Source organism: Brevibacillus sp. FIR094, assembly GCF_050477165.1.
Lineage (GTDB): Bacteria > Bacillota > Bacilli > Brevibacillales > Brevibacillaceae > Brevibacillus.
The window spans coordinates 1-53,679 of sequence record NZ_JBEAES010000037.1 but is presented as its reverse complement, the minus strand read 5'-3'; the positions used below and the strand labels follow the sequence as shown (position 1 = coordinate 53,679).

The window sequence follows — 53,679 nt, the reverse complement described above, 5'->3', positions numbered from 1 at the left end:
CACACTGGCTGCTTAGGCTTTTTTAGTTCTGTCCGCTTGACAGGGGTAAGACCAGGTAGCAAGGCTCTCTTGGTAAGTCGAGACCCTTCGTAAAAGGGGTCTCGTTTGTTTTTTATTGATTAAAAAGGGATTCGCTCTGAATGAATCACATACTGATGCTGTGCAGCCCACTCTTGGAGACCATCCCAGAATGCTTCGCAAGCGCGAACGATTTTTGCTGGATCAGTCAGATCCCCCGCCATCACCAATCTGGCTACCTGATCGAATCCAGCAGGACGATGCGGCAATTCCAGCGCTTCCGGCAAAACCTTGGCCCCTGTCGAGTAGAGCTTTCGGTTATGCAGCCCGATCAACATCGCACCGTATTGGGCAAACTCCATAGCCAAGTAGGGCAGATAGGTATGTGGGCCGTTTAGATTTACGTTTCGCAACTTACCAATAAACTCGTACATTTCTCCTACTAGAATACCGTTGATGGCTTCGGTGAACGCTTCGCTTGCTGGTGATTCTGCTGCTTTTTTGAGCGTATGAAAAAAGCCCTTCGGATCATACAGACTCAGCGGAGAAAAGAATGGGCCATGTGTCAGCGGCCAATCCTCCTCGACAGTAGCGGCAGTGTTCAGCAAAACATCTGCACTGCACACATTCACTTCAGCCTTCCAAGGTCCCGCTGACCATTCGTAGCTATATTCTATTTCTTCCCCTGATTCTTCTACTACACAAAACATTTCGATATCCGAATAAGGGCCGTCTGTCCCTTGAGAAATGGAACCATACACCCCAATGGCGAGAACTTTTTCTTTGTACACTTCATGTAACCTCGCAGCAATTTCTTGGCAGGTTTGAAATCGTTCACTTCGAGATATTTTTACAGGTCCATTCATGTTCATTTACGTACATCTCCCTTGATATATTTTGGGGTAGCTGACACAAATACATGAATGGAGGACCTCGGGATTAACGGGGGACCTTTTTTGGATGCATGTGAACTTCCTCCCATCGACCAGATCGTGCTTCGTAATGACTTGCATTTTACCAAGGAAAGGAACATCTTACGAGCGATTTTTACTCGTGGTGGGGGCATGGACGTTGTCGATGGCCGATTGAATATAAGCTTGTAGCGTATCGATGAAGGTACGAGCGGCGAACCCCATATATTTGTCCCTGCGATAAACCAAACAGATGTCTTGGCTGGGTGTCGGATGCAAGAGGTTGATGATCGCAATCTCGTCGTCGTTTACGTTTTGCAGCAATAAGCCAGGCAGAATACAGCCCCCGATCCCCTTTTTGACAAGAGTCAATAGAGCCAGGAGTGTGGTTGTTTCGATAGGAGGCTGCAAGTGAAAGCCTTCCTGTAAGCAATAGCGATTGATGAGCTGTCTCGCTTGATGATCCGGCGGAAACATCACCATTTTTACATCTTGAAGCTGCTCAAACCTGATTGCCTTTTCCTTGGCAAGTGGATGTGCGCTATGAACCGCAAGCGCGAACTCTTCGTGAAATAGCGGCTCTCATCCGGCTCAGGTAACACAGTCACGCCCAAATCAATCTCGCCGGATGTGATTTGCTCCACGATTCTTGTAGACTCAATGACGGATAAGGATGTTTTGGGATACAAGCGATGGAATTCTACAAGAAGAGCGTCAAACAACAAGTCGGCATCGCCAGGCAGAACACCGATCGTGAGCGTGCCCCCTTCGTTGTTTTTCATGGCTTCGATTGCTTCACGTGCATAGTCGATATGGGAAAAAACATGCCGACTCTGTTCCAGCAATACCTTTCCTGCTTCAGTCAGCGTGATTCTCTTACCTAAGCGGTCAAACAGCGGGACACCCAGCTCACTCTCTAAAAACTTGATTTGCTGGCTGAGATTGGACTGCGAGGTACACAGCTTTTCTGATGCCCGGGAAAAATGCATTTCCTCACATATTGCCATAAAATACTCCAATTGCCTGAGCTCCATTGCTTCACCTCTTGCACCCATTATCATTTTTACTAATCATTTTAATCGGAAAAGCATGATTGTTGCGATTTCCCCTACGACGTACACTTTAGTTGACGGTAAGATCGCTGTCAATCATAGGAAAATGATAGGGAGGTTTGTCTCATGTCTCAAAGCATGATCACTACAGCCACATCCGTTCGTCAGATTGGCCTACAACAGATTCCGTTGATTCCTGAGGAGCTATTGGATGTTCAATCCCCCGCTTTTTCAAATACACTTCGCTGGAATATCGGGCATATCGTCTTTTGTTTTCAGCATTTCCTATCCATCGGCTTGCCTTACCAATCTGACCTGCCTGCTTCTTACGCTACTCTTTTTCAGACGGGAACGAAGCCTTCTGACTGGACGACTACACCACCCTCGAAAGATGAGCTGATTCACTACTTGTCGGTACAGATTGAACGGTTGGCCTCCGTCACCCCTGACGAGCTAGAGGCAGCTTTGCCAGCTCCCATTACAATGGGTCCCTTCCAGTTTACAACGGTTGGAGAAGTCTTTAACTTTGCCGTCATGCACGAGTCCATCCATCTGGGGATCATTTCAAGCATGGTAAAAGTCGTAGCGCAAGAAGCAGCAAAGTAATTGCAAAAAAAAACGAGACCTCAGAATGGTCTCGTTTTTTCTTCCCCAACCGTGTCCTCGAGCGTGATCAACATTTACCTTGCAAGAAAGTACTCGACACTTTTGACATTCGCTATGGCTATTTTCCCGGTTGTTCCTTGCAATTCTCTATCCTCATAGGCATCCCAACTGGAATCTCGCTTTCTATTCCACGCAAAGATACGCTCCCAGCTTTCCTCTTTCGAAATCGTACCTTTTCCCTGATGAAATTCTTCATATTCCTGTTCACTGTTAGCTAAGAAGTCATTATTTAATACCATATGCCATTCATCATAGTCAGAGAGTAAAACCACTTGTTCATCCAACTCCACTTTGATTCGAACGAATTTGACTCCACTCTCAAAATAGCCTGTACGCCTCAAATCAGGTTTATCCACCCATAACCAAATCGGCATTTCCCCGCTATATTTTGTTACTCTCTTTTTCATCTGATGAACCATCCATTCGTATTCCGGAGGGAACATCGCATGTTTTCGGTCCCCTTGTAAAAAACCCCGTTCTCGAGCCAATTCCCACACTTCTTGGTTTTGTAACGTCCAAAAAACCCTCATGTCATACACCCTAATCGTATATTTCAAGTTAACGTAAACATAGATCAAGCATTAGTGTAGCAGGAAGTTGTCCAGTTATCACGAAAAAACGAGACCACAGATTGGTCTCGTTTTTTCCATTTATTCGAACCGAGTGAACTTTTCTTCAGCAGGCGTGCGTGTGCGGGCTGCTGGTACATTTTCCTGATCGAAAAAACCGAGGTGCAGGAAACCAACGATTTTCTCTCCTGGCGCAACACCCAAGATGGCGTGTGCCTTCGGGTCCCAGTTGTGCGCGTTTGTTTTCCAGACTACGCCTAATCCACGCTCCCATGCGAGCAACTGGAAGTTTTGAATGAGCGCTGCTGTTGCACTGAAATCTTCTTCCCATTGTTTTTGGCGCGGATCTTGCTTCATAATGACAACCAAATAAGCTGCCGGTTGGTTGTACATGTCTTTGCGCGCCTGATAGGCTTCTGGAGGATAGCAGGTGATCAACTTCTCTACAAACGCTTCTTTTTTCTCTGAAGATACAAACAGAAATCTCCAAGGCTCACGAATACCATGGTTCGGCGCGTACACAGCGTCATTCAACAGCTCTAGAACAAGTTCTTCCGACACAGTATCTGGTTTATAGTCTTTTTTAATAGAGCGGCGCTCTCGAATGATTTTGGCAATAGACACAACGGTCACCCTCTTCTCTTAGACTCCAACGCATTTGATAATGGTTATCAATCTATCTTATTCAGATCATATGTTATCGTTTACACACGTCAAAATCAAGTACGAAGTAAACGAAACTGCACACCACGCTTACAGGGATATGGTAAAATTTTGGACGAGGAGGGATGTAGCTTGGACGAACAGCGCCCAGCTCTCATAAAGCCCGGATTTTTCAGTATCGATGCGCCAGCTGACAGACGACGCAACGAATTTGACTTTCATAATGAAGCGCTGCTCTTCCACCAGCAGCCCGTCGATTTTGTTTTTTTCGGCGATTCCATCACGCATTGGTGGGATCTCGCTACCTTTTTTGGCCGGTCCGCTCAGACGATCGTGAATCGTGGAATCGGCGGTGACACAACCGAACAGGCCCGCAGACGTTTTGCTGCGGATGTCCTTCAATTGAAGCCACGTTTCGTGGTGATTATGATCGGGATTAACAATACGTGGGCGTTGGATACATTCTTGCCTTCCGACCGACTGACACCCCAAGAGATTTGCCAGCAGGTGACCACTGATGTAGAAGCAATGGTGCATGTGGCTCTCGAGCAAGGCATTCAGCCCATTCTTTGTTCCCTCTTGCCTACCAATATGGATCGATACGCACGCAACCGTGAGCGAAACGAGCTCGTCATCACGATCAATAAACGTTTCCAAGCTATTGCTGAACAAACAGACTGTCTCTATGTCGATTATCACTCCCGTATGACAGACGCAGATGGCATCACACTGCGCATGGAATTGGCTGACGACGGTCTTCATCCCCATGTCCTCGGCTACCAGCTCATGGCGACCGTTCTGCGCGATACACTTTCTGCACATGACATCGTACTTGGCACACCATCATGAATGCAAAAAAGGATGCGGCTACTTATGCCCATCCTTTTTTATTGCTTATTCCGGTCGACGGTCCGTCAGCCAATGCCCACCTGCGATTTTGCCCACTGATGCCATCAAAACAGACAAATGGGACTTGCCATCGATGCCTAAATATTCGTTCATGTCTTGATCCATCCAGTGACCAATTGTCGTTACCCCAAGCCCCAGTCCGTTTGCTACCAAATGCAGGTTCTGCGACACGTGCCCGGAATCCCACCAAATATAGCGGTACGCACGCTCTTTGTATTTGTCTTTCGTACGATCCACCATCGCTGTCCAAACGAAATTGACAGCAGCCCGTCTCGTCACCTCTTGTTCTTCCGTGAACATATAGGCGATCTCGGACGTGTCTTCTCTCTTCAGTCCTTCCAAGCACCAATTCTGTACATCCAGATGATACAGGCCTTTCTCGAGTCCCTCTACGTTGTTAATCATCAGATACGTCTCAATCGGATACAGGGCACCGGCAGACGGGGTCGTGCGTAATTGATAATCTCCCATATCATCTGTGATGCCCTGTGTCCCCCACAGCAGGAGATTCAATTCGTTAAGCGTCATTGGCTGCTTCAAGAAATTACGCTTGGATCTTCGATTAGCGAGGACCTCCCACAAATCGACGGACGCTGGAAACTGCGGCTTGCCCAAATCAATGCGGGCAAATACCTCTTCATAGCGCAAATACGTCGCCGGTCTTTTGGAAAAATCGTAACGAGAGGCCCAGCCTTTTTCCAGCTCGCCCACCCGGTAAGAGGTCGCCTCGATAAATTCATTTGCAATTCGCTGCCATTCGGGATGCATCTATGTTCCTCCTCGTATTTGCTTAATGGTGATGCCTTTTACTATACGAAGCTCTTTTCCATTAGTAAAACAATGATTTATAATATTTTTCATAAGAAAAAACTAATGAAAAGGAACGAGGAGACATGACGCTTACTCAACTGCAAGTGTTTGTCGCCGCAGCAAAAGCTGGAAGCTTCACGCGGGCAGCAGAAAAAATCGGCTTCACGCAATCCGCCGTCTCGCAAATGATTCAGTCCCTAGAAAAGGAGCTAGGCGTTAGTCTTTTTCAGCGAAGTCGCAGCGGAATCACTCCGACGAGCATCGGAGAGCGAATGCTTGCGCACGCTCGCGACATTTTGAACATCACATCCTGCATGACGGAGGAAGCAAACGTGGCCCGCGGGATTACGTCCGGTACCCTGCGTGTTGCCTCGATCCCCAGCGTCGCTTCCCGCTTCTTGCCCGGGCTTTTGGGCAGCTTTCGCAAGCGGTTTCCGGCCGTGGAAATCCTACTTTTGGAAGGCGATAGTGATGAAATTAGCAACTGGCTGCACAGCTCGGTTGTCGACATTGCCTTTACCGTAATGCCTGATAAGGAAATGCAAACGTTGCCGCTCTTGCAAGACGAAATGATGGTCATTTTACCAGATACCCATCCACTGAAAGACAGTCAGACCCTTCGTTTTTCCGAAATCGCGGAGCGTTGTTTTATCATGCCAAAGGATGGCTGTATCCGGAAAATGCTGCAAGAGAATCACATCAACCCAACGGTTACGTTTGAAGTCCGTGAGGTGTATACGATTTTGACCATGGTGCAGGAGTATATCGGCGTCACCATCATGCCTGAGCTGTACATGCCACCTGTCATCCCCAAAGTGGTCGCGATCCCTCTTTCTCCCCCGATTACAAGGGAAGTAGTGCTCGCGGTGCGCAACTAGCAGTCGATCTCCCCACTCACGGCAGAGTTCGCCGTTCACAGCCAGCAATATGTAAAAGGCATGGACTTCACGCCAACGAGCAAGTAGACATACGAATAAAGCCCTCGCCTATTGGGATTGGCGGGGCTTTTGGTGTGCGAGAAGCTCTGTTAGCAATTTTTCAAATTTGTTGGCACTCATGATTTCATGGGTAATAAATTCACCATAATAAAACAAGCCAAAGGTTGTCCATATGGCAGGCGCATTCAGTGCTGCTTCTCTCGTTGTCAGCTTGTACGCATGAAAGGGGACACTTTTCGATTCCGCTACTTTTCGCAGCTCTTCCAAAACACCAACAGCAAATGGACACTGCGCGGTGTAATAAACGGTGATGCCTTTTTCCATTGAAGGAGTCGTTTCTTTTTTATGAAAGGATGGCATAGCCGCTTGTTCATTCCATTTCCATGCCATTAATTGAAAATACGGTTCTGCTTGGTCTGCCAGTTCAAATCCCATATGCTCAAAAAAACGTCTCTCACTCAAATACGGGTACTTGTTCTTCCCTACGATATGAACGATTCCGTCCATGCCACGGTTGATGGCATCTTCCTTGCAATGATGCAACAATTGTTTCGCATACCCATTCTCTTTATATCTGCCAGACACCCACAAGCAGTTGATATACATATAGTTGGGCGCTTCAATTGGAACCCATGCCATTTCCGCAGGCAAGTATTCAATAAACACTTTTGCCCGCTCATCCAATCGATAAAAAACCAATCCTTCTTCCATTCGCTCTGTCAGCCAATTCTTCTTCTCGGCTACTGCATTCTCGTATTGTTTTGCACCTAATGCGCAGCATATGTGCTCCGTTTCTATATTCTTTTTCGTTATTTCTATATACCCCATTTTCTTCCGCCTCCACCTTTCCTCTACTTTTAACTACGATCGCGGACGATTTGACCCAGTCTTTCGATGCTGGATTCAAAATCGGCGATTCTAGGTAAAGAGTGGTTGCGGATATTTTACCATTTCTTGGTTGTCATGGAAAAGAATCTTGACGTTGGGCGATAGTCCTACTCGGCAACGATAAATCCCCGGTCATCCAGAAGGACTGTCAAGCATCAAGCCTTTTAAAAACGCCAGTATTTCCATGCTTGTCGCTATTGGCGCATCGATCGGCATCAAGTGCTTCGAGTTTGGAATGACTACCGTTTTGCTTTGCGGATGCCTCGTAACTTTTTGGATGAGAGAGAGCTTCACTTCGAGCTTTGGCTCAGTCTCCGCCGGGAGAAACAGAACCGGGCATCTCACTAGTGCGTAGGCATCTTCATAGTGCAAATCACAGACTGTCCCCATAATTTGAAGGTTAATCGCAGTCGGTATCTGGTATGTGATCAGCCCATCAGACAGAGGGTAGATCGTCACATGCTGAAACCATTTTTCGTAATATGGGTCCCACGGATACCAATGCTCCCTCGCGTATGGAGCGAACTCTTCTCTATGCTGGAACGCTGGCACTGCACGCTTGCGATCCTGCTCCAAAATTTCAGCTTTTGATCCTTCCCGCTCGCCATTTGGACCCACAAAATCAATCATGCCTGCATCCAGATTGATCAGTGATCGCACACGGTCAGGGTACATCGCTGCAAAAAAGGTGGCGAAATCTCCGCCAAGAGAATTGCCGATCAGATGCGCTCTATCTACCCCAGCATGATCAAGAACTGCCCGCATATCCTCACATTGCGTACCGATATCGTAGCCAGTAGCCGCATGCTCTGACTGACCATGCCCACGCAGATCCATACAAATAATGTGGAAATCCTCTGAAAAATAAGGTAACATGTCGTTCCAGATAGATGAGGTCCCACCCTGGGGGTGCAAGAACAGAATCGTTTCACCATTTCGTGCGCCTTCTAACACATGCAACCTCGTCCCCTGCTGATAAACCATCATTGATTTCACTTTGACTCACCCTTTCATTCCTTTTAGCTAAAGCGAGGAATACGTATGAACCGAACAGGTCGTTTACTAGAACTGCTTGCGCTTTTCCACACAGGAAAAACCTTTACCGTGGGTGATTTAGCCAATATGTTGTCCGTGTCCAAACGAACGATGCTGCGTGACTTGCATTTGCTCAGCGAGGCTGGTGCGCCCCTGCAAGCTTCCCCCGGTCCTGGCGGTGGTTACAGGCTGATTCGATCCCATCAGCTAGCGCCCCTTGCCCTCACGACAGAGGAAGCCGTTGCTCTGATTTTGTCGTATGAAGCTCTTCTCTCTTACACGGACAAGCCATTTGCAAAAGAAACCTTGTCTGTGATCGCCAAGCTGCTCGCGAGCCTTCCAACAGACGCTTTGATTAGAGTAGAGCAACTACGCAAAAAACTGCGGGTGATGAACCCGAGCAGAAGTGTGGAGGCGCCCTTTTTGCGACCGCTCTTGGATGCTGCTCTTTCACAACAAGCTGTGGAAATTGCGTACGACTCCCTGAACGGAAAGAGCACCCGCATCATACAGCCCGATTATTTGTACGCCTTCGATGGCTACTGGTACTGCAAATGCTTCTGCTTTCTCAGGGGATGTACGGTCAAGCTACGCGTTGACCGCATCCAAGCCATGACGATCGTGGATGCCCCTAACCTCGTCCCTGATTGGCATGTCTCGCAGTATGAAGAACCAGAGCAGTTTCCCCTGCGAATTCGTTTGACGAGAAAAGGCTGTAAACTTGCCGAAAGCCACCATCAATTCGGCAACCAGATTACGCTTCTGGCAGATGGCTCTGGTATCATTACCGACACTGTCGCTCCCTCCGAAATAGATTGGGTAGCCCGGTTTGTACTTGGTCTGGGAAGGGAAGCGACAGTAGAGGAGCCTGCTGAGCTAATCGACTGGCTACATAAAGAGCTTCATGCTCTGTGTCATTTTTATCCTGTTTGAACGCCACTCTGTTCGGTCCTGAGATGAGCATAGCAACAAATGGTGTCAATCGATGTCAGTAATAAGAAAAACCAGGAAGACCCTCTTCCTGGCTAGTGCTGAATGCCGAGCTCTGCTGCCAACACGAGAAACATCGCATGCGACCAAAGGAGCGGCACAGCGGGATGCCCTGCCCTCTCCACCCACATCTCATAATGAGTCGGCGAAAGCAAATGCTCCTGCACTTGTTCAGGCAGTCCGCTCGCTTGCCGCTGGGAAGCAATCCACGCTGCTATCTTTTCGGCTTCTTCACACCTGCCCGTTTTCACGTAATACCAGCCCAACCAAGCGGATAACAGCAGCCACTGTCCCCCGCCGTAATACGTATCAGCCGGGTAGCGATGCACACCGTATCCTGCGCGTAGCTCCTCTTCTATGGCCTGCACGGTCCGAATCATAAGCGGATCATCCACGGTGACAAGCCCATACGGTAGTGCCAGCCAGAGAAGACTAGCATCCACAGAATGATCCCCAACGGATTTTATCAATCGCCCGTTGGCTGTGCCATGCTCGCGTATGAATTGACGAATAGTCTCTCCTTGCTGAGCGAGTTCGATAGCTCGATCGCACAAATAAGGCTCCATCGCCTTGATCCCGGCATAAATGGCCCCTAGCGTCACAGGGTGGATTCGGTCTCCTCCCTCTTCCCAGCAATCAAAGTTTGGGAGCTGCCAGCACGCCACTACATAGTCAATCGTCAGTTCAATAGATGGCTTCAGCTCGTGAATCAAGTCATGCTCCCCGCTCATCCGCACATGCTCAGCCAGCCCCCACAGCCATGTCCCGTAGCCATCGAGCTGAAAGCTACCCCATTCGCCTGCTACTTCTTCTCCGTCCGCTGTATAGCGCGTATGCAAAAAGCGGTCGTTCCCCGCATCATTTTTGTCTAACCCTTTTTTTACTGCCGAAATGGCTGCTCTTGCCTTTACCTCATGCTTTCGGATCACATTATCGCACCATTGGTAAAACTTGCGGGCGCTCTCATGGTTGCCGGTACGGTTCATCGCGTAGGCCGTAAATGTTCCATCGCGGAGCCACGCATACTGATAGTGGACAAAGGCAGGTGAAGCGAGATACGCCCCCGTACTCGCTTGATGCTGAAGGATCAGCTTTACACTTTCCTCGATCAGGGTCATAGTTATCCCCCTTATTCGGACAAGCCGACTTCGTAACAAAAACAGTCGCTGCTCGTCTTCCGGCTATGCTTTTATAGCATATGCAACCGACGTCCAAACGAAAACCCAACATGCGCAACAAAAGAAAACCCACTGGATGCACATGTCCAGCGGGTTCTAGTGACATTTAATTTTGTGAAGGTACATCCGTATGTTCGGATTTCAGGTAATGCTGCAACTCCTCATAAAAAGTCGGGTTGCAAGCCATCACGCTGCTTTTTTGGTCGTACGGCAGTGGTGTCCCCGTCATGGTCGTCACCCGACCACCCGCTTCCTCTACAATAATACGAGCTGCCCCGAAATCCCACGCATTGAGCTGCATACTGACGTAGCCATCCAGTCTTCCCGCAGCCACATACGCCATCTCCAGAGCGGCGCTTCCTAGCAGGCGCATTCCGCGAACCTTCCCAGCAAGCTTTTTCACGATCAAATCGATGCCGATCTGTTCAGCACGCTTGTTCCAAAATACGCTCGTGCATAACAAAGCTTGTTCCAGGCTTACTGCTCGATTCACCTGCAAGGGACGATCATTAAGAAAAGCCCCTTCCCCTTTTACCGCATAAAATAATTCGTCTCTGGAAGGATCGTATACAGCTCCGACCACTCCCTCTCCCTTATGGTAAACGGCAATGGAAACGGAAAAATTGATTTGCTGATGAACAAAATTAGTCGTTCCATCAATCGGGTCGATGACCCAAAGCGTGTCATACTGCTTGTAATCCTCCGCATGCGCACTCTCTTCTCCAAGAATGCCGTGATCAGGGAAGCGCGCAAGAATCATCTGAATGACGTGATTCTCCACTTCTTTATCTACGGCTGTGACAAGATCGGAGGCTGATGTTTTATACTCGACGGTAAAAGGCTCCTTCATTCGCTTCAGACTCAGCTCACCCGCTGAACGGGCGCATTGCAAAGCGAGCTCCTTGAGAGCCGCCAGTGTTGATGCTTGCACACGTATCGCCACCTAAAACTTGACATATTTTTTCGCAAAGCACGCCCCTTTCACTTAGAAAGAGAGGCTTCGACGTATTATTTGAAAATGATGAGACAGCTCGTGCTAAAAAACGGCCATGCTATATTTTTAGTGTACCATACTTTACCTGCTGTTACACCACACGTTAGCCATGAGGGATGCGCCCGAAAGCGCCCGGATAATTGAAAAAGGGTACCTCCCTCGTCATTTTCTGACCGTGGAGACACCCTTTTTACATGAACACTTTAGCAGCAGCGCGTTACGCCACCTTTTTCAAATCGTTCGGTCAATGCGTACATGTAGTACTCACGCTCTGTCATCGGAAAGATACCCGGTGCCCCATGCGTCTCGTACCAATGAGCGAGATAGCGATCATAGTCGGGCATTCCGAAAATCGTTTTAATAGCAGAGCTCACTTTGCGCATTGCCTTTCGCATGGCTCTTAGCTTGCGCCTCATGCAACGTGATGTCCTTTCCCGTCAATTACATTTCCTTTGGACTTGATGTACGGCGATTCGTGCAACGAATATTGTTTGCCGCGGAGAATATTGATCCACACCCGTGCACCGTCGAGAATGATCCCAATCGTAATGACCATGAAGATCGCACATACCACAGCATCGATCTGGTCGTTGAAGATCATTTTTTGTGCAGCTTCCACCGTTTTTACCCCTTTTGGCAGCGCACCGGCATCCAGTGCCTTTTGGAATGCTTCTGCATGCGAGAGGAACCCGATTTTTGGATCAGGATGGAACAGCTTTTGCCAGCCCGCTGTCAGCGTAGCCGTCGTCAGCCAAGCCATCGGTACGAGTGTGATCCATGAGTAGGCAGCTTTGCCCATTTTGAAAATAATCGTCGTTCCCACCGTAAACGCAATCGCGGCCAGCATCTGGTTGGCGATACCAAAGAGCGGCCACAGGGTGTAAATACCTCCCAACGGGTCCATGACACCTTGGAGCAGGAAGTATCCCCATCCGATGGTAATGATCCCAGAACCAATCAGATTACCTGGTAGCCAGTTGACTTCCTTCATTTTCGGAATGACGTTGCCGAGCATGTCTTGTACCATAAAACGTCCGACACGCGTCCCCGCATCGATCGTCGTCAAAATAAAGACAGCCTCAAACAAGATCGCAAAGTGATACCAGAATGCCATTAATGCCTTGCCACCTAATACACCCGAGAAAATCGTCGCCATCCCGATTGCCAGTGACGGCGCTCCGCCCGTTCGTGAAAGGATCGTCTTTTCCTGAATGTCGTTGGCGAGCGTTGTTAATTGGTCAGGGGTTACGGTATAGCCCCAGCCCGTTATCGTCGTCGCAACCTGGACTGGATCCACGCCAATTGCTGCGGCAGGTGAGTTGATCGCAAAATAGACACCGGGAGTCAGCACGCATGCTGCAATCATCGCCATAACTGCGACACCAGACTCCATCAGCATCCCACCGTAACCAATCAGTGGCGCATGCGATTCCTTCGCGATCATCTTCGGCGTCGTTCCGGATGATACGAGAGAATGGAATCCCGATACGGCTCCGCAAGCGATGGTAATAAACAGGAAGGGGAACAGATTTCCTGCGAAAACAGGGCCAGTTCCATCAATGAACTTCGTCAGTGCAGGCATTTGCAATGGCGGCAGTGTCAGCACGATTCCCACCGCCAATACCGCAATCGTCCCTACCTTCAAGAACGAACTGAGGTAATCGCGCGGTGCCAAGAGCAGCCACACGGGCAAAACTGACGCAATGAAGCCGTAGACAATAATCATCCAGGCAAGCTGTACCTTGGAGAACGTGAAGGCTGGTCCCCATGTTGGCGATTGGGCAACGATTTGTCCGAGCCAGAGGGAGACAAATAGAAGAGCTAGCCCGATAAGTGAGCCTTCCATTACCTGGCCCGGCCGTATATATCGCATATACAACCCCATCAATATAGCAATGGGTAGCGTCATGAATATCGTGAAGGTAGCCCAAGGCGACTCAGCCAGAGCGTTCACAACAACCATCGCCAAAACAGCAATCAGGATAATCATAATGGCAATGATACCAATCAGCGCGAGTGCTCCGCCTACAGGGCCGATCTCTTCCTTGGCAATTTGACCAAGAGATTTACCGTTGCGACGCATTGATCCGAACAAAATAATGAAGTCCTGCACCGCTCCACCGATCACGACCCCGACAATAATCCAGATCGTTCCCGGCAAATATCCCATTTGCGCTGCCAGCGTAGGACCTACGAGCGGACCTGCCCCTGCAATCGCAGCAAAATGATGTCCGAACAACACCCATTTGTTTGTTGGCACGAAGTCTTTGCCATCGTTGTTCACTTCCGCCGGAGTGGCGCGATTGTCGTCGAGCGACATGATTTTACGAGCAATGAATTTACTGTAAAAACGATAGGCAACAGCATAAGTGCAGAACGCAGCGGTCAATAACCAAAACGAGTTGACAGATTCCCCTTGCCAGAGCGCTATCATTCCGAATCCGACAGCACCCAATGCGGCTATCCCGCCCCAGATTAGGAGGGAAAGAAGCCATTTTTTCATCCGAGTCGCCCCTTTCTATTTATGTAATATTCAGGCAATAAACCTTAAAAAAACGTATCACATCGGACGAGATCCCAACAGAAAAAATGGCTGAACCGTACAAAAACAAGCACAAGCTGCACCATCCTCGTTTGAGTGTAAGCGCATTCGATTTTGGGACGTAAAAAGTCTCCGCCCCGAGTCTGATCCAAACACCTCCGCAATATGTTAAAGTTATACATAAATTGGTATGGAAATCAAAAAGGAGAATACGCACATGCGAAAAATCGGGGGTTACATCATTATCGGAATCGGAGCGATTTTTGTTCTGGCAACCTACCTGAACATTCCGCTCGCGATAGATTTGCTATGGCCAGTCTTTCTTCTCATTCCAGCAATCGGGTTTCATATTTTCTTCTTTATGAATCCGCAGCCAAATCGAGCTGGATTACTCGTTCCGGGCGGGATCTTGCTCGTCTACGCTCCGCTCTTCTTTTTCAGTCAGCTATTTTTGGGCGGTGATATGAGCACAACGTGGCCCTTTTTCCTGATTGGTCCTGCCGTTGGGCTTACCGAGCTGTACATATTCGGCAATCGCAAACCCGCTCTCTTGATCCCTATTGGTATCCTCACCGTCATTGCCATCGTCTTTTTGATCGCGAATCTGGCGTCCACCCAAGTAGGCGGCATCCTCGGGTTGGTCCTGATCGTATTGGGCGGAATTATGGTGACGCGTAAGAAAAACGATCACTATCCCATGTAAGCAGTCGAAAAAAACAGACCAATCCTCCCCTCCCAAACGGGACGCAGGATTGGTCTGTTTGCTTTAAAAACCCAGTCGTTTCTTCAATTCCTTCACGACATTGCGGCTAACAGGCACTTCCGTTTTGCGATGATCTTCCATGACTAGATGAATCGAGCCTTTGAACCAAGGGACGAGCTCTGCCGTTTTGGATAAATTGACAATAAAAGCGCGATGCGTCCGAAAAAACTGCTGGCGTGACAGCCTGCTCTCCAGCTCCTGCAACGTAAACGTGGTCGCATATTGCTCACCTGCTGTATAAATGCTCGCATACCTTCCTTCCAAGGTGGCATAGACGATTTCGTTTGGATCAATCAGCATTATCTTGCCGCTTTTTTCCACCGGGACTCGATGCGGCTGAGTATCGACCAGCACATTTTGCAGAAGAGACTGTAGCCTTTCCTCCAGCAGCGGTGACGCGTCCAATGCAGGCTCACTTTTCCGCCTCATTTTTCGTACCCGATTCATCGTCTTTTCCAGACGCAGTTCGCTGAACGGCTTGACAATATAATCAACGGCTTCCGCCTCAAATGCTCGAACCGCATGAAATTCATACGCACTTGCAAAGATGATGACAGGTGGATTGACCATGGATTCCAGAAGCTCCTGCCCCACATCGACGCCATCCCTGTCCTGCAAATGGATGTCCAAAAAGACCGCATCCGGCTCAGTCTGAAGCACCGCTTCCAACGCCTCTTCCCCGCTGCCCGCCTCTCCTACTACGGACACTTCCGAAAACTGCTCCAGCAAATAGCGCAGTTCTTCTCTGGCTGGCGTCTCATCATCGACGATGAACACTTTGAGCACTGACGTTCACCCCTATCGGTAATTGTATGGTGCATGTTGTGCCGTTCCCGCTTTTGCTCTCGATCACGATTCCATACGGTTCTCCGTAGATCGACTGGAGACGGCTTTTTACATTGGCAAGACCGATCCCAGATAATTGCCGCCCTGCACTCTTCTCCGCTAGAGCTGGCTTGAATGGGTCCACTTCCATTCCGACTCCATTATCTGCCACTGTCAGTTCGACGATTTGCTTTTCTTTGCGGCGTGCACGAATCACTACGGTTCCCCCTTCGCGCTTAGGCAACAGCCCGTGCTTGACCGCATTTTCTACCAAGGGCTGCAAAATCAGTCCCGGTACGGTAAACCGCTCTACGCCATCCTCGATGTCGTACTCTACATGGAGCTTGTCTCCGAACCTCGCACGTTCGATGGCCAAATACGCTTCGATATGCTCCAGCTCACGCGCCAGACTGACATATCCGCCAGAGTCATGCAAATTTCGCCGGAAGTACTCCCCCAAATGAATCAACAGTTCACGCGCCTGTTCGGGACGGAAGCGAATAAATGAAACGATCGTATTGAGCGCATTGAACAAGAAATGCGGATTGATCTGTGCATGCAAAGCTCTGATTTCTGCATCTGCCAACAGACGGGACTGCTTCTCCAGCTCAGCCAGTTCGAGCTGACTTGAAATCAGGTTCCCCAACCCACGCACGAGTTCCAAGTCCACAGCCGACAGCTTGCGAGAGCGATCCTGATACAGCTTGAGCACACCCGCCACTTCACGTCTTCGCATCAGGGGGACGAGGATCGCATAGCGCAAGGAACAATTCGTCTCCCTGCACCCAATCTCTTCCTTCGTCTGGGCAATCTTTACTTCTTTGGTCGATATAACTTCACGGGTCGCCTTGGTCGTAATGCCTTCACCCACTACGTGATGGGACGAGCCTGCGCCAACATGCGCAAGTACAGAGCGCGTATCGGTAATCGCTACCGCTGCTACACGCGTCGTCCGCAATATTTCCTCCGCCACCTTTTGGGCAGAGTCGTACGTCAGTCCTTGACGCAGGTAAGACAGCGTTTTGTCCGCTACTTGGAGCGTTCGCTGAGCTTGGAGCGCCCCAATCCGATCCTCTTCCTTTTTAGCCAAATCAATAATAATGATTAAAATAGCAATTCCGACCGAGTTGACGATAGACATCGGTACACTAATGGCCTGCACCAATGCCAAAGCGTCAGCGTAAGGACGTGCGATGAGCAAAACAATTCCCATTTGCAGCCACTCCGCCAAGAAACCAACGACGAGTGCAGTCGTCCACCCGATTTTTTTGCTGCGGTTACGGCGGAACTGATAGATTAATCCCGCAAACAAGCCCTCGCTTATCGTCGAGATCGCACATGCTACGTCCGTAAAGCCCCCCAATGAATAACGATGCATCCCTGCAATCAGTCCCGTCATCAACCCAACCCAGGGACCAGCAAGCAAGCCTGCCACAACGGTCCCGATCACACGTGAATTCGCAATCGCATCCTGATACCAAATGCCATTGTATGTACCCAGTATGGAAATAGCGGAAAAAATGACGACCATTAGTGCTTTTTCTCGCCACGTCGCTTGCTGGTTCAATATGCTGCGGAATGCACGTACACGTGTAAACAACAAAGCTACCACGATCAAAACAGCCGTCCGCTCCGTCAATGGAACCATTAATGCCATGTTCATTGGTTGATCCCTCTCAATCGCTGCCTGATGATTCCTGTTCTTTTCTATAACTAATCAAAATATTCACTTTTCACATCGTATTTCCCTTTTGATTGTCTTCCTTTCCTAGTAAAAAAGGTTGCCGAAGTAATTTCGACAACCCATGGATACCTGTATCGTTTTAATATTCGAACTCCAGTATTTTACACTTTTCCTTAGGCTCAAATCCTAGCTTTGTCCCCAGACGTACCGACTCCTCGTTGGTTTCCAGCGTGGTCCAGTGCGGTGTCAGCCCATGTTCCATGCAATGCTCCAGGTACGCCGCACAAGCAAGCGTAGCAAAGCCTTTGTTCATGTCGGCTTCCTCGTACGTTTCCACGCTAATTTCATGGTCACGCTCATGGACACAGCAAGACAGGCAAGCACTCACAATCGTATTTCCTTTACATACGCAGAAACCTACGCCCCCCTGCAAAAAATCATCCACCGAATGATAGAATTCTTCTACAACCTCGATCAAGATGTTGTCGGGGTCGTTTTCCATGACACCTGCATCGATTCTTTTCAAAGTGTATCCTTCAGGCAGAGGGCGGTAGCTGATCCTTCGCGCTTGGAATTGCTCGGGATTGAACTGATAGTAATACTCCCAATCCGTTTCTATCTCTCGATGTGAGATCGCTTTGGTCACTGCCTCTTCCCACGCTTCATCTGGGACAACTGCCAAAAAATGAGTGCCCCCGCACGATTCGGTCGTATATCTACGCAATTCCCCCTCGATAAAGGCGCCCATATCCGCTGTGAACGCTTCATTGGCAGCATCCCCTACGAAAATACTGATCACGCCGGTTTGATCGACCAATGCTGTCCGGGGCTGCTCCACATCATCTACGTAAATCGCTCCTCGATTTGTCCCATTGATAATCGCATGGATGGTCAAATCGTTTACGTTATCAGGTGACAGCAACGTTCTGATTTTTTCATAATCATTTGGTTCCAATCGATGAATCATCGCAGTTTCGCCCTTTCTCTCTCTTTTGGACATCTGTGTACCTATGCGGCTGATAGCGGAGCGAAGTCATCCAGACTCAGCTTCCGCATGAAAGTCGGGTCATAGTCCACGTTCCTTTCCTGGGAGGATTCCAGCTCTTCTGCAAGCAGCATGCGAGCCCGATACAGCCGGGATTTCACTGTGCCTTCGGGAACACCTACTCGAAAGGCTACTTGCTTGATCGGCAAATCCTCGTAATAGTGAAGCCAAACAACGATGCGAAGCTCATGCTCCAGCTTCCATACTGCCTCTGTTAGTTCAATAGCCTCGTAGGGAGCCTGTACCGATTTTTCCTCTATTCGTAGCGGAGACAGCTCTACGGTTGGACTTCGTTTCTTTTTTCGCTGCCATTGTCTACATTCGTTTATGAGAATTTGGATCATCCATGTTTTGAAATAGGCAGGCTCTCGCAGCGTTCGGATGGCTCTGAATGCTTTCATCACTGTATCCTGCACCACATCGGCACAATCCTCATCCCGCCCGACATAGGTTCGTGCCACACCGTACAAGGTACGCTCGTACAATTGAATGACTCTGGCAAAAGCTTCTACGCTACCATCCAGTGCTAGCTGAATATCTTGCTGAACTTCCATCTTGACGCTCACATTGCATAAACCTCCTTTTATCTCCAATGTTTGGTTCTAATAGTATAGATGATAGAGGCGGTCATATAGTTCATGAGATTTTATTTTTTCTGCTTCGCAAATAGAAAAAGACCACCCTTCAGCTTTTTCAGCTTGAGATGGTCTTGTCATGCTCGTTACATCAAAATTACAGGTTACCTCTGCGGTCTTGCTCGCGCTCCAGCGCCTCGAACAGTGCCTTGAAGTTGCCATTCCCGAAGCCGCGTGCTCCTTTGCGCTGGATAATCTCGATGAACAACGTCGGACGGTCTACAATCGGCTTGCTGAACAGCTGCAAGAGATAGCCTTCGTCGTCTCTGTCGACCAAGACACCCAGCTTTCTCAGCGCCTCGATGTCTTCATCAATTTCCCCTACACGCTCTTTCAAATCCTCGTAGTACGTATCTGGCACCATGAGGAAATCTACACCGTTATCACGCAGCTTCGATACAGTGTCGATGATATCGTTTGTCAGGATGGCAATATGCTGTACGCCTGGCCCTTTGTAGAACTCCAAAAACTCCTGAATCTGCGACTTGCGGCGTCCTTCTGCCGGCTCATTGATCGGGAACTTGATGCGTCCTGTTCCACTTTGCATCACTTTGGACATGAGCGCAGAATACTCCGTCGAGATGTCGTCCTCACTGAAATTTTGTACGGCTGTAAAGCCCATGACCTTTTGATAATATTCCACCCACTCATCCATGACCTCAACGTTACCCACGATGTGGTCGATGCCGATGATACCTGTACCCTCACCTTTGACTTGTGATTGGTAAGCTTTAAAGCCTGGGAAGAATGGTCCGTTGTAATTTTTTCGTTCGATAAAGGAGTGAATGTTTTCGCCGTACGTACCGATAATCGCTTTTTTGACCGTCCCGAATTCATCGGTATACTCAGTCGGTTCCATGATCGGAATGGCTCCGCGAGAAACGGCCTCCCGGTAAGCCTGCTCACAATCCTCTACACGCAGGGCAACGTCTTTGACTCCGTCCCCATGCTTTTTCACAAATTCCGCGATCGGGCTGTCAGGTGTAAGCGCCCCACTGATCACGAACGTCATATGCTTCTGTTTCAAGACGTAGGAAACCTTTTCCCGAGAGCCTGTCTCCAAGCCGGCATAGGCTACTGCTTCAAATCCAAACGCATTTGTGAAATAGTGCATCGCTTGCTTGGCGTTCCCTGTATAAAACTCCAGGTAGTCCCAGTCCTGAATCGGGAAAAAATCGGTATTGCTCATTGCCTACCCCTCCGCTTTCTTTTTCAATTATTGACATTATTTTGTTAATTGGGATTATTTTGTCGTTATCTTGAGAGTACATTGGAAGCGCTTCCTCGTGCAAGAGTACGGAACAACGCGAAAACGCTCAAACGCTTTCATTTATTAAAGTACGCTTGCAAGTAACAACTGGATACCAAAAAGCCACCGATCAAGTTGACCGATGGCTTTCGCTGCGTTTTCCTATTACCTATGTTTGAAAACAAATTGTTTCAGTTCCGCTAGAGGGGCCGCACCTACGACTTTGTCGATCAATTCCCCGTTTTTGAGCAGGATGGTCGTTGGCAAACTCATAATGCCATACTGATTGGCAATCTCCGTTTGTTCATCGACATTGACCTTTAGGACTCTCACTTCGCTGCTATGCTCCCCATCAAACGATTCAAGTATCGGCCCAAAAAAGCGGCATGGCCCGCACCAAGGTGCCCAAAAATTGACGAGCGTATAGCCTTCGCTTTTTACATCATGTTGAAAGGTAGTGTCTGTCGTGTGGCAAATGCTCATTTATACTTTCCTCCCCATTTTTAGTTTGAACAGCTACTCAAAACAACCATTACAGACCTATAATATCTCTAATGGAGACAAAAAATATATCACTGTACTTGGATCATTTCAAATAACTCATTAGCAGACTTATCATATCCATAATATCTCTTAATGATTTTTCATGTCAAGTTGCACCATCCTAAAATAGGCATCGAAAGTGTAAATGACAGCACCACTCACTCTTCCCCTTGCTCATGCTTCTGATTAACTTTATGATGGATGTATTAAGTCCATGATTGAGGTGTCTTATGAAGTATTCACAGGCAACAGACTATGCCCTCCATGCGATGCTCTATCTGGTGGCAGAAGCGCCTAATAAACCCGTTAGTGTTCAGCTTTTGGCAGAGAAGCTAGGTGTTTCACAAACGTACCTATCCAAAATGCTGACGAAACTGGTCAAGGCTGGGTTGATCCACTCGGTCTCTGGCGCAAATGGCGGATACAAGCTCAAACGCAACCAGGATGATATATCGTTTCTGGATGTTATCCAAGCCATTGAAGGGACAACCTCCTTGTTTGAATGCAGCTTCCATCATGATAGTGCCTGTCTGATTCAACAGGTTGTGGCTGACGCTGAGCAGCAAATGATGCATACGCTGAAGAGTAAAAAAATTGCTGACTTGGTCGCACATATCCCCAAACAACCTCATGAGCGTTTGACGTAAAAACAACTTCCCTGAAAAGCTCCGGCTGCCTCGACCGGAGTTTTTCTTCATAACGGTATCGTTCATTCGATGAGAAAGGCGTGGACAATGATGAGCCAATGGACAGAACAAGCCGCCAAGCAATGGGATCAATTTGCAGAAGACTGGCGAAAAAGAAGTGAGCACATGTGGGAAAAAGGTAGCCGCAGCACCATCCTCCCCTTTTTTATGAAGCATGTACCTGTCGGGTCGGGACCTGTTCTTGATGCAGGCTGTGGTGACGGCTATGCCAGTTGCAAGCTCGCGGAGCACGGCTATCAGGTGGAGGGCATCGACATTGCCGGGGAAATGATTCGTCTCGCTCATGACCGGGTCATTTCCTTCCCAGGCTCTGTTCATTTTCAGACAGGAGACATCAGTGAGCTTCCTTTTGCCAGTGATTCATTCTCCGGTGTGCTCTCGATTAACGTAGTGGAATTCACGCCATCTCCGCTCAAGGCACTCTTGGAGCTTCACCGCGTGCTCTCTCCCGGAGGAATTCTCGTCTTGGGTATCCTCGGTCCAACAGCTGGCCCGCGCGCTCATAGCTATCGCAGACTCTATGAAGAGGCAACGATCCAAAATACGCTGATGCCCTGGGAAGCCAAGCAGTTGGCGAGCGAAAATGGCTTCACACTGCTGGACGAAGAGCCCGTATACAAAGAGGGAATAACACCTGACATCGCGGGCCGCTTAAGCGTAGAGCTGCGGGAGGCGGTCAGCTTTTTGACCTTGTTCGCTTTACGGAAAGTAGATTAAATCAACTCGCCGGTCCTGGCGTCTATCCACTGCATCTCTCTGATTGTCCCGATGCCGATACACAAGACGGTAGCTCTTGTTCTTCTATCACCGAAAGAAAAGCTCTCCATTTTTCTGCTGAGAGGATGAAAACACAAAAACCCGCAAGAAAGCCACTCTGATAAAGTGTCCTTCCTACGGGTTGCCATTCCATGTGTTAACGGTACTGAATATTATTCAGTTGCATCCACATCAATTTGCTTTCAATCAACATGGCAAGCGTCATCTCATCCATTCCATGTAGTTGACGGTACAGACGCTGAGTTTCGACCAAGTCATTGTAGGTCAAAAACGGATAGTCTGGTCTGCCGAATGTGCCGTCCGGAAAATAAGCGTAATGCAAATCGCCATTTCCGAGAATCCACTGCGATCCGAGGTTTACGACACCGTAGAGCATGATGTCTGCTAAGTCTCTGTCTGTCTGGTCCCCGAATTGCAGATAGCTTTTGTAGAGAAAATTGATTTCCGCCAACTGATGATTCAATGAAACGTGTGTCTGAATCATTGGATTCGTTGCTGTTGCGTAGTCGGAAACCAGCCACCCTTGCTGAACACCAGCAATGACAAAATGGTTCAAGGCTGCGTGATTGTGAAAGTAAGAAACATATTTTTTCGCCGATTGGCAAAAGTCCTTTTCTTGATACTGATCACAGCCCCGCAGCATCAGATCAGCCGCTCCTGTGTTGAATCTCGTATCGTAAAAGCCCTCTGGTATCCCGTAATCGCCGCTTAGCCACAAGGAGCGCGGCTGTGTCTTCCAGTACCCCTCAGGCTCCTGTTGCTTCAGGCTTGCTTTCAACATCACATAGCCCATATCGCGGGCAGCCTTGCTTCCTCCTGTATATAAAAAGGAGCGAAGGACATAATTCTCAGGAATTCGCCAAAAAGAGGACTCCGAAGTCGGCTCGTACGTTGAAGGACTTTGATAGTAATACCCATCGTACAGCCATTTTGCCTTTTCCGTAACGTCCAAGTTAAGCCAGACGCTGTCAATCGACTGTTCTCCCCAAGGTACGAGTGGCTCTCTCGAATCGAGCGCCCACATTTCGCTGATAAAGCCTGCTTTCATCGGCAGCTTGATCACAAGCTCGACACCAGAAGCAGTCTGTTTTACTTCAACTGGTAGCGCCAATGCCGTCTTTTCTTCAATCGTGGCACTGCCTTTATCCACGTAGGTAATGGGCTTACCTAACCAAATATACCTGCCCTCTGTCTCTATAAAACCAGAGGCCAGCGGAAGAGTCTGGACTTGATCAAGCGTGACGACCCTCCAATACGGTTTCTTCGACTCATCATAGGCCCGATAGCGGAACATCATGTTCTGACTGTTACCCTGAATCGGAATGGTGAAAACGTAGGGCATCATATTGCGCTGACCTGTCATTTTATGGGCCCAATACGTGACACCATCTGGGAATCGAAATTCTTGTTTTTGGTGAATCGCCCCATTCAGGTGGTCAACAGTCTCTGTTACTGTTGGTTTTTTCCATTCGTTTGCAGAAATATGGCTCGGAAAGAAACTACATACGGCGATGGCCGTCATCAAAAGGAGCATTCTGCTGATTTTTCTGACCATGTCATCCCCCTATTCTATTAAAGGAGAACCGAAAGTCCTACTTTAAAATGAATATTTCGTAGCGATTATTATTTTTATAATAATCTGATAGATTGATCATAGGTGTCTACTTTTATTTCGCGGGAGGGAATTTATGGACAAGAAAGTACGCTACGTTGTTTCTACAGCACTCGTAATATCTCTGTTCACCAGCCCCTCAATCATCCATGCCACCCAAGCTGAACCACAACCCCACATTCCTTATTTCGGAATAGGGCCAACCTATGTACAGCCTGCACAGATTGAGAGCTTGTTTCCCAAGCCAACTATCCAGTTTGGGACACCCGGCTTCCAAGAAGGAAAAGAAGCTTTTACATCCCAGGAAGAAATGATGGCTTACATAAGCAAATTGGCAGAAGGCAACAAGGAAATCAAGCTGCTATCCATCGGTACATCATTGGAAGGCCGCAATATCCCCCTGCTGCTATTCAGCAAAGACCACAGCAACCTCAAACAAAACAAGGAGAAGCCACTCATCTGGCTACAGGCACAAATCCACGGAAATGAACCCGCCTCTGGTGAATCTGCTCTCGTGATCGCCAAATGGCTGGCAGAAGGAAAACTTGGCGCCGACCTCCTGGATAAAGTAAACGTCGCGATTGTTCCTCGCATCAACCCGGATGGCTCCTACCAGTTCAAACGCTACATCGCGACTGAGCTGGATGCCAACCGCGACTACATGAAGGTAGAATATCCAGAGGTGCAAGCGGTTCATCAAGCCATCAATGCTTATCAACCTGATGTGGTGCTTGATGCCCATGAATACGGTGTCTCATCCAGCCAGCTTCGCGATGTTGGGGAAAAAGGCGCGATCTCATCCTACGATGTTCTGATCTCCTCTGCGAAAAATTTGAATATTCCCGCCAACCTGCGTAAAATGTCAGACAACCTGCTCTTGGCTGACGTTCAAAAAGCACTCGACAAGGAGCAACTTTCTCATCACGCTTACTATACACTGGCAAAAGGCAAGGACGGAAAAGTGACCGCAACAGAAGGCAGCACAGAGACGAGAATCGGCCGCAATGCCTTGGGATTGAAAAACACGTTGACGTTTTTGGTGGAAACACGCGGTATCGGCATTGGACGCGCCGATTTTGAGCGCCGTGTATTCAGTCAGGCCACGACTCACGCTGCTGTCATCCAATCAACAGCGGCCAACGCCAAAGCAATCAAGTCCGCCGTGACGCAGGCACGCGCAGAAATCACGGAAAAAGGCAAAAGAGCAACCGATAACGACAAACTCATCATCCTGAGTGAAAATAAGCGAGTACCGGGTCAATCTCTCGAAGTGGTCGATCTAGCCACAGCAAAAAAAGTGGCTACCCCCATCGACTGGGTAAGCTCCACGGATGCCTATCCCGTACTCGAACGCGAGCGCCCCACTGCTTATCTCATGCCTCCTGGCTACCATGACGTTGCTGCCGAGCTGGAACTGCTCGGTGTTTCGGTAAGCAAGCTATCAAAAGAAACGACCATAGCGGTAGAAAACTACACCATTTTGGAAAACAAGGTGAATCCGATATACGAGAATGGGCATTTCACTAACCAAGTGACTGCAAATGTAACAGAAACAACGAAAACTTTTCCTGCGGGTAGCTACGTGTTCAGCATGGCCCAGCCAAACGCCAACTTCATTGCATTGGCCTTGGAGCCTGAATCAGTAGACAGCTACGTCACGTTTAACTTCTTGCCCGTTGAAAAGGGCGATGAAGTCCCGGTATATCGCTATATGCTGGAGCAAGTACTACCCACTACACAAAAGAACTAAAGGAAGACTAAATTCCCCTCTCTAAAGTTAGACTCCTGAGAGGGGAATTTTGTTACATGGTTGGGCTTACTTTATTTCAAACGCTTCTTGGTCAAACCGGCTGCCAGTAAAATTTCAGTAAAAAAAGTGTACAAATACCAAAAAGTCCGCATCTCTTGGATACGGACTCCTGATTCTTTTTCCTTATGATTACAATACCTTTTTGACATCCTTTACGCTCGACGCGAGCATCTGCTCTACCGCGTTGGCGTCCCTCATGTGCCTGGTCAAGCCTTCATTCAGCTCGTCCATCAAGCCCTTCGCATCACTTACCTGCTGGGACACATCGTCAGCAAATCGCTTTTGGTGCGCGATGATTTCCATTACACCTGACACTTCGACGTTTAGTGCCTGGAAAGCGTTCACGATCTGATCCGTCTTCTCCGCAGCATCCTTGCTGATAGAAAGTCCGTTTTTGATCGCACTGCTGCTTTTTTCACTGTTGGACAACGCTTCTTTTGTTTCTTCCTGAATCTTGCCGATCAATTCCGCAATCGTCTTGGTCGAGTTCGCTGTCATCTCGGCCAGCTTCCGTACTTCATCCGCTACTACAGCAAAGCCTCGGCCCTGCTCACCCGCACGTGCCGCTTCTATCGCTGCATTTAACGCGAGAAGGTTGGTCTGATTGGCAATGTCGCTGATCACCTTGACGATGCTCGTAATTTCCGATGAGCGCTCTTCCAAGCGACTCATGGACTTGGACGTATGAACCGATTCTTTGTCGAGCAGGCTCATGACTTCCACAACATCGGTCATAGCCTTCTTGCCTTCATCTGCACGCGCTACCGATTGCTTACAGATGTCAGTCAGGTGCTCTCCTCGAACCGACAACTGACTCGCAGATTCATCATCCCGCTCGTTAATGACCTGGATGTTATCTACGACACGCTTCATCCTCGTCACCAATCGCACCATTTGATCGGATTCGGCGTTCATCGCTTGGTTCGAAGTGAGGATCGCACCCATCTGTTCGTAAATACCGCGAAGCTCATGTTTCCAAGCGTCTTGCTGTCCTGCCATTGTGGTTGTGGGAGTTGCCACTGTCGTCGCTGCTGTCTCTTTTTCTGCCAGGCCTTTGTCTTTTTTCCAAAACATCCGCTTCCCTCTCCTTTGTACCCATCAATTGTCACCTCGGCGGCTATATGCGCGGGACTCGATTATTCCCGGATGTTGTTTCGCCAAGCTCAGCAAGTTTTCCAAGAAATAATAGTGACCCTCCAAGAGCTCCACGTCTTTACGCTCAAAATGCTTCGCCTGCAAATACTGCTGCATTTCCAAAGCATAGCGCTCCAGTTTATCGTGAAAATCGTTGGCACGAAGCATTTGCTCCACTTCTGGATATTCTGTTTTCAGGCGACTCAGCTCGCTGTATACACGCCCACCCTCCAGAATCATCTGGTAGGCCGTACGCTCGAGCGTAGCTGTCGTTGCTGTCTCCTGTTCCTCACGCTCCTCGCGCAAAGCTGCCAAGTACGTGATAAAATGGTAGACAGTTAAAAACAATGGTCCTAAAAATAGAATGATCCCTGCTTTGTATACATGCTGATTGGACAAATTGCTGATGAGCAGGAACAAGTGAAACAAGATCGCACCCAACCATACATAGATGATGATTTGGTGATTGATCTTCCCTGCCTTTTGGTGGCGTGAAAAGGCAAAAGTCAGTCCGAGCAGATAAAAGGCAAGTAACGTAAAGCTGGCAGAAAACAAAGCCATCTCCATATCGATCAGCCAATCTGCGTCGGCGGGTATTTCGATAAAGAATTCAAAAGCGAGCACCAGCAGTGAGAACAGCAACCCCATGATCCAAAACCGGCTTACTTCCGAGTCATTCCTCCGCCGGGAGCGGTAGCGTTTTGCACGGGATCCTTCCATTATGCTCTCACCTCATTCTCTATGATTCGCCATGATTCTATCTTTTCCTTTCACAAGGGGCCAAAATCTGACATCGGAGGCTGTTATGACAAAAATTTTACCAACACCATTTACCGAGCGCATGCAAACCTTGCTCGGACACGATTATGAGGCATTCGTTTCCTCGTATGATCAGTCTGTGACACACGGCTTGCGGGTCAATCCGTTGAAGGTGGGTCGTGATGATTTTTTGAAAATCTCGCCGTTTGCTCTGGAAGCAGTCCCTTGGTGCGAAAACGGTTTTCGCTACAAAGAGCCAGATCGTCCCGGCAAGCATCCTTTTCACTCCGCTGGCATGTACTATTTGCAGGAGCCAAGCGCGATGTCCGCTGCCGAAGCACTCGGTGCACAACCGGGTGAGCGCATCCTCGACCTTTGTGCAGCGCCAGGAGGGAAATCGACGCAGCTTGCAGCGTTTTTGCATGGACAAGGAATGCTTGTGGCAAACGAAATCCATCCTGTTCGGGCAAAAGCCTTGTCAGAAAATCTGGAGCGTTGCGGCGTGACCAATGCCGTCGTGACCAACGAAACGCCTGAACGCTTACAGGAGCGATTCCCCCAGTTTTTTGATCGAATTTTAGTAGACGCTCCATGCTCCGGCGAAGGAATGTTCCGCAAGCTGCCCGAAGCAATAGAAGACTGGAGCCCTGCAAAAGTAACCGAGTGCCATCTCATGCAAGGTGATATTCTCGAAGCGGCAGCTACGATGCTGAAGCCAGGCGGGACGTTGGTCTACTCCACCTGCACATTCGCTCCGTTGGAAAATGAGCAGTCACTCGTTAACTTCCTGGGACGTCACCCGGAATTTGAGATCGTCTCGCTGCCACATGCAGATTGCTTTTCTGCTGGTCAACCAGAGTGGGCCTCGCCGCAAAACGAGCAACTCACTCAGACAGCCAGATTGTGGCCGCATCGTCTCCAGGGAGAAGGTCATTACCTCGCCAAGCTGCAAAAAAGTGAGGCCACTGAAGTTCATGAACCTGCCGGGAAGCGTAAAGAAAAGCGTGCGGCAAAATCAGCTCCGGCGGGTCGAAAAGAAGCCCTGGCAGCTTGGCGTACGTTCGCGGATGAAGCACTCCCGGCGCTCTCCAAACTATTCGATGATGAATCAGCTTTTCTTTTGTTTGGCGAGCACCTTTACTACTCACCTGCTCCCGAGCTCGATTGGGACAAACTCAAGGTCGCGCGCGTCGGTCTGCACCTAGGAACTGTAAAAAAGAACAGATTTGAACCTGCACACGCCTTGGCACTTGCCCTCTCCCCTGAGGAGGCAGCCCGTGTCGCTTCGTATGGCGCAGACGATCCTGAAATGTTGCGGTACTTAAAAGGAGAAGCGCTCTCGCGTGATGGTGAAAGCGGCTGGACGCTGGTTACTGTAGATGGATTCTCCATCGGTTGGGGCAAGCAATCTGAGGGGCAACTCAAAAATCATTATCCAAAGGGTCTACGCTGGTTATAGATTTGCATCAAAAATAAAAAAGCTCACAAGGCTACACGAAATGCATTCGTGACTGCTTGTGGGCTTTTCTCTTTTTCTTATGATCGCCCTCTGCGGGACGGACTGTCTACTACCGTCAACGAACCATTTCTTATATAACGCAATATTTTTGAAACAGATATCCCTGTAGCATTGGCAATTTGCATCGCATTTGAATTCGGATAACTTCTCACGTAATTGCGAATCATCTGGTAGTCTTGTATTTCGTTTTCTCCGCAAACCTGGCAAGTGTACTCTCCCCGGCCCATCGGACTGCCGCATTTCAAGCACGTATCCGTCGTCATCACTGGTTCTCCTCACACCCTGTACTATGGTACTTTCACAAGAAAGGGTTCTATCTTCCTATCTATTACCCAAATCACATGGGAGGAAAACACTATTTTCGATCGCAATTCCTGTATTCTATTAAAATTCGATGCAGTCATTCCCAACTCCTTTAAAAAGGCCAGTATGGAGGCATCAGACAGCTTTTTGCAGAAGGACAATCGCAAACCCAATGAGAAAGACAGCACTGATCCCATGAAAAACGTTGAGCCAACCCTGGCGAAAAAATCGAGCCAAATACGCGGCCAACAAAGCTACCAGCCCTAGGAACAATAAAGTCGATAACAGACAGCCTGAAGCAAACAAGAACAACTCTGTTGAATGAACAAAAGTGCCAGATGCCAAAAGTGAGCCAAAAACTCCCGCCCAAAACAGAACGGTCAGAGGATTCGCGAGCGTCAGAAGCACGCCGTGCCAAAAGCTGCCTTGACCCGATGGAGCATGCTGGACTGAAGCTTGTTCATGTACTCCTTTGCCTTTTATGGCACGCAAGGTTTGAATCCCAAACCAAGTCAAAATCAGGGCTCCCATAATCAAAACCATCTGTTTGACCCAATGGATCTGTAACAGCAGTGACAGTCCCCCAATCGCTCCCACCATATAAACCGCATCTGCGAGTGCAACCCCCAGTACCATCATGAGTGCATCCCGCAATCGCCGAGTCATCGAGCGATGCAATACCCCGAGACAAACCGGACCAACGGATAGCTGGAGCATCATCCCGAATAATAGACCGTTCCAGATCACCATCAGGTTCACATCTCCTCTTTCATGGAAGACAGGACGATCATCGTATTCGTCTTGCTTACACCTTCTACTTGCTTCAATGTTTCAGAGATAAATCGTTCCAGATCGGCCGTCCCTTTTACGGCAACCTTCAATACATAATCGTAAGCTCCCGCAATATGATGGCATTCCAGCACAGAGTCTGCCTGCAAGACCGTTTCACGGAAGCCAGCGATATGCTCCGTTTTTTCGATTTGCACCATCACAAATGCAATCAGGTAAAGCCCTAGCTGTTCCCGATCCAACTTCACCGTGAATTGCTTGATGAGTCCTGTATCCTCCAGCTTGCGTATTCGCTCGGAGACCGCAGGCACGGACAAATGAACCTGCTTGCTGATGTCTGAGCTTGTGATTCGTGCGTTTTCCCGTAATAAGCGGAGGATTTGTTCATCAATCCGATCCATTTGATCTCCCTCCTTGTTTTATGTTCATTATAACAACTTCTTTCAAAAAGAAAGGTAATTATGGTCAGAACCGTATATTTTTAACTAATGATCAGTTCTTCTTCATTTTTTTCTGTACGGCGTTTTATCTCAGAGCGTATTCCTAACAGATTTAGGTCATCCTTCGATTTTGGGTACGAAAAAAGCTTATTCCTCCTCCTGATCGAAGTGGAATAAGCCTTTTTAGGAATGTTACTGCTCTTCTTTATTCAAGTTCGCAATCTTTGCCCCTTGCTCCAGAAGAGCTTCATATCCATACTTGCTCTTGATACTCTCTATTTCTTTTTCCATGCTAGCACTATCCTGTATGTTGAAATAGGATTTTACTATTTCATAGGGTGTATGTCCCGGTTTCTGCGGGTGATCCTCGATCGCTGCTTTCCAAGAAATAGCGGCTTTGTCCATCAACAGCTCAAGGGCCGAACCGGTCTCATACCGAATACTTCTTACCAAATAACTCGGGGACACTTGACCATTGGCAATCACATCAAATGCATGCATAAACGTAACGTGAAAAGGCTCCTCTTTCGTCGCAAGAACGGTCAGCTTTCCACCTGTAAGCTTGCTGAAACGATACTCGATATAGCGGGCTGATCCCTCAATCGCCTCTGTCTTGGTTTCCCCCACCAGTTGTGGCCATTTCTGATAACGATAGCTGCGCACGATCGCCCAATCACGCAAGTGCTGTTTGATGGTTTCGGTATCATTCACAGCCATTGCCTGATCCAGCAGCTTGAATTCGAGTCCCATCAAGGCGTAATTTTCTTCTGTAACGGGGTAGTTATCAATGAATTCTGCCCCATCAGCGTCATAGGTCCAATTTTTTTGTTTAAAAATATGAAACGATTCATGCAGCAAAAAAGAAGCAAAATCAAAATACAACTCCGGATCGCTAAACATTTTGGGATGATACTTGTAATACATGGCTTCGGTGCCATCCATCTCAAGAGTCGCAAAGTTAAAGGGCATCCACGCAGAAATCGTAGACGGATCAAAACGGCTGACCCGATACACCTTAGGCAAACCGAATGACTCTGGCACTTTGATTTCTGTGGCAAACATACTGTTTTCGAATTGCTTCACATTTACTGCAAAGGCCTCTTCTCGGAAAAACCCTCCATCTTTATTCGTGTGCACTAGCAAGAGAGGTAAGGTTCGAAAATCATACTCCTTATTCCAAAGCTGATCCGGTGATTGCTCAAAATGTTGATAAATCGTCGACAACTCGGTTAACATCTGTTTGTCCGTTTCATTTAGCGACTCATATTCAGTATGAACCGTTTTGTTCATCACGATGAAAAACAAAACCACACCTACGATTGCCAAAAGAGAAACGAGAGCAATTTTATTTCTTTTTTTCATAATTCATCCTTACTTAAAAAAAGTATTTTAACAAACAATACACAATAAACTACCACAATTCATGAACATATTTCAACTTAACATCGTTAAATCAAAAAAACTGCCCAGACCCTTTTCGAGCCTGGACAGTTTCTCTTACCATCTTTACTTATTTCCACGCGTTTTCCCAGCGGATGAGGATTGACTAAACGGTCTTCCACCCTTAGCAGAGCGAGTAGCTCCACCTTTTCCCGCTTTCTTGGCATCGGCTGGCTTCGCGGATTTACCCGCTTTGCGTGCTGCAATCGCTTCTGCCTTCTTGCGATTTTTCTCATACTGCGTCTGCATTTCACCCAGTTCACGCGCCATCTTCTTTTTGTAGCCTGGTTTTACCTTTGTCTTTTTCTTCAAGGCTTCACGTACAGGAGAAAACTCTTTGTCTTTTTCCTTCTGTTGCTCTTTCGACTGTTGCGCTCGCAGCTCAATGAAATGAGCTTCCCGTTCTTCCGCACGTTGACGGCGACCCGCATCCAGATGGCGACCTTCCTGCAAAATTCTTTCCTCGATCGATGCCTTCGTGGCTTTGGCAAAACGCCCCATCAAGTTCTTTTGACGAGGAGAAATGAGGGAGATTGCTTTACCTTTTTGTCCCGCACGACCTGTACGCCCAACGCGGTGAATGTAGCTATCCACGTCATTCGGCAAATCGTAGTTGATAACATGTGTTACGCCTTCTACGTCGAGTCCACGAGCCGCGATATCTGTCGCGATCAAGTATTGGAAACGAATCTCACGGAATTGCTTCATCAGCTGTTCCCGCTTGTTTTGGGACAAATCACCGTACAGTGCTTTCGCAGAGAGGCCATTTTCTTGCAATCGAGCTGTAAGTTGCTGTACACGTACTTGCGTATTGGCAAACACGATGGTCAAGAACGGCTTCTCTTGCTCCAGCACATCGACGAGAGCGTCCGTCTTATCGCTTTGGTTCACTACATAGTAAAATTGTTCAATGCGCTCAACAGTCTTCTGCTTGCCCTCGATCTTGATATGCGGTGGCTGCTTCATGAAGCGGTGCCCCAGTCTTTTCACCAAATCAGGCATTGTAGCAGAGAACAACAGCACCTGACGCTGGGAAGGCGTGTGCACGATCACTTGCTCCACATCTTCCAAGAAGCCCATTTCCATCATTTTATCTGCTTCATCCAGCACCAATGTGGAGATGCGTCCAAAATGGAGCGATCCGCGCTTCATATGATCCAGCACGCGCCCTGGTGTTCCGACTACAACATGAACGGTTTCTTTCAGTTTGCTTAGTTGCCTGTCGATATCCGTTCCACCGTGCAGAGACAGCACGTTTACATTCAGGTGCTTACCCAGTTTTTCTACTTCTTTGGCAATCTGAATGGAAAGCTCACGTGTCGGGGTGAGGATGAGCGCTTGAATGTCGCGTTTTCCCTCTTCCAATGCGTTGAGGATCGGCAGCATGAATGCAGCTGTTTTTCCCGTACCTGTCTGAGCTTGTCCGATTAGATCTTTGCCTTCCATAATGAGAGGAATAGCTTCCTCTTGAATTTGTGTCGGTTCTTTATAATACAGGTCTTGAATCCCTTGCATCAGCTCCGGACGAAAACCAAAAGACGCAAACGATTTTGCCATAACTTCCACTTCCTTTCACAAGCGAACCGATTCGCCACACCATGACTGCATGGACAGTGGATGCGATAAAACCGGCTCTCATCAATCAAATTCATCCTAGGCAGGTTGTTGCCCTTGCGAAATCCTATCCTACCTATACTAAAGGAGTACTCTCGAAAAAACAACTAAACCGTTCAACTCCCGGGTATTTTTCTCCGAGGCTCGTGATCACAAAACCTCTCCATCATCACAAAAAACACCCTCTCCATCGCAATCATACATGCATGGAGAGGGTTTCGCCTACTTCATCTATCGAGCAGTTGTTGAACCATTTCTTTATCGAGCTTCTTGATGACAGCTGTCAGTAGCTGGGCAGCCTGCTCGAAATCACTTTTTGCCATAATCGCATTATGGCTGTGAATATACCTTGTCGCAAAGCCGACAACAATCGACGGGCAACCAATGCCGCTTGTATGGAATTTCGCTGCGTCTGTTCCGCCTCCTGCGAGGGCATCCACCTGGATATTGATGCCGAGCTCCTCTGCTGTGTCGAATACGAGATCTCGCAATCCAGTATGCGGAATCATCGTGGCATCAAATAACATAACGAGCGGACCGTCCCCCACATTGCAGGTCATCGGATACGATTCATTTCCAGGAGTGTCATATGCGAGTCCCACATCGACAGCAAAAGCAATATCCGGTTCAACTAGACTCGCTACTGTGCCAGCACCACGCGTCCCAACTTCTTCTTGAACGGTTGCACCGGCGTATAGCACATTTGGATGCTCTTCTGACTGCAAACGTTTCAGCACCTCGATTGCCAGCGCACACCCCGCTCGATTATCAAGCGCCTTTGCGACCCACAGCTCTCCGTTGCGCATCGTCGTAAAATCACTGTCAGGGACAATCCAATCACCAGGGCGAACACCCATTTCCTTCGCATCTGCTTCATCTTTTGCCCCGATGTCAATGTACAAATCCTTAAGCTTCATGACTTTTTCCCGCTCTTCTTTTTCCAGAGCGTGTGGTGCCTTCGAGCCAATGAGCCCGAGATGCTCACCTTTGCGTGTTTTGACCTTCACGCGCTGTGAGAGGATATTGTGCGGCCACCATCCGCCGAGCTGTATAAAACGCAAGTACCCTTTTGGCGTGATATGCGTCACCATGAAGCCCACTTCATCCAAATGTCCCGCGAGCAATATTTTCGGACCATTTTCTGCACCCGTCTTCTTTCCGAGTACCCCACCTAGCCGATCCTTTACCAACTCGTCGCTGAGAGGCTGTAAGTATTCTTCCATCTTCACCCTTACTTCGCGCTCGTGCCCAGGTACTCCGTCCGTTTCCGTCAAATCTTTGATCAATTTCGTGAGATCGTCCATCATTTATCTCCTTTTCGATACTGACGTATTCCCTTTATGTTTTCGAGAAATCGCTTACAAAACCCTCTTTTTCCCAAATTGTCTACACTCTATTTGATATTATTTCCCCAACCAGTGTCGCGAATGCGCTCGAGTACTTCTTCATGCTGTCGCATTTGTTTGGGTGGACTTCGTAGCAGCGTCTTGTTCTTGCCCGACCTTTTTCGTGATCCGATGAAATAGCACGAGACAAATCAGTCCCATCCCTGCAAAAATTCCGGTGATCACAACGTTAGGAACCCACGCACTGACAAGAATAAACACACCTGCACTGCTGACCCCCACAATGCTAAACAGGGAATGTACAGCCATATACGTGCTCCGCGCATGATCCGGCACCATATTGGCGAGTAACGCTTGTTTTACCGGAATGTGCATCACTTCACCCAGTGTCGCGAAGAACATGGCAATGAGCAAGACAACGGGAGAGTTGCTGAAGCTAATCCAGGCATACCCGCAAAAGTACAGGACCAAGCCTGACAGGAGCACGGCCCTATCTCTCATGTTCTTCATCACGTAGGAGACCAAAACGGTCAAGCAAACAACGAGCAACGTATTTTCTGTTTTTAATAGGCCTAACAAGTTCATCCCATCTACCTGAATGGCAAGAAACGAAAATAACTGCTCTGGCTCCGGGATATCTTGCACTAAACGAAGGCCTATGACATTGGTCAATTGCTCCTCTACAGCTACAATGAGCAGATTCGCTATAGTAAACAGCAGAAAAATCCGATGTTTGAGCACTTCTTTATAAGCTCCCAAGACATCAGCCATAAAACTCGAATCTTTTTGTCTTTGTTTGCTAGACGCCGAGCGTGAGCGTTTTTCTGGCACATACGTTTCCTTGATAAACAGGATCGTAATGGCGAGCGAAATCGCGATGCTTACAGCCACACCGAGAAAAAGGGCAAAGTAATGCTTGTCGAACAAAAAAGCACCTACCAATCCTCCTATGGCTACCGCCAGATTATTCAACCAATAGGAAGCCGTAAAAATCGCTCGCCTGTTCTCAGGCTGACTCACATCAATGATGAGTGCTTGGTAAGCAGGACCAGACGCCCCCAAACAAAAGTTATTGAATAGAAACAAAATAAATGTCACGTAAGGCAGTTGAATCCAGGGCGAGTTGACGAAGCCCACACCAAGAAAACTGAGGAAGATAACCGCCTCACATACAACGATGACTTTTTTTCGCCCGATCCTGTCTGCTACATATCCCCCTGCAAAAGAGCCTGCGACACTCGCTGCCATCACGCCTAAAAACATAAAACCCGTTACAACCGTCCCCAATTGCTTGGAGAAAAAAACAATCAAGTACGGGGTCACAGTCATGCTCGCCATCGTCGTCAAAAATTGTAACATCAGCCTGATCTGAATGTTGCTGTCGAACTTCCAAAAACTCATCGTGACCACTCCTCTTTTTATAACGATTGATTAATCAATCATTTATATTCCAAAAAAAAAGACCGATGGCGAATGCTAGCGATTCTTCGGTCCAAAAAGCTGCATGGCAAACGGAACAAATTTTTCCCACATGTTGCTTTGTGGCTTATCGGTCAAATTCACACGTAGACCAATTAACAGGCTCATGTACGCTGTCGCCACGTATTTGGGGTCTTGAACATGCAGGAGTCCTTTCTCTTGTCCATTGATTAACAGCTCCGCAATTTTCGTACGAAAGGTGTTATGAAACACATCTAACTCAGCAAATGAATGGGCAAAACGATTGTAGTAGCCGACTACTTGTACGACCAGACGCAAGTACGAATCGAACGCGGCGAAAAGCTTGATGTGATTGGTCACCATTCTCTCTAATTCCAGTAATGGCTCAGATGCTTGGGGATCAAAATCAAGCAGTTTGACCGAATGCTCTTGTAATGGCTCCGTGACGGCGGCATGAAAGAGCTGATCCTTGTTTTCAAAGTACGTGAAAACACTGCCAAAGCTCACTCCAGATGCCTTCGCAACTTTTGCAATGGTGGTATCATCATAGCCGCGCTCGGCAAACAAGAGAACTGCCTGCTGAAGAATCGTTTCCCGCTTTTGCTTCATTTTTAGCACTTGTTCTTCTGAAAGTGGCATGCTATACAGGCTCCTTGCTAATGAATGATTAATCGATCAATCGTTACTTGCATTATAGTACTGACTTCCAGCATTTGCAAAGAGTTTTGTCTCTCCTGATTTCCGCAAAAATAAAAACGGCTGGCACTTGTGTCCAGCCGCTTGCTATTCCTACTTCGCTAATTCATAGATCGCTTGCGCGTAAATCGCTGTCGCTTTGATCAGATCATCTACGAAAATATATTCATCTCGCTGGTGGGCACTGTCAGGACGACCTGGGAAAAGTGGTCCGAATGCTACCCCAACATCCAGCGAACGACCGTAGGTAGCGCCGCCAATTGCAATAATGCCAGCTTCCTCGCCCGTTTGTTCGGTATACACGCGTTGCAGTGTCGTCACCAAAGGATGATTCGGGTCGACGCGGTGCGGTGTCAGATGCTCAGCCACTTCGAGCATAAATGCCCCTTCACTGAATCGTTCAGCAAGAACGGCCGACCATTTTTCGAAGGCAACAGAATGTGGGTAACGGATATTCAGACGGAAAAGCGCATCCTGCTTTTCGTCATACTCGATCACACCTGTGTTAAGTGTGAGCGCACCCATTTCTTCATCATCATGCGCGATGCCGAGCACTTCACCGTAATGCTGCTTGTGCAAATAACGATCAGCCAAGCTTACAAATACAGCTCCCCGCTCATCCAATGACAAGGTGCGCAAAAAGTGAATAAGCTCGGTACCCGCGTTGACGCCTTTGCTCGGGTCCATTCCGTGAACCGAGACGCCCTCCATGTGCAGCACTACGAGACCGTCTTGCTCCTCCACTTTGCCTTTCAAGCCAGTCGCTTCTAAGTGCTGGCGATAACTTTGTGCAATCGCCTCACTATTCAAGCCGATTGGCGCAATCGTTGCTACAGCCTTGTCTGGAACCATGTTCATCCTTAAGCCCGCTTGTAAGGAAACGAGCTTTGCCGCCACATTATCCGCAGCAGGTATTCCGAGGCTTTGGAAGGATGCAAGCGTCTGACGCAACGACAGATCGGTCAAGCCTTTTTCCGCATAGATCAATGGGAAGTCTGCATCTGGTGTAAAGCCCATCGTCGGCATTTCTTCCGTTTCAAAATACGTGTTCACACACTGCCAGCTCGATTCTTCATCCGTACCGAAAATAAAGCGCACGCGCTTCGACAGCGGCAATCCCAGCTCCATCACGATCTTCGCTGCGAAAATGGCTGCCATTGTCGGTCCCTTGTCATCAATCGCACCACGGGCTACCATGCGTCCATCCACGATTTCGGCTGCATACGGAGGCGTACTCCAGCCATCGCCTTCCGGTACGACATCGACATGGCTCAGAATGCCGATCAATTCCTCACCTTGTCCGAATTCAGCGTGCCCTGCATACCCGCGGACGTCTTTGGTTGTCATGCCTGCTTTTTCACACACGCCTAGCGCAAAGTCAAGCGCTTGCTGAATCCCTTCTCCAAACGGGGCCCTTCCCGTGCTGTTTCGGGGTCCAAAACGCTTTTAATTTGCAAAAATTGTTGTGTCGTCGCAATCAGTTCGTCCTTGCGTTTATTTGTTTCTTCCAGCCAATTAATGCTTGTCATTCTCTTCTCCAGTCCTCTCATTCATACTGCCTTCGTCCATTGCCGCATCGACGTCGAGATCCAGCTCCACCAACGATAACAATGACTCCATCGGCACTTCTTTTTTCGTAAATTCTGCTTGGGCGTCTTTAATTTCGTCCCGGATGTTGTTCATTTCGCTATCTAGCTTGTAGGACGCCTTGGCAGCCTCGAACAATCTTTGCCGTATATCGGATGGGATAATTCCCTCGTATTTATAATTCAGCGAGTGCTCAATCGTCGCCCAAAAATTCATTCCCAATGTGCGAATCTGAATTTCTACCGGAATGGTCACTTGGCCACCCGCCATCATGATCGGATACTCCACGGCAAGGTGATAACCGCGATATCCGCTTTCTTTTGGGGTGGAGACATAATCCTTCTCCAAATACACACGCATGTCTCCGCGGTTGCGGATCATCTCAACGACAGCAGGTATATCATCAATAAACTGGCAAATGACGCGGACTCCCGCGATATCGCGAATTTCCCAGCAGATATTCTCATCAATCGGAAACTGCAAGCGGTTTGCCTTGTTGTAAATACTCGGGATCGATTTGACCCTGCCCACCGCAAACTCAATCGGTGAATGCTCCTTGCGTTTGCGCAGCTCGTTACGGATATTTTTAATTTTGACTTTGATTTCTTCTACAGCTTGTTCGAACGGTAGCAGATATAGTTCCCAATCTAGTTTGTGCACGCTTACGTCCCTCCGGCTTGAAACTCTCCATCGTCCTTATCATTCAACATTTTGTGTGAGATATCCTTCCAAAATACAAAAAGAGACGGGAGAAAAGACAGTTGTCACCGACTTTTGCTCCGTCCCTCTTTTCTTAACTTTCGCGCGAAACAAAGGTTGCAAGTGAGCTTCTCAGCTCTTCTGCTAGAATGGCCAGCTGATTCGCAGCATCTGCGATTAGCTCCATCGCTGCACTCTGCTCCTCTACCGCAGCTGAGATGCTTTGGACACCAGCAGCCGCTTGCATCGATGCCGACGATACTTCCCCAGCGACAACGGCTACCTGCTGGGCATCTGGCGCCATACGCTTGAATGCTTCACTGACACCATTAATTTCTTGCGACACCCCGAGGATGTTTTCCTCGATGTGCTGGAACATCTCTTGCGATTGGTGTGCTGTTTTCATCCCGTGGGCGGTCGTTTGGGCACCCTCGACCATTCTGGCGACTGCTTCCTTCGTATCCTTTTGTACGTCTCCAATCATGCCTACGATCTGCTGGGCAGCACTGTTGGTATCTTCTGCCAGCTTGCGCACTTCCCCTGCGACGACTGCAAATCCCTTGCCATGCTCTCCTGCTCTAGCCGCTTCTATCGCAGCATTCAAGGCTAGAAGATTGGTCTGTCGGGCAATTTCTGTAATGACGGAGATAATTCTCGAAATGTCCTTCGAGCGCCCTTCCAATACATGAATCACATCCGTTGCAGCTTCTACCGAACGATTGATTTCGTCCATACTGTCCATCACATCTGCAATCGCACGTCTGCCTGCGTGTACATGCTGCTTCATTTCTTCCGCAGATACGGTTACCCGTTCTACATTTTCCGTTACAACCGCCACATCTTTCGTCAAATCAACAGCCAGATTCAAGGTTTGTCCCATTTTTTCCACCTGACTATCAGCAGATGCAGCTACTTGATCGACGACGAGGACAATTTGCTGGCTGGAAGCGGCAATTTCACTGGTGTTTCCCTGAATATTTCGCACCGCACCGGAAACGGAAGCGGCTGCCTGCTGAATCTGAAACAAAATTTTGCGCAGTTGCTTCTGCATCGTAACGAGAGACCAGGCCAGCTCCCCCAATTCATCTTTTCGTTTTAATAGCTTGTCAGGAATCTCACGCGAAAAATCACCATGCCCGATCCGCTCTGCCACGGCAAGCATGCCGCGAAACGAGCGGCGAAGCCAATTTGCTGTAAATAACGAGATGATGACGATTAGCAAGAGGACGGCACCATTAAAGGCAATCATGGCATCCCGAATGCGGGTTGGACCCTCCAGTATTTCGGTCATATTCATCTCTGCCAAAATCGCCCACGTCTTCTTCCCCACTTTGACCTGATCATAGGACACGAGTACTTGCTGTCCGAAGTAATCCATGCTTTCAACCGTTCCTTCAGATTGTTGGGTGAGCAAGACTTGATCAACGATGGGTGTATCTACTTTTTGCTGTAACAACGTATTTGGCCCACTGCCCAGTTGTGAGCGCATGAGCTTGTCCGGACCACCAACCAAGTAAATCTTCCCGGTTTCCCCCAGTCCTTCTCGTTGGTTGAATATTCTAGAAATATAATCCATAGATACTTCGACTGCTATTTGCCCGATGACGTAACCACGCTCGTAGATCGGCGCTGCAATGTATACACCTGGAGCCCCTCCAGATGGCTCGTAACTGCCTAGATCCGACATTTCTGCGCTTTGGGTTTTCTTGACTTGCTGCACAGTCTGGCCAAATACAGAGTCGGCGTGGGGACCTGTCAGGAGATTGGTACCAAAATCGGCCTGCGGCTTTGTCTCGTACACGATGTCCCCTTGTGCATTCAGCAGAAAAGCATTTACGAAGCCGTAGCGAGCGACCTCCATCTTTAATTCGTTCGTATACCGCGCTTGCACTTCTTCATAAGCAGGCGATTCTTGTCCTTGCCGCCACACGTCCTCAAACGAAGAAAGGGCAGACATTACTGTTCCCGATGCAGCCAACGTATCCACGTTCCTGGCTCGCTCACGAAAGTAATTTTCCACCTGTTCCTTGTTGCTATGACGAAGTGCTTCCAGTGTAGCGGCACTTCCTTTCAACAATTCCTGCTTGGATTCCTGATAAGCAAACACTCCCGCTGCCGTCAACGGTACACTTCCTGCCAATAGTAGTACGAGTAATATACGAGCGCCCAATTTCATGGAAAAGCCCCCCATTTTTTCCAATCTCTTTTTCTGATATACTTATAGAATATTATTTATATTTCTACTATTCATATGAATATAGTACCAGAAAAGAAAAAAGGAAGGCTAGACCAAATGTATCAGGCTGTTTCGAAAATCATAGCAATTTCGTCGCACATCGGCAGCTTGGAGCAATTAATACAATCCTTCCAAGCTTTTTGTGGCAGCGTTTCCTTGGCAACCACCCAAAACCCGCACTTTTCAAAAAACACTTGTTGATAAGTCAGCGCCAGTACACGTTTAATTCCCAGAAGGCGGCATTGCTCAACCAAATGAAGAACCAGATGTTTCCCAACACCCAACCCCTTCGCTTTTTCCGAGATAGCCAAGGAGCGGATCTCAGCCAGATCCTCCCACAAAATATGTAGGCCTGCGACACCTACGACCGAATCTCCATCATGAGCGACAATAAAGGATTGCAAGTTTTCTAAGAAAGACAGCTTCGTACGTGGTAGCATCAAGCCTTGCTGTGCATATTCATTAACAATCTCCAACATGGCATCCACGTCTTTCATCGTAGCCTGACGTACTGCCAGCGCCTTTGCAACACCCATTTTACTCTCCTCCACCCCATGCATCTCGAGCCTGGTATGATTTAATAATTATTCATTATGATATATAAATATACATTCGACCTTCGCAGAAGTCTATCCTTTTTTCACCTAAATTATGCGTACTTGCATGAACTATTCTTTTGTTAGGTAACGGTTGTGTTATAATCAAGCGTACGAGTTCATAGGGAGGTGCTACATACTTGACGACGAGACGGGAACGGAAAAAGCGCGAAACTCGCGAAAAAATCTTCAATTCTGCCATCAAGCTTTTCAAAACGCACGGCTTTGAAGCAACCACAATCGACATGATTTCCGAAGAAGCGGATGTTGCACGCGGTACGATCTTTCTGCATTTCACTTCAAAGGAAGCCATTCTCGCTAACTGGGGATATGAGCGTCTGCATGAAATCGAGGAGCGCCGGGAAGAGTGGGATTATGGTGACGAATGCAAGTCGAAGGTGCTGCGGATCTACAAGATCATGAATGAAGTCACCATCACCAATTTCGATTTCATCAAAGTCGTCGTAGAATCCTCGATGAAGCATCGGAAAGTGCTTGAGAATGAAAAGAACATGTACTTTGAATTGCGTCAACTGTTCGCTGACCTGATTGAAGAAGCGCAAGAAAAGAATCAATTGAAAAGTAAATTCAACCCTCTTGTCGCTGCGAATATGTTGGAAAACATTTACTATAATGCTCTTTATGATTGGGTACGCAGCGAAGGTGCCTGGGCACTCGAAGAAATCATGGAAGAGAAAGTCTCTATCGTATTCGAAGGGCTGGTCGTGGAATAATCCGACTGACCAGCCCTTCGAATGTGACTACTGTATGATTTATTCGAAATACGCCCATTTGTACTGCGCATATCCCAAACCTGAAATGACTACACCTTTCAACTTGGGGTTCTGCGCATACACCGTAGACTTGAAGTAAAACGGAATGACTGGCATCTCGTCCACCAAGATTTTCTCAGCCTCTTGCAAGATCGCTTTTCGTTTGGCAGCATCCTTCTCCTTGGCAGAAGCCGCCAATAGATCGGCATATTGACGATTCTCCCAACGAGTATGGTTGTTGCCTTCCTTCGTTCGGAATATTTCCAGGAAGTTAATCGGATCGTTGAAATCCCCCGTCCACCCCATCCGCGCTACTTGGTACTTCCCGTTTTTCACGTTTTCATAGTAAACATTCCATTCCTGATTCTCCAGCTTGACGTGCACACCCAAGCTTTTTTGCCACATGTCCTGTACGGCTTGCGCGATTTTGGTTTGTGCTTCCTCCGTATTATAGGACAGTGTAATCGGCGGGAGCTGGTCGATGCTGGCGTACCCTTCTTCCTTCATGCCTTCCGCTAACAGCTGCTTGGCTTTTTCTATGTCATTGTCCGTAAACAAGCCTTGCTCGTTCTCAGCAAACATCGTAGGCGGCACTACGGCTGTCGCAACCAATTCCCCTCCTTGCGTGATGTTCTCCACGATGTCTTTCCGGTTAATCGCGTATGAAAAGGCTTGGCGAATTTTTTTGTTGTGGAAAGGCTTTTGCTCTGTATTGAATTCATACCAATACGTCCCGGCTTTTGGCGTGATCACCAGCAATCCTTTTTCCTGTAGAGTCGGCATCGCGTCGAGTGGAAGATTGCCAGTTGGGGCACCTGCCCAATCGAGATCGCCGCCCTCCAGCATCGACAATTCTGTATTTGCGTCATTGATCATATTCATTTCGACTTTGGTCAGCTTGACAGCGTCTGCGTCCCAGTAATGCTCGTTTTTCGTGAGCGTCAGCTTGGTTTTATGCTCCCACTTATCGAGTTTGAACGGTCCATTCGAGGTGTAAGCTGGTCCTGCTTCCTTCGCCCAGTCCGGATTCTCTTTCACCACTTTGGTATTTAGCGGAAAATAGCTGTAAAAAGCCGTCAGCTCCAGGAAAAACGGCGTCGGGTTTTCCAGCTGGACGACCAGTGTCTTGTCATCTGTTGCCTTGACCCCGATCTCTTCTGGCTTGGCTTTGCCAGCAAAGGCCGCCTCTGCATTTTTTACATAAAACAGCTGATAGGCATACTCGGAACCGTTTTTAGAATCTAGTACCCATTTCCATGCGTTTTCAAAATCATGAGCGGTTACGGGATCGCCGTTCGACCACTTCGCATTGTTGCGAATCGTAAAGGTGTACGTCAGCAAATCGTCTGATGCCTTGATTTCCTGCGCCATGGCGGGCTGTGGAACGCCCTTGTCGTCAATGCGAGTCAGCCCCTCAAACGTCTGAAAAATAACATTGGATGACCAAACATCCGAAATGAGTCCGGGATGAAGAGAAAGCGGTTCTGTAAAGTTATTCAGTTTAAGTATTTGTTCGGGTTGCGCAGTTGCAATTGCTGGCGTAGCTTCTGTCGTTGGTTGTGTGGCAGGCTTTGCTGCTTCCTGTGGTTGTCCGCATGCAACTAGAGCTAAAGCCAAGCCTGCTACGAAAACAGCCTTTCCTGTTTGTTGCCACCATCGGTTTATGGAACGTCGCATGGTCTATTCCCCTTCGCTCGGGAGCCTTCGCTGTTCTTCTCGCTGCTGCCATTCTTTCAGCTCGCTTTTGATTTGATAAAGCTCTGCACGTGTTTCGAGCTTGAACGCTTTTAATTCGCTTCTGATTACAGCCAACTCATGAAAGAGTCGCTCCCACACCTCTTGATCTTTGTCCATGTTCCCCTCCTTTTTCGAGCGTATACACGGCAGGCAGTTGAATTGTCACCTGCGTTCCGTGTCCTCGTTCACTCTGAAAGTGGACCGTCCCTTGCATCGCCTCGATGATTCGGCAAGTTACCATCAATCCAAGACCTGTCCCTTTTTCCTTTGTTGAATAAAAAGGAAGCCCAATCTGTTCAATCTGCTCCGGCGTCATCCCCTCTCCCTCATCCTTAATGGAAATCACATGATAATTCCCTGCTGCTTGTACGGTGACATGCAGTACGCCACCTTGTCCCATCGATTCGATACCGTTTTTCATTAGATTCATCAATGCTTGCTTGAGCTTAACGGCGTTGCTCTCAACGAATAGGCCCGGTTCGGTCTCACAGGCGATTTCCACTCGGTTCATGACGCTGTAAGAGGACATGATGGCCGTCACTTCTTTCACGGTATGCGAAATATCCAGTCGCTCCAGCGTCTCAGAATGAGGCTTGGCCAGATTTAAATAGTCGGAAATGATAAATTCAGCCCGATCGAGTTCATTTAAAACCAATCGGATGTATTCAGTGTTTTTCGGATTCGTCTCCTCACGCAATAATTGGACAAAGCCTCGTACCACCGTGAGTGGATTGCGCACTTCATGGGCAACACTGGCTGCCAACTCGCTGATCAGGTTCAGCTTTTCCGAACGTTCGACCTGCTTGCGGATAATATGAGATTCTCGAATAAACTCGATGAAATAAACAGCTGCACCTAGTACGATCAAAGCGAGGTAGCCGATTTCCACTAGCGGCTCCAGATAATCGTTAATGATGGACAACGGGAACCCTCTCCAGATCAAAACCGCCATCCCTCCACCGATGATGGATAGCTGCTTCAAGCATCCGATTAAGAGAACGACCGCTAGTTTTTTTCGCAAAGAATAGCCATACCAGCGATTGACCAAGAAGAACGGTATGATCGCGTAGACCATCGCTCCAAGAATCGTTATGAGAACGCCATCGCCACCCAAAACGATCCTTACGACAAACATCACCAAAATCGTCAAAATGCCCGGGATATATCCCGCATATAAAATGGTAATAATGATCGGTATCGAGCGTAAATCGTACTCCATACCATTACTAAGTTGTACTGGAAAGCTCATAGAAAAAATGACACTGATCGAGCTACAAACGATAACCATTGATGATGTGACGCTCATCTTGTTCGAGGTTGATCGCCCCAGCCAAACATTTCTATACAGCAAAACAGGGACGATAACGAACAGTAACTGCAGCAAAATGTCTTTGATGATTAACATATATCGGTTCCCCTGATTCATAGAATATTTCGATTTTTCTTACAGGATACCATTCAAGGTGTCTTTCTGGAAGGCACATTTTCAACATCTGGCAGAAAGGATGTTTTTGTTGCGGTGACCAGCACATTTCCCTATGATGAAGAAGAGCTTGTTTGAAGACCTTGGAGGTAATGACATACACATGCGAAATGGTATAAAGCGTGAAGATATCGAGCTGTTGGCACCTGCTGGTAACTGGGATTGTTTGAAGGCAGCCGTGGCCAACGGAGCCAATGCCATCTTTTTTGGGGTAGAAAAGTTCAACGCGCGTGCTCGTGCTGAGAACTTCCAAATGGCTGAACTGCCTGAGATTATGGCTTATTTGCACATGTACGGGGTAAAGGGCTTCCTTACCTTTAATATTCTCGTATTTGAAAATGAACTAGAAGATGCACGCGAGTTGATAGACGCCTGTATTCACGCTGGAGTAGATGCTGTAATCGTACAAGACCTCGGTCTTGTAAAGATGATCCGCGAGATTTCTCCAGACTTCCCGATTCACGGCTCTACGCAAATGACGATTACTTCGCCGGAAGCGGTGGAGTTCACGAAGCCGTTTGATATGGAACGCGTCGTACTCGGTCGTGAAAATTCATTAAAAGAGATCAAAAAAATTGGAGAAAAAGCAAAGCTGCCGATGGAAGTATTCGTCCACGGTGCCTTGTGCGTTTCTTATTCCGGACAATGCCTGACCTCGGAAATGTGGGGTGGACGCTCTGCAAACCGCGGGGAATGTGCCCAAGCCTGTCGCTTGCCGTATGACCTGATGGTAGACGGTGTGCAAAAGGATATGGGGAATATCGCTTACGTGCTGTCTCCGAAGGACTTGGCTGCCATCGATTTGGTTCCTGAGTTGATCGAGGCTGGCGTAACTTCCTTTAAAATTGAAGGTCGTCTGAAAACACCTGAATACGTTGCAAACGTCGTGAGTAAATACAATGCCGCCATCGAGCGTTATTTTGCCGGACAAGATACAGGACCATCCGAGGTAGAAGTACGCGAGCTGCAACAAAGCTTCTCTCGCGGGTTTACACACGGATTTTTGACCGGGACAAACAACAAGCAACTCGTAGATGGATCGTTCCCGAAAAGCCGCGGTGTGTTTTTGGGAACCGTGAAGAAACTGCTTCCTACAGGCGTTTTGGTGGACATCACTGCTCCTGTCAAACGCGGAGACGGAATCGTGTTCGACGCGGGTGACCCTACGCAAAAAGAAGAAGGCGGTCGTATCTACGATATTTTGAGCCGCAGTAAAAAAGTAGAAGGCGAAGTTTCCAAAGGCATGTACGAAATCGTTATGGGACGCAATGACGTGAATCTGAAACGCCTTCACGTCGGGGACCGCGTATGGAAGACGAGCGATCCTGAGCTGGATCGTCGCCTGCGCAAAACGTTCGAGACGGAAAAGCCTTATCGCACCTTCCCGCTAGCCGTTCACGTAAGCGGCAAGCTGGGTGAAAAGCTCAGTGTCACTTGGGTAGATAAACAAGCGAATCACGCTGTCAGTGTTCCTTCCGAGGTACTGCTGGAGACTGCTTTGAAGCGTCCTCTGACGGCTGAATTGCTGCACGATCAACTCAGCCGTCTAGGCGGAACTATTTTCCACCTGGAAGCTCACGATCTGACTGTCGATCTCGAAGGGGATCTTATCGTACCTGTCAGTGAGTTGAACCGGATGCGTCGTGACGCAGTCGAACAACTCGTGTTCCTGCGTTCCAAGCCGCCGATTTACCACCATCACGATATCAATGTATACGCGGATGCACCAAAGAGCAAACCAGTGGAAAAACCACTTCTGACAGCTCTGTGCCGCTCGCTTGAGCAATTGGAAGCAGCTGCACAAACAGATGTGGACTTCCTCTACGCTGACTTTGAATTCGTTAAGCAGTATCCAGAGGGTGTCAAGCTGGCTCATAAGTACGGGAAAAAGATCGGGATTGCTACGATGCGCATTCATATGCCGGATGAAAACGGTGTCCTTGCCCTGATCGCGAAAAGCAAGCCAGACGCTATTCTGGTACGCAACACGGGAGCACTCTATTACTACTTGTCTCGCCGTGATGAAATCGACATTCCGCTGATTGGCGATTTCTCCTTGAATGTCGCGAACCACAAGGCAGTTGAGCTGTTCCTCGCAACAGGTCTTGAGCGCATCACGCCATCGTACGATCTGAACATCCAGCAGATGGTCGATATGCTCAGCCGCTCAAACGCTGCGAACATGGAGCTGGTTATCCACCAGCACATGCCGATGTTCCACACGGAGCACTGCGTATACTGCACATTCATGAGTGAAGGTACTGACCATACAAACTGCGGAACTCCATGTGAAACCTCCCGCATTTCTTTGAAAGACCGCGTCGGTTTCTCTCACCCTATACGTGTGGATACCGGTTGCCGCAATACCGTTTATAACGCGATTGACCAGTCAGGTGCTGAGTACTTGAGAGAGTTCCGCTCCCTGAATGTCGGCAGCTACCGCATCGAGTTTTTGGAAGAAGAGCCAGAGCGCGTGAAAGAAGTAATCAGTCTGTATCGCAAAGCATTGCGCGGAGAAGTTAGCGGTACACACGTATGGCGTACCCTGAAGGCAACCAACCAGTTGGGCGTCACACGTGGGCAACTGACGAAATAAATACCAGCTTTGATGAGAGGAGAGAGAAAGTATGGCTGACCTGAATCAACCTACTGTAGAAAACCTGGCCGTTATTATCGAGGGTATCAAAGCAAAGCTGAACATGGCGAATACGGCAGTGATGCGCCCGGAGGATTTCGATCTCGTTCATTATGAGGATTTGCTGTACCTGTACAACATGGTGCAGAAAAAAGCGGCGTTTGGCATCAATGAAATGACCGCCATCGTTGAAGAGCTAGGTGCGATGAGAAAGCAATCCTAGTTTTTGCTCGGATCAAGTAAAGAAGCGTCGCTCCAGTACGTGGAGTGACGCTTTTTTGTGTGGTTTTATTTTTTCAAGGAAATGGTAAACGTATGGAACTTGATGTTCTTTCCATGTTTTTGTATTGTCTCGATTGCCGATTGGATCAGTGTTTCTTTCCCTTTGCCATCGATTTCGACACCGCCACCGTTTGTAGGCAATGACAAATATGGCGTGATCGTTAATTCTTTTACATCCGCTGTCACCGGGTCGAAACGTCTTGTACCCGTGAGATACTCTTTGCCGTCGGACTTTTTACTTTGGCTGCCGCCTGAATACGCTCCCAGCTCGTTCCCTTTTTCATCAACCACCTTGAATTCCAAATAGCTCGATAAATACCCAATTTCCTCGGTTACTGCCTGGAAGCTCACAACCAGCCCTGCTGGACCCATTGTGACATCCGAAACGGTCAGGTCAACGCCTTCAGCTTGTTGCTGGTGATTAATCGGAATGCGTTTCGTATCTGTACGTTCACTGATTGGTAGGGAGAAGCTCCACTTCTTGCCGTCCTCCCCCTGGAAGCTCAATCCTAGCTTGAACTCCTGAGGCAATCCATTAATTGCGTCGATATCAACAATTCCGGTCGCAAGCGTCGGAGTGATTTGTGTTTGCTTGCTGCTTCCTGCGTATCCAAACGCTTCCCCGTTCACTGTCAAATCTAGTGAGGAGCCTAAATAATGCTCTCCGACTGCCTCCTTCGTTTCCAATGTGTACCCAATCGTAAAGCGTGTCCCATCATAGTAGACTTCATTGACGGTAATCGCATTGCCTCCTACGTTCTGTGACTCGCCGATGACAGTCGTTAAGCCTTTTTCACTCGCTTGCTTCAATCCGCTGTCACCGTAAGTAGCGAATATCGATCCAATCAAAGGCACCTTGGAGACTAGGTTCGCCATCGCGGGTGAGACAGTCGCTGAGCTAAACAAGATACCTACAGCAACGACTGCAGCCCCTGTACTATACACCAGCTTCCTTTTGTTTAGACGTTTTCTTTGTGGCGATGCTTCTCGAACCGTTTTGGTGATAATGTCGTCCAGCTTCTCTGTAGGGACCGGAATGCGATCTACTTGCTCTTTATAGGCATGAATTTTTTCTCTCATTGAAATACTCCCCTTTCAGCTTCTTTCTTAATAGACTTAGACCTCTATGTATGTTTGTTTTCACGGTGCCTTCCGGGCAATCTAGCAAGGCTGCGATTTGCTTTACAGAATAGTCCTTATAAAATCTGAGCATGAGAACCGTTACATACTTTTCTTCGAGCTCTTCCATTGCTTCCACAAGGTCGATTCGTTCTTCCAGCCTTACACCTTCTGTATCTCGCACATTTTCGATCATGTCTTTACTCAACGAAATTACCTTTCGCTTTTTAGCCAAATAGGCAATCGCCGTGTTGATCAAAATTCGCGTCAGCCATGTTGTAAAATATTGATCATCCTTACGTTTGAAATGGAGATCAAAGCCTTATAGACCGTTTCTTGAAAAACCTCCAGCGCATCCTCTTCGTTGCGCGTGTACACGAAAGCCATCTTGTACAGATTGGCTTTTTCCTGGTGCATGAGCATTTGGAATGCCTCTGAATCACCGGTCTTGGCGCGTGCAACGAGACCAAGCTTTTTGTTCAAACTGTTCCCCTCCTTTTCTCCCCAGTTAGAGAATTCAGGACTGTAAAACGTTTCACATTTTTTACCGAAATGAAAAAAGCCTGCTCTCATAGTCTACCGGAGACTACGAAAACAGACTCTATCTGTTACACTTTTTTCAACACGATGACTGCATTATGACCGCCAAAGCCAAAGGAATTGGACATGCCGATGGTGAGAGTAGCTCTGCGGGCTGTATTTGGCACATAGTCCAGATCGCAGTCTGGGTCTTGCTCCTCCTGATTGATCGTCGGGGGAATGATTCCTTCTTGCAGGCTCTTGATTAGGGCGATCGCTTCCGCCCCGCCTGCTGCACCAAACATATGACCAGTCATGGATTTGTTAGCTGTAATCGGCACGCGATAGGCATGCTCGCCAAATAGCTTTTTGATCGCCAATGTCTCGGAGCGATCTCCAATTTCTGTGCTGGTTGCGTGCGCGCTGATGACATCCACGTCTGTCGTTTGCACCCCTGCTTCCTGGAGGGCCCATTTCATCGCGCGGTAGGGACCTATTCCTTCTGGATGTGTCGCTACCATATGATAGGCATCAGAGCTTGCCCCATAGCCAATCACCTCGGCATACATGCGGGCGTTTCTTTTCTTGGCGTGTGATTCTGATTCCAAAATCACAATTCCGGCCCCCTCTGCCATGACAAACCCATCCCGCTTGGAATCAAATGGCCGACTCGCTCCTGCTGGATCATCATTTCTCGTTGACAATGCCGTCGCATTGCTAAAGCTGGCGAGAGATATGTCCGTCACTGCGGCCTCAGTCCCTCCTGCGATGACGATATCCGCCCCGCCCGCTCTAATGAGCCGGAAAGCCTCGCCGATGGACGTATTTCCAATCGAGCAAGCAGTAACAGGGGACATCGTCGGACCGTACAGACCGTACTTGATGCTGATCATCGCTGCTGCCATGTTGGAGATGAGCATGGGAACCAGCGTCGGGCTGATCCGTTCAGGACCTCGCTCACGCAGGACATCATGCTGCTCAAGGAGCGTCTGTACCCCACCAATGCCAGAACCTACATATACCCCGATTCGCTCGCGGTCCAACTCGTCCAGCCGAAGCTCTGCATCCTCTAGCGCTTCTTCTACAGCAGCAAGGGCAAACTGGCAAAAGCGATCCATTCGTCGCGCCTCTTTGCGCCCAAACCGCTCCACCGGATCAAAATCTCGCACCAGACCTGCGATTTTCGTTTTATTACGTGCTGTATCAAAAGTGTCGATATGCGAGATTCCAGACTTCCCTTGCACGAGACTGTTCCAAAACTGATTTACTGTATTCCCTACCGGGGAGATTACTCCCATACCTGTGACAACGACTTTTTCCATGGTAAGCCTCCTATGCGAGTGCCTTATGGAAATCATCATGTCACACGGGTTATCCTATTACAAGTTGTTGTTTATCCTAGTATAATGAATACTAGTTTAACAAACTTAACCAGTTGAGGAATGGAGAGTGTACCATGCATCAGCAAACGCGTTTGCAGGCACTGTCTACTTTTTTGAAAGCGCAGCGCGCCAAAATCCTGCCACAATCGGTCGGACTGGCTCCTGGGACACGCAGAAGAACACCCGGGCTACGCAGAGAAGAAGTTGCTCAGCTCGCGGGGGTCAGCTCCACCTGGTATACATGGCTGGAACAAGGCCGCGACATCAAGGTCTCGCCTTCTGTTCTGGATGCGGTAGCGAGAGCCTTGCAGCTTACCGTCGATGAGCGCAAATATTTGTATGCGCTGGCACTGGAGACAGGTACGGGAGTCGGACAAGGCTTGCCAAAAGATGAACCGCCGAAGATCAATCCTGCCCTGAAACGAATCTTAAAAGAGTTGCGCTCGTGTCCAACCATCATTTCAGATCGGCGCAGTCATATTGTGGGCTGGAACGAGGCAGCCGCGCATGTCTTCCTCGATTTTGAACAAATCCCTTATGAAGAGCGCAATTTGATCCGCCTGGTGTTTACGCGAAAGGAATTACGACGGTTGGCCGTCAACTGGGAGCATTTCGTCAGCGGCTTTCTCGCGATTTTTCGTGCCAATTACGGTCAGTATGTGGAGGACGAGTGGTACGAGCAGTTTTTAAGCGAAATGCGGCAGGTTCATCCTGACTTTCACGATCTATGGGAGCAAAGCCGCGTCAGCTCAGCCCCGAAGGTTCTATTGGAATTCCGTCATGCAAAGGCGGGGAAATGCTCTTTGATCTGACTTCGCTGCAAGTTTCCGGTAGCGCGGATTTACAGTGCAGCATTTACACACCTGACCCGGATTCTGCAACGGAGACAAAGCTACGGCAGCTGATTGATCGGCCTATTTCTTCGAAGTAAAAAATTTGGTTTGAGTCAACATGGTGGAGGAGAAGAAAAAGCACAGGTCTCTTCGACTCTGACACGCCAGCATGGGGGATTGACTGTCCGTATCCACTTCAAAAAGGGGACCGTCGAGCCAAAGCCACCCTATGGGCGGATGTTTCTCAAGGAAGAAGTGTTCGACAAGCGTGGTCCCCTTTTTGAAGTTCCGACTGGGTAGGCGTTGTCAAGGTCTGCGAGCCCTGTGCTTTTCCTTCTCACTAGCTTAGCTCGTTGGATCAGTACCTTCTAAAACTTGCAAACAAAAGGAAAACCAGCCCAACGGCAATGTGAAGTGACCCCATAAAGTTGGACACGTATTATATTTAAACAATCTGAAGGGTTTGAGTTCGGTATTGTACTGGACTCAAGCCTTTTAATTTTGT

48 protein-coding genes and 4 pseudogenes are annotated in these 53,679 nt (G+C 48.3%); 13 read left to right on the top strand and 39 right to left on the bottom strand.

Annotated features, from left to right (window positions below; all coding sequences use genetic code 11):
* Positions 1-119 precede the first annotated feature (119 nt).
* A complete protein-coding gene (locus ACQ5DJ_RS24980) occupies positions 120-890 on the bottom strand; it encodes an ANT(4')-I family aminoglycoside nucleotidyltransferase (RefSeq protein ID WP_429844785.1) in 771 nt (256 codons plus the stop codon).
* A 162-nt stretch (positions 891-1,052) separates the two neighbouring features.
* A pseudogene (locus ACQ5DJ_RS24975) lies at positions 1,053-1,963 on the bottom strand (LysR family transcriptional regulator).
* 144 nt (positions 1,964-2,107) lie between these two features.
* On the opposite strand from ACQ5DJ_RS24975, the gene ACQ5DJ_RS24970 reads away from it, so the two are divergent.
* Complete coding sequence (locus tag ACQ5DJ_RS24970) at positions 2,108-2,587, top strand: DinB family protein (RefSeq protein ID WP_429844784.1); 480 nt, start codon at positions 2,108-2,110, stop codon at positions 2,585-2,587.
* Between the two features lie 74 nt (positions 2,588-2,661).
* Here the strand turns inward: ACQ5DJ_RS24970 and ACQ5DJ_RS24965 are convergent, their stop codons facing one another.
* On the bottom strand, positions 2,662-3,177 hold the full coding sequence (locus ACQ5DJ_RS24965; protein ID WP_429844782.1) for a DUF3841 domain-containing protein: 516 nt from the start codon (positions 3,175-3,177) through the stop codon (positions 2,662-2,664).
* Positions 3,178-3,297: 120 nt separating this feature from the next.
* Entirely contained in the window at positions 3,298-3,849 is a 552-nt protein-coding gene (locus ACQ5DJ_RS24960) for a nitroreductase family protein (protein ID WP_429844781.1), read from the bottom strand.
* A 162-nt stretch (positions 3,850-4,011) separates the two neighbouring features.
* Here ACQ5DJ_RS24960 and ACQ5DJ_RS24955 point away from each other — a divergent pair, with 162 nt between their 5' ends.
* Positions 4,012-4,728 (top strand): GDSL-type esterase/lipase family protein, encoded by a 717-nt coding sequence (locus ACQ5DJ_RS24955; RefSeq protein ID WP_429844780.1) that lies wholly within the window; start codon positions 4,012-4,014, stop codon positions 4,726-4,728.
* Between the two features lie 45 nt (positions 4,729-4,773).
* Here the strand turns inward: ACQ5DJ_RS24955 and ACQ5DJ_RS24950 are convergent, their stop codons facing one another.
* A complete protein-coding gene (locus ACQ5DJ_RS24950) occupies positions 4,774-5,556 on the bottom strand; it encodes a SagB/ThcOx family dehydrogenase (protein WP_429844779.1) in 783 nt (260 codons plus the stop codon).
* Between the two features lie 125 nt (positions 5,557-5,681).
* On the opposite strand from ACQ5DJ_RS24950, the gene ACQ5DJ_RS24945 reads away from it, so the two are divergent.
* Positions 5,682-6,476 (top strand): LysR family transcriptional regulator, encoded by a 795-nt coding sequence (locus ACQ5DJ_RS24945; protein ID WP_429844778.1) that lies wholly within the window; start codon positions 5,682-5,684, stop codon positions 6,474-6,476.
* A 108-nt stretch (positions 6,477-6,584) separates the two neighbouring features.
* Here the strand turns inward: ACQ5DJ_RS24945 and ACQ5DJ_RS24940 are convergent, their stop codons facing one another.
* The gene (locus tag ACQ5DJ_RS24940) at positions 6,585-7,364 is read right to left on the bottom strand and encodes a GNAT family N-acetyltransferase (protein WP_429844777.1); all 780 of its coding nucleotides are present in this window, start codon (positions 7,362-7,364) and stop codon (positions 6,585-6,587) included.
* Positions 7,365-7,556: 192 nt separating this feature from the next.
* A complete protein-coding gene (locus tag ACQ5DJ_RS24935; RefSeq protein ID WP_429844789.1) occupies positions 7,557-8,411 on the bottom strand; it encodes an alpha/beta fold hydrolase in 855 nt (284 codons plus the stop codon).
* A 54-nt stretch (positions 8,412-8,465) separates the two neighbouring features.
* Here ACQ5DJ_RS24935 and ACQ5DJ_RS24930 point away from each other — a divergent pair, with 54 nt between their 5' ends.
* On the top strand, positions 8,466-9,392 hold the full coding sequence (locus tag ACQ5DJ_RS24930; protein WP_429844776.1) for a helix-turn-helix transcriptional regulator: 927 nt from the start codon (positions 8,466-8,468) through the stop codon (positions 9,390-9,392).
* Between the two features lie 92 nt (positions 9,393-9,484).
* On the opposite strand, the gene ACQ5DJ_RS24925 is transcribed toward ACQ5DJ_RS24930, so the two are convergent.
* From ACQ5DJ_RS24925 to ACQ5DJ_RS24910, 4 genes are all read right to left on the bottom strand, one after another.
* Positions 9,485-10,567: a glycoside hydrolase family 15 protein gene (locus ACQ5DJ_RS24925; protein ID WP_429844774.1), complete on the bottom strand. Its 1,083-nt coding sequence runs from the start codon at positions 10,565-10,567 to the stop codon at positions 9,485-9,487.
* Between the two features lie 166 nt (positions 10,568-10,733).
* Positions 10,734-11,558 (bottom strand): inositol monophosphatase family protein, encoded by an 825-nt coding sequence (locus ACQ5DJ_RS24920; RefSeq protein ID WP_429844773.1) that lies wholly within the window; start codon positions 11,556-11,558, stop codon positions 10,734-10,736.
* Between the two features lie 266 nt (positions 11,559-11,824).
* Positions 11,825-12,037 carry a CstA-like transporter-associated (seleno)protein gene (locus ACQ5DJ_RS24915; RefSeq protein ID WP_017250626.1) on the bottom strand — a complete coding sequence of 71 codons (213 nt, stop codon included), beginning with the start codon at positions 12,035-12,037 and terminating at the stop codon, positions 11,825-11,827.
* Complete coding sequence (locus ACQ5DJ_RS24910; protein WP_429844772.1) at positions 12,034-14,124, bottom strand: carbon starvation CstA family protein; 2,091 nt, start codon at positions 14,122-14,124, stop codon at positions 12,034-12,036. The genes ACQ5DJ_RS24915 and ACQ5DJ_RS24910 overlap by 4 nt, the downstream gene beginning before the upstream one ends.
* A gap of 256 nt (positions 14,125-14,380) precedes the next feature.
* Between ACQ5DJ_RS24910 and ACQ5DJ_RS24905 the strand changes: the two genes are divergently transcribed.
* Positions 14,381-14,866: a hypothetical protein gene (locus ACQ5DJ_RS24905; RefSeq protein WP_429844771.1), complete on the top strand. Its 486-nt coding sequence runs from the start codon at positions 14,381-14,383 to the stop codon at positions 14,864-14,866.
* 63 nt (positions 14,867-14,929) lie between these two features.
* Here the strand turns inward: ACQ5DJ_RS24905 and ACQ5DJ_RS24900 are convergent, their stop codons facing one another.
* The 6 genes from ACQ5DJ_RS24900 to trxA all read right to left on the bottom strand — a co-directional run bounded on the left by ACQ5DJ_RS24900 (position 14,930) and on the right by trxA (position 20,847).
* Positions 14,930-15,712 (bottom strand): LytR/AlgR family response regulator transcription factor, encoded by a 783-nt coding sequence (locus ACQ5DJ_RS24900; RefSeq protein WP_429844770.1) that lies wholly within the window; start codon positions 15,710-15,712, stop codon positions 14,930-14,932.
* Entirely contained in the window at positions 15,687-17,414 is a 1,728-nt protein-coding gene (locus ACQ5DJ_RS24895) for an ECF transporter S component (RefSeq protein WP_429844769.1), read from the bottom strand. The genes ACQ5DJ_RS24900 and ACQ5DJ_RS24895 overlap by 26 nt, the downstream gene beginning before the upstream one ends.
* 160 nt (positions 17,415-17,574) lie before the next feature.
* The gene (locus tag ACQ5DJ_RS24890; protein ID WP_429844768.1) at positions 17,575-18,402 is read right to left on the bottom strand and encodes a GNAT family N-acetyltransferase; all 828 of its coding nucleotides are present in this window, start codon (positions 18,400-18,402) and stop codon (positions 17,575-17,577) included.
* 41 nt (positions 18,403-18,443) lie between these two features.
* Complete coding sequence (locus ACQ5DJ_RS24885) at positions 18,444-19,046, bottom strand: RNA polymerase sigma factor (protein WP_429844767.1); 603 nt, start codon at positions 19,044-19,046, stop codon at positions 18,444-18,446.
* 166 nt (positions 19,047-19,212) lie between these two features.
* Entirely contained in the window at positions 19,213-20,304 is a 1,092-nt protein-coding gene (gene hppD / locus ACQ5DJ_RS24880; RefSeq protein WP_429844766.1) for a 4-hydroxyphenylpyruvate dioxygenase, read from the bottom strand.
* Between the two features lie 225 nt (positions 20,305-20,529).
* Positions 20,530-20,847 carry a thioredoxin gene (gene trxA, locus ACQ5DJ_RS24875; protein WP_017250634.1) on the bottom strand — a complete coding sequence of 106 codons (318 nt, stop codon included), beginning with the start codon at positions 20,845-20,847 and terminating at the stop codon, positions 20,530-20,532.
* Between the two features lie 290 nt (positions 20,848-21,137).
* On the opposite strand from trxA, the gene ACQ5DJ_RS24870 reads away from it, so the two are divergent.
* Together ACQ5DJ_RS24870 and ACQ5DJ_RS24865 are read left to right on the top strand one after the other, a co-directional pair.
* The gene (locus ACQ5DJ_RS24870) at positions 21,138-21,554 is read left to right on the top strand and encodes an RrF2 family transcriptional regulator (protein ID WP_144613204.1); all 417 of its coding nucleotides are present in this window, start codon (positions 21,138-21,140) and stop codon (positions 21,552-21,554) included.
* 90 nt (positions 21,555-21,644) lie between these two features.
* Positions 21,645-22,331, top strand: a complete 687-nt coding sequence (locus ACQ5DJ_RS24865; protein ID WP_429844788.1) for a class I SAM-dependent methyltransferase — start codon at positions 21,645-21,647, stop codon at positions 22,329-22,331.
* A 196-nt stretch (positions 22,332-22,527) separates the two neighbouring features.
* Here ACQ5DJ_RS24865 and ACQ5DJ_RS24860 read toward each other — a convergent pair whose 3' ends face one another.
* Positions 22,528-23,946 (bottom strand): hypothetical protein, encoded by a 1,419-nt coding sequence (locus tag ACQ5DJ_RS24860; RefSeq protein ID WP_429844765.1) that lies wholly within the window; start codon positions 23,944-23,946, stop codon positions 22,528-22,530.
* 133 nt (positions 23,947-24,079) lie between these two features.
* On the opposite strand from ACQ5DJ_RS24860, the gene ACQ5DJ_RS24855 reads away from it, so the two are divergent.
* The gene (locus tag ACQ5DJ_RS24855) at positions 24,080-25,753 is read left to right on the top strand and encodes a M14 family metallopeptidase (protein WP_429844763.1); all 1,674 of its coding nucleotides are present in this window, start codon (positions 24,080-24,082) and stop codon (positions 25,751-25,753) included.
* A 189-nt stretch (positions 25,754-25,942) separates the two neighbouring features.
* Here ACQ5DJ_RS24855 and ACQ5DJ_RS24850 read toward each other — a convergent pair whose 3' ends face one another.
* Together ACQ5DJ_RS24850 and ACQ5DJ_RS24845 are read right to left on the bottom strand one after the other, a co-directional pair.
* Positions 25,943-26,887, bottom strand: a complete 945-nt coding sequence (locus ACQ5DJ_RS24850; protein ID WP_429844762.1) for a methyl-accepting chemotaxis protein — start codon at positions 26,885-26,887, stop codon at positions 25,943-25,945.
* Positions 26,888-26,911: 24 nt separating this feature from the next.
* On the bottom strand, positions 26,912-27,667 hold the full coding sequence (locus ACQ5DJ_RS24845; protein ID WP_144613189.1) for a hypothetical protein: 756 nt from the start codon (positions 27,665-27,667) through the stop codon (positions 26,912-26,914).
* Between the two features lie 85 nt (positions 27,668-27,752).
* Between ACQ5DJ_RS24845 and ACQ5DJ_RS24840 the strand changes: the two genes are divergently transcribed.
* Positions 27,753-29,165 (top strand): RsmF rRNA methyltransferase first C-terminal domain-containing protein, encoded by a 1,413-nt coding sequence (locus ACQ5DJ_RS24840; RefSeq protein ID WP_429844761.1) that lies wholly within the window; start codon positions 27,753-27,755, stop codon positions 29,163-29,165.
* A 77-nt stretch (positions 29,166-29,242) separates the two neighbouring features.
* Here the strand turns inward: ACQ5DJ_RS24840 and ACQ5DJ_RS24835 are convergent, their stop codons facing one another.
* The 12 genes and pseudogenes from ACQ5DJ_RS24835 to ACQ5DJ_RS24780 all read right to left on the bottom strand — a co-directional run bounded on the left by ACQ5DJ_RS24835 (position 29,243) and on the right by ACQ5DJ_RS24780 (position 42,351).
* Positions 29,243-29,488, bottom strand: coding sequence for a hypothetical protein (locus tag ACQ5DJ_RS24835; protein WP_429844760.1), 246 nt, complete (start codon positions 29,486-29,488; stop codon positions 29,243-29,245).
* 175 nt (positions 29,489-29,663) lie between these two features.
* Positions 29,664-30,278 carry a LysE family translocator gene (locus tag ACQ5DJ_RS24830; RefSeq protein ID WP_429844759.1) on the bottom strand — a complete coding sequence of 205 codons (615 nt, stop codon included), beginning with the start codon at positions 30,276-30,278 and terminating at the stop codon, positions 29,664-29,666.
* A 5-nt stretch (positions 30,279-30,283) separates the two neighbouring features.
* The gene (locus ACQ5DJ_RS24825) at positions 30,284-30,718 is read right to left on the bottom strand and encodes an Lrp/AsnC family transcriptional regulator (RefSeq protein ID WP_429844758.1); all 435 of its coding nucleotides are present in this window, start codon (positions 30,716-30,718) and stop codon (positions 30,284-30,286) included.
* Positions 30,719-30,949: 231 nt separating this feature from the next.
* On the bottom strand, positions 30,950-32,119 hold the full coding sequence (locus tag ACQ5DJ_RS24820) for a hypothetical protein (protein ID WP_429844757.1): 1,170 nt from the start codon (positions 32,117-32,119) through the stop codon (positions 30,950-30,952).
* A gap of 144 nt (positions 32,120-32,263) precedes the next feature.
* Positions 32,264-33,754, bottom strand: a complete 1,491-nt coding sequence (locus tag ACQ5DJ_RS24815) for a DEAD/DEAH box helicase (protein ID WP_429844756.1) — start codon at positions 33,752-33,754, stop codon at positions 32,264-32,266.
* A gap of 284 nt (positions 33,755-34,038) precedes the next feature.
* Positions 34,039-35,115: a M42 family metallopeptidase gene (locus ACQ5DJ_RS24810; RefSeq protein WP_429844787.1), complete on the bottom strand. Its 1,077-nt coding sequence runs from the start codon at positions 35,113-35,115 to the stop codon at positions 34,039-34,041.
* Between the two features lie 141 nt (positions 35,116-35,256).
* A complete protein-coding gene (locus ACQ5DJ_RS24805; protein WP_429844755.1) occupies positions 35,257-36,558 on the bottom strand; it encodes an MFS transporter in 1,302 nt (433 codons plus the stop codon).
* Between the two features lie 75 nt (positions 36,559-36,633).
* Positions 36,634-37,236, bottom strand: a complete 603-nt coding sequence (locus tag ACQ5DJ_RS24800) for a TetR/AcrR family transcriptional regulator (protein WP_429844754.1) — start codon at positions 37,234-37,236, stop codon at positions 36,634-36,636.
* A gap of 150 nt (positions 37,237-37,386) precedes the next feature.
* Positions 37,387-38,822, bottom strand: a pseudogene (pepV, locus tag ACQ5DJ_RS24795) (dipeptidase PepV).
* A complete protein-coding gene (locus tag ACQ5DJ_RS24790; protein ID WP_429844753.1) occupies positions 38,809-39,540 on the bottom strand; it encodes a GTP pyrophosphokinase in 732 nt (243 codons plus the stop codon). The pseudogene pepV and the gene ACQ5DJ_RS24790 overlap by 14 nt, the downstream one beginning before the upstream one ends.
* A gap of 133 nt (positions 39,541-39,673) precedes the next feature.
* On the bottom strand, positions 39,674-41,755 hold the full coding sequence (locus ACQ5DJ_RS24785; RefSeq protein WP_429844752.1) for a methyl-accepting chemotaxis protein: 2,082 nt from the start codon (positions 41,753-41,755) through the stop codon (positions 39,674-39,676).
* Positions 41,756-41,877: 122 nt separating this feature from the next.
* Positions 41,878-42,351, bottom strand: a complete 474-nt coding sequence (locus tag ACQ5DJ_RS24780) for an N-acetyltransferase (RefSeq protein WP_327952433.1) — start codon at positions 42,349-42,351, stop codon at positions 41,878-41,880.
* 200 nt (positions 42,352-42,551) lie between these two features.
* Here ACQ5DJ_RS24780 and ACQ5DJ_RS24775 point away from each other — a divergent pair, with 200 nt between their 5' ends.
* Positions 42,552-43,145 carry a TetR/AcrR family transcriptional regulator gene (locus tag ACQ5DJ_RS24775; RefSeq protein ID WP_429844751.1) on the top strand — a complete coding sequence of 198 codons (594 nt, stop codon included), beginning with the start codon at positions 42,552-42,554 and terminating at the stop codon, positions 43,143-43,145.
* A 39-nt stretch (positions 43,146-43,184) separates the two neighbouring features.
* On the opposite strand, the gene ACQ5DJ_RS24770 is transcribed toward ACQ5DJ_RS24775, so the two are convergent.
* From ACQ5DJ_RS24770 to ACQ5DJ_RS24760, 3 genes are read right to left on the bottom strand one after another with little or no spacing between them, the layout of a single operon-like run.
* Positions 43,185-44,861 (bottom strand): peptide ABC transporter substrate-binding protein, encoded by a 1,677-nt coding sequence (locus tag ACQ5DJ_RS24770; RefSeq protein WP_429844750.1) that lies wholly within the window; start codon positions 44,859-44,861, stop codon positions 43,185-43,187.
* Between the two features lie 3 nt (positions 44,862-44,864).
* Complete coding sequence (locus ACQ5DJ_RS24765; RefSeq protein ID WP_017250660.1) at positions 44,865-45,038, bottom strand: hypothetical protein; 174 nt, start codon at positions 45,036-45,038, stop codon at positions 44,865-44,867.
* Positions 44,998-46,326: an ATP-binding protein gene (locus ACQ5DJ_RS24760; protein ID WP_429844749.1), complete on the bottom strand. Its 1,329-nt coding sequence runs from the start codon at positions 46,324-46,326 to the stop codon at positions 44,998-45,000. Before ACQ5DJ_RS24760 ends, ACQ5DJ_RS24765 begins: the two co-directional genes overlap by 41 nt.
* 181 nt (positions 46,327-46,507) lie before the next feature.
* Here ACQ5DJ_RS24760 and ACQ5DJ_RS24755 point away from each other — a divergent pair, with 181 nt between their 5' ends.
* The gene (locus ACQ5DJ_RS24755) at positions 46,508-49,000 is read left to right on the top strand and encodes a DUF3656 domain-containing U32 family peptidase (RefSeq protein WP_429844748.1); all 2,493 of its coding nucleotides are present in this window, start codon (positions 46,508-46,510) and stop codon (positions 48,998-49,000) included.
* A gap of 31 nt (positions 49,001-49,031) precedes the next feature.
* Entirely contained in the window at positions 49,032-49,262 is a 231-nt protein-coding gene (locus tag ACQ5DJ_RS24750) for a DUF1128 domain-containing protein (protein WP_007722824.1), read from the top strand.
* A 65-nt stretch (positions 49,263-49,327) separates the two neighbouring features.
* Here the strand turns inward: ACQ5DJ_RS24750 and ACQ5DJ_RS24745 are convergent, their stop codons facing one another.
* The 3 genes and pseudogenes from ACQ5DJ_RS24745 to fabF all read right to left on the bottom strand — a co-directional run bounded on the left by ACQ5DJ_RS24745 (position 49,328) and on the right by fabF (position 52,281).
* Positions 49,328-50,401 (bottom strand): DUF4179 domain-containing protein, encoded by a 1,074-nt coding sequence (locus tag ACQ5DJ_RS24745; RefSeq protein WP_429844747.1) that lies wholly within the window; start codon positions 50,399-50,401, stop codon positions 49,328-49,330.
* Positions 50,376-50,923: pseudogene (locus ACQ5DJ_RS24740) on the bottom strand (sigma-70 family RNA polymerase sigma factor). The gene ACQ5DJ_RS24745 and the pseudogene ACQ5DJ_RS24740 overlap by 26 nt, the downstream one beginning before the upstream one ends.
* A gap of 125 nt (positions 50,924-51,048) precedes the next feature.
* Positions 51,049-52,281, bottom strand: a complete 1,233-nt coding sequence (gene fabF / locus ACQ5DJ_RS24735; RefSeq protein ID WP_429844746.1) for a beta-ketoacyl-ACP synthase II — start codon at positions 52,279-52,281, stop codon at positions 51,049-51,051.
* A gap of 134 nt (positions 52,282-52,415) precedes the next feature.
* On the opposite strand from fabF, the pseudogene ACQ5DJ_RS24730 reads away from it, so the two are divergent.
* Positions 52,416-53,272: pseudogene (locus tag ACQ5DJ_RS24730) on the top strand (helix-turn-helix transcriptional regulator).
* Between the two features lie 347 nt (positions 53,273-53,619).
* Here ACQ5DJ_RS24730 and ACQ5DJ_RS24725 read toward each other — a convergent pair.
* The coding region (locus tag ACQ5DJ_RS24725) for an IS3 family transposase (protein ID WP_429844786.1) at positions 53,620-53,679 on the bottom strand (60 nt) is incomplete at its 5' end.

What these genes read in the sequence shown, in the direction of transcription:
- ACQ5DJ_RS24980 (WP_429844785.1), bottom strand. Translation starts at nt 890, where the DNA reads ATGAACATGAATGGACCTGTAAAAATATCTCGAAGTGAACGATTTCAA.
- ACQ5DJ_RS24970 (WP_429844784.1), top strand. Translation starts at nt 2,108, where the DNA reads ATGTCTCAAAGCATGATCACTACAGCCACATCCGTTCGTCAGATTGGC.
- ACQ5DJ_RS24965 (WP_429844782.1), bottom strand. Translation starts at nt 3,177, where the DNA reads ATGAGGGTTTTTTGGACGTTACAAAACCAAGAAGTGTGGGAATTGGCT.
- ACQ5DJ_RS24950 (WP_429844779.1), bottom strand. Translation starts at nt 5,556, where the DNA reads ATGCATCCCGAATGGCAGCGAATTGCAAATGAATTTATCGAGGCGACC.
- ACQ5DJ_RS24945 (WP_429844778.1), top strand. Translation starts at nt 5,682, where the DNA reads ATGACGCTTACTCAACTGCAAGTGTTTGTCGCCGCAGCAAAAGCTGGA.
- ACQ5DJ_RS24940 (WP_429844777.1), bottom strand. Translation starts at nt 7,364, where the DNA reads ATGGGGTATATAGAAATAACGAAAAAGAATATAGAAACGGAGCACATA.
- ACQ5DJ_RS24935 (WP_429844789.1), bottom strand. Translation starts at nt 8,411, where the DNA reads ATGATGGTTTATCAGCAGGGGACGAGGTTGCATGTGTTAGAAGGCGCA.
- ACQ5DJ_RS24930 (WP_429844776.1), top strand. Translation starts at nt 8,466, where the DNA reads ATGAACCGAACAGGTCGTTTACTAGAACTGCTTGCGCTTTTCCACACA.
- ACQ5DJ_RS24925 (WP_429844774.1), bottom strand. Translation starts at nt 10,567, where the DNA reads ATGACCCTGATCGAGGAAAGTGTAAAGCTGATCCTTCAGCATCAAGCG.
- ACQ5DJ_RS24915 (WP_017250626.1), bottom strand. Translation starts at nt 12,037, where the DNA reads ATGAGGCGCAAGCTAAGAGCCATGCGAAAGGCAATGCGCAAAGTGAGC.
- ACQ5DJ_RS24910 (WP_429844772.1), bottom strand. Translation starts at nt 14,124, where the DNA reads ATGAAAAAATGGCTTCTTTCCCTCCTAATCTGGGGCGGGATAGCCGCA.
- ACQ5DJ_RS24905 (WP_429844771.1), top strand. Translation starts at nt 14,381, where the DNA reads ATGCGAAAAATCGGGGGTTACATCATTATCGGAATCGGAGCGATTTTT.
- ACQ5DJ_RS24895 (WP_429844769.1), bottom strand. Translation starts at nt 17,414, where the DNA reads ATGAACATGGCATTAATGGTTCCATTGACGGAGCGGACGGCTGTTTTG.
- ACQ5DJ_RS24890 (WP_429844768.1), bottom strand. Translation starts at nt 18,402, where the DNA reads ATGATTCATCGATTGGAACCAAATGATTATGAAAAAATCAGAACGTTG.
- hppD (WP_429844766.1), bottom strand. Translation starts at nt 20,304, where the DNA reads ATGAGCAATACCGATTTTTTCCCGATTCAGGACTGGGACTACCTGGAG.
- trxA (WP_017250634.1), bottom strand. Translation starts at nt 20,847, where the DNA reads ATGAGCATTTGCCACACGACAGACACTACCTTTCAACATGATGTAAAA.
- ACQ5DJ_RS24870 (WP_144613204.1), top strand. Translation starts at nt 21,138, where the DNA reads ATGAAGTATTCACAGGCAACAGACTATGCCCTCCATGCGATGCTCTAT.
- ACQ5DJ_RS24865 (WP_429844788.1), top strand. Translation starts at nt 21,645, where the DNA reads ATGAGCCAATGGACAGAACAAGCCGCCAAGCAATGGGATCAATTTGCA.
- ACQ5DJ_RS24860 (WP_429844765.1), bottom strand. Translation starts at nt 23,946, where the DNA reads ATGGTCAGAAAAATCAGCAGAATGCTCCTTTTGATGACGGCCATCGCC.
- ACQ5DJ_RS24855 (WP_429844763.1), top strand. Translation starts at nt 24,080, where the DNA reads ATGGACAAGAAAGTACGCTACGTTGTTTCTACAGCACTCGTAATATCT.
- ACQ5DJ_RS24850 (WP_429844762.1), bottom strand. Translation starts at nt 26,887, where the DNA reads ATGTTTTGGAAAAAAGACAAAGGCCTGGCAGAAAAAGAGACAGCAGCG.
- ACQ5DJ_RS24845 (WP_144613189.1), bottom strand. Translation starts at nt 27,667, where the DNA reads ATGGAAGGATCCCGTGCAAAACGCTACCGCTCCCGGCGGAGGAATGAC.
- ACQ5DJ_RS24840 (WP_429844761.1), top strand. Translation starts at nt 27,753, where the DNA reads ATGACAAAAATTTTACCAACACCATTTACCGAGCGCATGCAAACCTTG.
- ACQ5DJ_RS24835 (WP_429844760.1), bottom strand. Translation starts at nt 29,488, where the DNA reads ATGACGACGGATACGTGCTTGAAATGCGGCAGTCCGATGGGCCGGGGA.
- ACQ5DJ_RS24830 (WP_429844759.1), bottom strand. Translation starts at nt 30,278, where the DNA reads ATGGTGATCTGGAACGGTCTATTATTCGGGATGATGCTCCAGCTATCC.
- ACQ5DJ_RS24825 (WP_429844758.1), bottom strand. Translation starts at nt 30,718, where the DNA reads ATGGATCGGATTGATGAACAAATCCTCCGCTTATTACGGGAAAACGCA.
- ACQ5DJ_RS24820 (WP_429844757.1), bottom strand. Translation starts at nt 32,119, where the DNA reads ATGAAAAAAAGAAATAAAATTGCTCTCGTTTCTCTTTTGGCAATCGTA.
- ACQ5DJ_RS24815 (WP_429844756.1), bottom strand. Translation starts at nt 33,754, where the DNA reads ATGGCAAAATCGTTTGCGTCTTTTGGTTTTCGTCCGGAGCTGATGCAA.
- ACQ5DJ_RS24810 (WP_429844787.1), bottom strand. Translation starts at nt 35,115, where the DNA reads ATGGACGATCTCACGAAATTGATCAAAGATTTGACGGAAACGGACGGA.
- ACQ5DJ_RS24805 (WP_429844755.1), bottom strand. Translation starts at nt 36,558, where the DNA reads ATGAGTTTTTGGAAGTTCGACAGCAACATTCAGATCAGGCTGATGTTA.
- ACQ5DJ_RS24800 (WP_429844754.1), bottom strand. Translation starts at nt 37,236, where the DNA reads ATGCCACTTTCAGAAGAACAAGTGCTAAAAATGAAGCAAAAGCGGGAA.
- ACQ5DJ_RS24785 (WP_429844752.1), bottom strand. Translation starts at nt 41,755, where the DNA reads ATGAAATTGGGCGCTCGTATATTACTCGTACTACTATTGGCAGGAAGT.
- ACQ5DJ_RS24780 (WP_327952433.1), bottom strand. Translation starts at nt 42,351, where the DNA reads ATGGGTGTTGCAAAGGCGCTGGCAGTACGTCAGGCTACGATGAAAGAC.
- ACQ5DJ_RS24770 (WP_429844750.1), bottom strand. Translation starts at nt 44,861, where the DNA reads ATGCGACGTTCCATAAACCGATGGTGGCAACAAACAGGAAAGGCTGTT.
- ACQ5DJ_RS24765 (WP_017250660.1), bottom strand. Translation starts at nt 45,038, where the DNA reads ATGGACAAAGATCAAGAGGTGTGGGAGCGACTCTTTCATGAGTTGGCT.
- ACQ5DJ_RS24760 (WP_429844749.1), bottom strand. Translation starts at nt 46,326, where the DNA reads ATGTTAATCATCAAAGACATTTTGCTGCAGTTACTGTTCGTTATCGTC.
- ACQ5DJ_RS24755 (WP_429844748.1), top strand. Translation starts at nt 46,508, where the DNA reads ATGCGAAATGGTATAAAGCGTGAAGATATCGAGCTGTTGGCACCTGCT.
- ACQ5DJ_RS24750 (WP_007722824.1), top strand. Translation starts at nt 49,032, where the DNA reads ATGGCTGACCTGAATCAACCTACTGTAGAAAACCTGGCCGTTATTATC.
- ACQ5DJ_RS24745 (WP_429844747.1), bottom strand. Translation starts at nt 50,401, where the DNA reads ATGAGAGAAAAAATTCATGCCTATAAAGAGCAAGTAGATCGCATTCCG.
- fabF (WP_429844746.1), bottom strand. Translation starts at nt 52,281, where the DNA reads ATGGAAAAAGTCGTTGTCACAGGTATGGGAGTAATCTCCCCGGTAGGG.